We start from the raw sequence: 56,611 nt of genomic DNA, 5'->3' as shown, positions 1-56,611 counted from the left end.
TGCCGCAGGGCGCCGCGCCGCACCTGATCGCCGCCGCGATCGGCCAGAAGCTCGGCCGGCCCGTGCCGCTGCACGAGATCGGGCTCGCGGACGCCGACCCGGCGCCCGAGGTGGGGCTCGCCTTCCCGCGCGACGTGGGCGAGGCGGTCCGCTCGGCCACCGACCTGTACCGGCTGGATCTCGCCGGGCGGCGGGCCGGCGGTGGCGGCATCTGGCAGTCGCTGGCCGGCTCCTTCGCCGTGAGCGCGTACGCGACGCCCGCCTCCCGCTGGCTGATAACCCCCGCCGACCCGTCGGTGGAGCGCGAGGCGCCCCGTCCCGGCGGCGGCCCCGGCTCCGGGACCGGGTCCGGGACTGGCTCCGGGGCCGGGACTGGCTCCGGGTCCGGGTCCGGGTCCGGCGGGTTGGACCCGGGCTCCGCCGCCGCGGTCGCCGCGGAGCACGTGCGCGTGGGCCACAGCGACGTCGCCAAGCTCCGCGAGGCCGCCGAGGACGCGCGCCGCTGGGACTCCAAGTACGGCGGCGGGGACTGGCGCTCGTCGATGGTGCCCGAGTGCTTACGCGTGGACGCGGCGCCGCTGCTGCTCGGCTCGTACTCGGACGAGGTCGGCCGCGCCCTCTTCGGGGCGACCGCCGAGCTCACGCGCCTGGCCGGCTGGATGGCCTTCGACACCGGCCAGCAGGAGGCCGCCCAGCGCTACTACATCCAGGCCCTGCGGCTCGCCCGCGCCGCCGCCGACGTGCCCCTCGGCGGCTACGTCCTCGCCTCCATGTCCCTCCAGGCCACCTACCGGGGCTTCGCCGACGAGGGCGTCGACCTCGCCCAGGCCGCGCTCGAACGGAACCGGGGGCTCGCCACCGCCCGCACCATGTCCTTCTTCCGGCTCGTCGAGGCCCGCGCGCACGCCAAGGCCGGCGACGGGCCGGCCGCGGCGGCCGCGCTGAAGGCCGCCGAGGGGTGGCTGGAGCGGTCCCGGGCCGGCGACGCCGACCCGACATGGCTGGGCTTCTACTCGTACGACCGGTTCTGCGCCGACGCCGCCGAGTGCTACCGGGACCTGAAGGCGCCCCGCGAGGTGCGCCGCTTCACCGAGCAGGCGCTGTCCCGGCCGACCGAGGAGTTCGTCCGCTCGCACGGACTGCGGCTCGTCGTCTCCGCCGTCGCCGAGCTGGAGTCGGGCAATCTGGACGCGGCCTGCGCGGCGGGCACGCGCGCGGTGGAGGTGGCGGGGCGGATCTCCTCGGCGCGGACGAACGAGTACGTACGGGATCTGCTGCACCGGCTGGAGCCGTACGGGGACGAGCCGCGCGTCGTGGAGCTGAGGGAGCGGGCCCGGCCGCTGCTCGTCGCGCCGGTGTGAGGTCCGGTCGCCGGGGCCGTGTCCGGAGTCGGAGTCGGAGTCGGAGTCGGAGCCGTACGACGACGACTGCGACTGCGGCCCGGCGCCGCCCGGATCCGCCCGGATCCGCGTGACCTGCGTCTCGTGCGGTCCCGTGAGGTTTCGCGGGATTGTCAGTGGGCCAGTGCACTATCGGGGGTGGGAGGTGACAGGTGGCGCCGGTGTTTGACTGTGACGTGCTGGTGATCGGTGGCGGGATCGTCGGTCTGTCGACGGCGTACGCGCTGACGCGTGCCGCGCCCGGCACCCGGGTCACCGTCCTGGAGAAGGAGCATGCCCCCGCGCGGCACCAGACCGGGCGCAACAGCGGGGTGATCCACAGCGGGATCTACTACCGGCCCGGCTCGCTCAAGGCGCGGTTCGCGGTCGAGGGCGCGGCCGAAATGGTCAAGTTCTGCGCGGAGTGGGGCATTCCGTACGAGGTGACGGGGAAGCTCGTCGTCGCCACCTCGCGCGACGAGCTGCCCCGGCTGCACGCGCTCGTGCAGCGCGGCAGGGAGAACGGCATCCCGGTGCGGGAGCTCGGCCCGGCGCAGATCAGCGAGTACGAGCCGCGGGTGCGGGGGCTGGCCGCGATCCATGTCGGCACGACCGGCATCTGCGACTACACGGCGGTCGCCGGGCGGCTCGCGGAGCTCTCGGAGGCGCGGATCCTGTACGGGGCCGAGGTCACCGTGATCGACCGGCGCCCGTGGGGCGTCGCCGTGCGGACGGCGGACGGGCGGGTCGTGCGGGCGCGGGTCCTGGTGAACTGCGCGGGGCTGCACTGCGACCGGATCGCGCGGCTCGCGGGCGACGACCCGGGGATGCGGATCGTCCCCTTCCGGGGGGAGTACTACGAGCTGGCGGACCCCTCGCTCGTGCGGGGTCTGGTCTATCCGGTCCCCGACCCGGCGTTCCCGTTCCTCGGGGTGCATCTGACGCGGGGCATCGACGGCGGCGTCCACATCGGGCCCAACGCGGTGCCGGCGCTCGCCCGGGAGGGATACGGCTGGTCCGTCGTCCACCCGCGCGAACTGGCCGCCACGCTGGCCTGGCCCGGGTCGTGGGCGATAGCGCGCCAGCACTGGCGGTACGGGGCGGGTGAGCTGCGGCGCTCCGTGTCGAAGCGGGCCTTCACGGAGGCCGTACGGAGACTGCTGCCGGTGGTGGAGGAGTCCGACCTGCGGCGCGCGGCGCCGGGGGTGCGGGCGCAGGCGGTGCTGCGGGACGGGACGCTGGTCGACGACTTCCTGATCCGGGAGGCGGCCCGGACGGTCCACGTGCTGAACGCACCTTCGCCGGCGGCGACGGCTTCGCTGCCGATCGGGCGCGAGGTGGCGCGGCGGGCGCTGGCGCGGTTGTAGCTCCGCGGGTGGGGGGTGCCGAGCGGTTCGTCTCCCCCACCCCGCCCCTTCCCGAAACCCTGCCGGGGGCTGGTGGGGGGCAGGGGGGCTTCTTCTCCGGGGGCTGCGCCCCCGAACCCCCGCGGCGGCGGCTTCGCGCCGCCGGCACCGTCGGCGCCCGGACCCGGCCGCTCCGGTGACGGGCCCCGGGCGGGCGCCTGCCGCTCCGCCGTCGGCCCAGGACCGTGCGCTCTCCCCCCGGTCCCCCGGACCGTGCGCTCTCCCCCGGCGGACCCCGGTAGTCGTGGGGCGATCGTAGGATTGGGGCATTGTGTCTGAGCAGCCAGAGAACAGCCCGCGTTCCGTCGCCGACCCCGTCCAGCCCGTCGCGCGGCGGGGCAGTCGGATGTTCGCCCCCGGTGAGGGGCCCCTGCCCGATCCCGCCGGGGCTCATCACGAGCGGCGGATCCGGAGCTTCCAGCCGCGCCGCAGCCGTGTCACGTACGGGCAGGCCGAGGCCATGCTGAAGCGGTGGCCCGACTGGGGCCTCGACATCGACGGCAAGCGGGTCCTCGACCTGGGCGAGATGTTCGACGGGCTCCCGGTCGTCCTGGAGATCGGCTTCGGCATGGGCGAGGCGACCGCGCAGATGGCCGCCGCCGACCCCGGCACCGGCATCCTCGCCGTCGACGTCCACACCCCCGGCCAGGGCAACCTGCTGGGCCTCGCCGACCGCAACGGCCTGACCAACGTCCGGGTCGCCAACGGCGACGCGATCATCCTGCTCCGCGAGATGCTCGTCACCGACTCCCTCGACGGCTGCCGGGTCTACTTCCCCGACCCCTGGCCCAAGGCCCGCCACCACAAGCGGCGGCTCATCCAGCCCGAGTTCCTCAGCCTGCTCGCGACCCGGCTCAAGCCCGGCGGCGTCCTGCACTGCGCCACCGACTGGGAGTCGTACGCCGAGCAGATGCTGGAGGTCCTCTCCGCGCATCCGGACTTCGAGAACACCCGCGAGGACGGCGGCTTCGCTCCCCGCCCGGACTTCCGGCCCGTCACCCGCTTCGAGGGTCAGGGTCTGGACAAGGGACACGTCGTGCACGACCTTCTTTTCCGGAGGAAGTGACCCGGAGGAAGTGACAGGGAGTTCGTTACTCCTTCGCCCGGTGTCGGTGCGGGTCGTTAGGGTCGCTGACGTGTCGAACCCCGTCCTCGCCCCCGTCCCGCACCGGGACACCGAAGAGCCGGCCTTCCCTGTCGCCGCCGACCGGTCCCAGTGGCGCTACCGGCCGCGCCGCGCCTTCTGGCGCAGCCGGCTGGTCCGGGCCGTCGCCGTGATCACCCTGCTCGCGCTCTGCGCCCTGGTCATCCTGGCGCTGGTCCGCGAGCAGACCGGCACCCAGGGCTTCCTCGTCGGCCTGGGTCTCGCGGTGCTTCCCGTACCGCTGCTCATGGCCGCGTTCCGCTGGCTCGACCGGGTCGAGCCGGGCCCCTGGAAGAACCTGCTCTTCGCCTTCGCGTGGGGCGCCTTCGCCGCCGCGCTCGTCGCGATCCTGGCGAACTCCTTCGCGGTCCGCTGGATCGCGACGGCCACCGCCGACCCGGACTCGGCGGACACCCTCGGCGCCACGGTGATCGCGCCGGTCGTGGAGGAGAGCGCGAAGGCCGCCGCGATCCTGCTGCTCTTCCTCTTCCGCCGACGGCACTTCGGCGGGCTCGTCGACGGGGTCGTCGTCGCCGGTTTCACGGCGACCGGCTTCGCCTTCACCGAGAACATCCTCTACCTCGGCAACGCCTTCGGGGAGGACCAGCAGGTCGGCTCCACCGGCATCGGGATGGTGACCGCCGGAACGTTCTTCGTCCGGGTCGTGATGTCGCCGTTCGCGCATCCGCTCTTCACCGTGCTCACCGGCATCGGCTTCGGCTTCGCCGCGCTCGCGCCGCGCGGGAAGCGGCTCCGGCGGGTGCTGCTGCCGATCGTCGGACTGCTCCTCGCGATGGGCATGCACGCCGCCTGGAACGGCGCCGCCACCTTCGGCGGCCCCCTGGCCTTCTACGCCGTGTACGGCGGCTTCATGGTCCCCGCCTTCGGTCTGCTGACCTGGCTCGCGGTGTGGAGCCGGCAGCGCGAGCTGCGCACGATATCCGGGGAGCTCCCGGCGTACGCGGCGGCCGGCTGGCTCTCCCCCGCCGAGCCGCTCGCGCTCTCCTCGATGCGCGCCCGCCAGCTGGCCCGCGCCTTCGCCGCCCGGACGTACGGTCCTCCGGCGGCGCAGGCCGTCGGCGAGTACGAGTCCTTCGCGACGACCCTCGCGTTCCTCCGGGACCGGGCCCGGCGCGGTACGGCCGGGCCCGACTTCCCGGCCCGGGAGGAGGAGCTCCTGCACCACCTCTGGCAGCGCCGGGCGGTCGCCTCCCCCGCGCTCACGTACGCGGCGCGGGCGACGGGCCGGGTGTGGGCGCCGCCGCAGTACCTGGACTACGGCGGCTACAACCCGTACCGAAGCTAGGCGGTGGCCGAGGCCTCCGTGAGGAGCGCCAGGTCGGCCTCCGTCAGGGTGAGGTCCGCGGACGCGACCAGGGCCGGGAGCTGCTCGACCGTACGGGCCGAGGCGATCGGCGCGGCGACGGTCGGCCGGGAGGCGAGCCAGGCGAGGGCGACGGTGGCGAGCTCGGCCTCGTGCGCCTCGGCGACCGCGTCGAGCGCGGAGAGCACGGCCCGGCCGCGGTCGGTCTCCAGGTGGCCGCCGGCCCCGGAGGCGCGGACGCTGTCGACTTCGGTGCCGGGGCGGTACTTGCCCGTGAGGAAGCCGGCGGCGAGACCGTAGTACGGGACGGCGGCGAGTCCGGCGCTCTCGACGGTCTCCAGGAGCGGGCCCTCGTAGGTGTCGCGCGAGACCAGGTTGTAGTGCGGCTGGAGCGCGACGTACCGGGCGAGGCCCTCGGCCTCCGCGAAGTCGAGGGAGGCGCGCAGCCGCTCCGGGGAGATGTTGGAGGCGGCGACGGCGCGGACCTTGCCGTCCTTCACGAGCTGGTCGAGGGCGGTGACGATCTCCTCGACGGGGACGGTCTCGTCGTCGAAGTGCGTGTAGTACAGGTCGATGTGGTCGGTGCCGAGGCGGCGCAGCGACTCCTCGGCGCCCGCCTTGATGGTGGTGGCGGAGAGCCCCTTGAAGTGGGGGTGGGCGCCGACCTTGGTGGCGACGACGATGTCGTCGCGGTTGCCGCGGGAGGCGAGCCAGCGGCCGATGACGGTCTCGGACTCGCCGCCTTCGTTGCCCTCGGCCCAGGCGGAGTAGACGTCCGCGGAGTCGACGAAGTTTCCGCCGGCGGCGGCGTAGGCGTCGAGGACGGCGAAGGACTGTGCCTCGTCGGCGGTCCAGCCGAAGACGTTGCCGCCCAGGGCGAGCGGGAAGACGTGCAGGTCGGAAGAGCCCAGCGTGCGGAGAGAAGTCATGGGGTGATCAACCCTCCGCGCCACCGGGCGTATTCCGCTTGGGACGTCCCGAGGCCTTCAGGGCCTCAGACCGGCAGGCCCTTGGAGCGGAGCCAGGCCGCCGGGTCGATGCCGTCGCCGCCCGAGGTGTGGACCTCCATGTGGAGGTGGGCGCCGGTGACGTTGCCGGTGGCGCCGACGCGGCCGATCGTCTCGCCGGTGGTCACGGTCTGGCCCGCGGCGACCGTCATGGAGGAGAGGTGGGCGTACCAGATCTCGGTGCCGTCCTCCATCTCCAGGACGACGCGGTAGCCGTAGGAGCCGGACCAGCCCGCCGACTTGACGGTGCCGCTGTGGACGGCCTTCAGCGGGGTGCCCGTGGGGGCGGCGAAGTCGAGACCGGTGTGGTAGCCGGAGGACCACATCGAGCCGGACTGCATGTAGGTGGCGCTGAGGGAGTACGAGGAGAGGGGCATCGAGTAGCTGGCGGCGAGCTGGGCGAGGCGCTCGGCCTCGGCGGCCGCGGCCTTCCGCTCGGCCTCCGCCTTGGCTTCCGCCTCCGCCTTCGCCTTGGCCTCCGCTTCGGCCTTGGCCTTCGCCTCGGCGGCCGCCTTCTCCGCCGCTTCGGCCTTGGCCGCGGCCTCGGCCGCCGCCTTCTCGGCCGCCGCCTTCTCCGCTGCGGCCTTTTCGGCGGCGTCGGCGGAGGCCTGCTGCTGCTCGGCCTGCTGGAGGATGCGGGCGCGGAGGACCTCGCCGGCGTCGGCGACATCGGCGGCCGTGGCCGTCCCTGCCTGCGGGGTGTACGTGGCCTGGGCGGTCCGGGCGGTCGTCCCGGTCCCGGCCGTCGTGTCGGCTGCCGGGGTGACGTACGTGGCGGCGGTGAGCGGGTGCGCGTTCCCGCCGGTCGCCTCGATGGTGTCGCGGATCTGCTCGTCGGCGTCGTCGGCGAACAGCTCGCCGACGCCGGGGAGGTCCTCGGCGGCCGGGAGGTTCAGGTCGGCGAGGTCCGGGAGGTCGGGGAGCGATATCGCGACCGGCGGCTTCTCCTGCGCGGTGGCGAGACCGCCCGCGCCGACGGCCGCGATGACGCCGACGCCGAGGACGGTGGAGGAGCGGGCGAAGTTGGAGCGCTGCTTGACGACCCGGTGCCGGCCGCCGGAGCGGCTCTCGGCGCGGAGGGAGCCCTCGGTGGGATTCCACTCGGTGTCCGGAGCGGCAGGACCCGCACCACCACCGAAGGCATCGAAGGGGGCTTCGGGTGCGGGAGTGTTGGACGCCACGGAGGCGCGCTCCTTTCCTTCCTTCTCGCCTACCGGGTTAGCTGACGGGTTCGGAGCAGGAAGGTCTCCTACGGGCACGGTCGCACGGGTGCGAAGGGCCCGATTCACCCCAAGTAGTGGTTCCCCGGTTCCTTTTCAGGATTCGGCGCGTGCGCACGGTGCCGTCTCTTGCGACGGTTGTGACGACCGCGCTGCGTTATCGAACGTTAATAGACAGGGGGGTCCGATTCCAAGCTGTTCCCGGTGATCATTCATTGAATTGGTCGGGAATCGCCCGAGTTGACCCCCCTTCAGAAAGGCGCCGCCAAACCCCCACGATCTGACGTTATGTCAATTGTTATCGGAGTGACACTCCTCGACTACGCCTGGTGACCGGTCCGGTCCGGCGGCACCGGCGGCACCACCGGCATCGTCCTGCGCCTCTCCTGCTGCCCCGCCGCCGGCCGGCTCAGCGCGAGCAGCGCCATGTCGTCCGTCGACGCGCCGCCCGTGTGGAGCCGTACGTCGTCCACGAGCGCGTCGAGCAGCTCCTCGGGCCCCGGGAAGATCCGCCCGGCGAGGCGGGACGCCGGGTCGTAGAAGACGCCCGCCGTGTTCCGCGCCTCCGAGAGGCCGTCCGTGTAGAACAGCAGCGTCGCGCCGGGCGGGTACGGCCGCTCCTCGGCCCGGTCCGGCCACGCCGCCAGCTCGCCCATGCCGAGCGGCAGCGCCGGCTCCGCCGGATCCAGCACGTCCAGGCTGCCGTCCACGTACAGCAACAGCGGTGGCGGATGGCCCCGGTTGACGACCCGTACGGTCCCGGCGCCGCCCTCGCGGACGCGCGGGATCTCCGCCAGGACGGCCGTCGTGAACCCCTCGAAGGCGTCGAGCCCGTCCCTGCGGGTCCCCTCCCGGGTCAGCGCCCGCTCCAGCCGCTGCGCCACGCCCTCCAGGCTCCGCTCCTGCTCGGCCGCCTCCCGGAACGCCCCGATCACCACGGCGACGGCCTCGACCGCGTCCATCCCCTTGCCCCGGACGTCCCCGACGACGAGCCGCACCCCGTGCGGGGTCTCCTGCACGGCGAACAGGTCGCCGCCGATGAACGCGTCGGCCTGCGCCGCCTCGTAACGGGCCGCGCACTGCAGCCCGTCGATCCGCTCGGCGGGCGTCGGCAGCACCGCCTTCTGCGCGGTCTCCGCGATGACCCGCGCGGAGGCCAGCCGTTCGCCGCTGCGCCGCACGACCCGGTTGATGAGGAGCGCGAGCGCGGAGACGGTGACGACGGTGAGGGCCTCGGTGAGGGCCGGGATGCCCGCCGCGGTGTCGTTGTAGAGGTGGAGGCCGACGGAGGCGAGGACGGCGGCGAGCCCGGTGAGCAGGGTCGTGAGCATCGAGAAGAACGGCGCGGCGATCAGCGGGGCGGCGGAGAAGAGCGGCGCGGCGGTGTACGCGGGCGGCGTCAGCACGTCGAAGACGACACCGCCCACGATGATCAGCGGGGGCAGCGCGCGGAGGAAGCGCCGGGCCCCGCCGTACGGGCCGCGGCCCTCGCCGCCCCGCCGCCCGCGACCCGCTGCTCCTAGGGGGTGCCCCACCTGTGCTCTCCTGCCCGGTCCGTACCGGCCACGGTGATCCGTACCGCGCCCTCCCAGGGTGGCCGCCGCCGCACCCGGCGGCGACCTCCACGGGGCCGACTGGCGTACGCCCCCGGACACCCCCTAGGGGGTGTCCGGGGGCGCCGCGAGGCGGCCGCCGCGGGCGAGGAGGGCGACCGCCGCCGCGCACACTAGGCCCACCGCGCACAGCGTCAGCCACGGCACCGCCGACCAGCCGGTGACGTCGAGCAGCGCGCCCGTGCCCAGGTTCCCGAGGGTGATCCCGATCCCGCAGACCGTGTTGTAGAGCCCGTAGTGGGTGGCCACCCAGCGCCCCCGGGAGAGGGCGACGACGGTGTCCATCTCGTACGGGTAGAGCACGGCGTTCGCCACGGCCAGGACCGCCGCGCACAGCAGCAGCCCGGCCACGCCCCGGCCCAGGGCCACCGGGACCAGGAAGGCCCCGCCCATCAGCGCGAGCCCGAGGACCAGACACCGCTCGCGGTCGAGGCGGCGCCGGCACCAGGCCGTGATCCGCAGCTGCCCTGCGAGCGCGACCAGCGCCGACACGACGAACAGCGCCGTCGTGAGCCCCGTGCCCTCCGCCGCGAGCGGCAGCGCCAGATAGACCTGGAAGGACAGCACGTACGAGCCGGTCATGGCGAGCGAGAAGAGCCAGAAGGTCCGGTGGGAGAGGACCGTACGGAACTGCCCCCGCTCCCCCCGGCCCCCGGACACGCCCCGTACGGGCAGATGCCGGAGCTGCACGAGGGTCAGGCCGGCGAACAGGACCGCCGCCACCGTGCACGTCAGCCGGAACGACACCCCGGTGAGCGCCACCCCGACGAGCGGCCCGAGCAGGATGCCCGCCTGGTAGTACGCGTTGAACAGCGCGAAGGCCTGTACGCGCCGCTCCTCCCCGGCCTCGGCCGCGAGGCAGGCCCGGACCGCCGGGTTGAACAGCGCCCCCGCGAGCCCGGTCGCGAGCGAGGCGGCGATCAGCATCGGCAGCGACTGCGCGAAGGCGAGCGCCCCGAAGCCGACGGTCCGCAGCGCGCAGCCGGACACGATCAGCGGTTTGAAGCCGAGCCGGTCGGCGAGCGCCCCGCCGACCAGGAACATGCCCTGCTGGGAGAGGTTCCGGGCGCCGAGGACGAGCCCGACCGCCCAGGCCGCCATGCCGAGCCCGTCCGCGAGGTGCGCGGCCAGGAACGGCATGAGCATGTAGAAGCCGAGGTTGATGGTGAGCTGGTTGAGGAAGAGCAGCCGTACGGCCGGATCGAAGGTACGGCTCTGCTTCCAGAGGCCTCCCTGCGGAGGCGCGGTCGCGAGGCTCACCGGCCCAGCCCCGCCCGGTGCGCGGCCTCGGGGCCCATGACGTCACGGCCCGTGGCCGTACGGCCCGTGGCCTCGCGGTCCAGGACCTTGCGGGTCCAGCCGTCGACGGGCGTGTCCGGCGCGTACGCGACCGGGTCCTCCCGCACCGGCCCGTCGAGGAGCCCGTGCGCCGCGCAGAACTCGTCGTTGAAGACGGTGTCGAAGTACCGCTGCGGCCCGTCGGGGAAGACGGCCGCGATCCGCGTCCCGCGCGGCCGGGTGCGGGCCAGCCATCCGGCGACGAGCGCGACCGCGCCCACGCTCCAGCCGCCGGTGGCGAACTGACGGGAGGCCAGGCGGCGGGCCGCCCGTACCGCCTCGGCGGGCGCCACCCAGTGGACCTCGTCGAACGCCCCGTGGTCCACGTTGGCCGGGTGGATGGAGGAGCCGAGGCCGCGCATCAGCCGCTCCCCGGCCGGCAGGCCGAAGACGGTGGAGCCGACCGAGTCCACGCCGACCAGTTCGAGCGCGGGGCTGCCGGTGGCGCGCAGCGCGCGGGCGATCCCGGCCGAGTGCCCGCCGGTGCCGACCGCGCAGACGAGGACGTCGATCCGGTCGAGCTGCTCGGACAGCTCGGCGGCGAGCCCGGTGTAGGCGTCGCAGTTGTCGGGGTTCCCGTACTGGTTGGGCCACCAGGCCCCGTCGAGGCGCACGAGCAGCTCGGCGACCAGGTCCATCCGGGCCTGCTGCCAGCCGCCCAGCGGGCTGGGCTCGGCGGCGACGTGGACCTGTGCGCCGTGGGCGACGAGCATCCGCTCGACGATCGGTTCGAGGCCGGGGTCGGTGACGACGTGCACGGGGTGGCCGTGCAGCACGCCGGCGAGGGCGAGTCCGAGGCCGAGCGTCCCGGAGGTCGACTCGACGATCGGGGCGCCGGGCCGCAGCTCACCGCGGCGGCGGGCCTGCTCGACCATGTAGAGGGCGGCGCGGTCCTTGATGCCGCCGAAGTTGAAGCCTTCGAGCTTGGCCCAGTAGCCGTCGTCGGTCCAGAGCACCGGGGTGTTGCCGACGGTCGGGACGGCGACGGGCAGGGTCGTGCCGGAGAGCGGATTGCGCATGGGAGATACGTCCTTGAGGTGGTACGCCGGAAGGAACCTGGTCACGCGGGTGCGAGGGCACCCGTGGACCCGGCTCAGTTCCGGTCCACTCCGAGGGCGATCAGCAGACGGCCCGGCTCGGGGCCGGGTCCCGCTCTGCCCCGGACGCAGCGCGCGCGGGGGTCGGTGCGGAGGTCCGCCGCGTACGAGGACGGGGTGACGGCCCCGGCCGAGACGTACGGCGCGGCTAGCTGCGGGGCGACGGTCTGCGCGGGCAGGTGGGCGTCGAAGGACCAGGCCTCCCCGGGCTGGTCGCAGCCGTGCGGCAGGGCGGGAGCGGAGACGACCGCGGTGCCGGAGGCGGGCAGGACGTGCCCGTGCGCTCCGTGGCAGACGCTCATCAGGAGGGCGAGGAGCGCGAGCAGGACGAGGACGGCGGGCGCCCGCCGTCGTACGTCACGCACAGACTCGTCACTCATGGTGTGCGCGAGACTACGGTGGGGTGTCGCGCACCGGCAAAGCGACGGGCGCGGTTTTGGCCACCGTTTACTTCCGACTACTTCGGATTACTTCCGGCCGCTCCGAGCACTTCCGGCGCGGTGGCTACAGGTTCCGCTCCGCGTAGACCGCCATCGCGTCCCGCACGAGGAGCGCGGTGCCCTCGCCGTGCTTGTCGTAGTTCGCGGTGAAGCGCGGGTCGTCGACGTACATGCGGCCGAGCCCGATCACGTACTCCTTGGTCGGGGTCGAGGTGGCCGACAGCCAGGCGATCTGGCGCCGCGTGATCGCCTGCACCTCGTCACTGTCGGCGGCCAGGCCGTCCCGTGCCGCCTGCCCGAAGTCGCGGGCGATGCCGGCCTGCTCGTCGAGGAAGGCCTTCCTCCCCTCCGCGTCGAGCGAGCGCCACCAGCGGTCGCCCTTCTCGTACGCCGCGCGGCCCCAGCGTTCGGTGACCTCCTCCTCGTACCGCGTGTGGTCGAAGCCGTCGAAGACTTCCTCTGCCATGAGCTCTTCTCCCTTCTCGGTCTTGTGGAGAGTGGTGCGGACGGCCTCGATCTGCCGGCCGATGCGCTCCCGCTCCTGCTCCAGGAGGAGCAGATGGGTGCGGAGCGCGGCGGACGGGTCGCTCTGCCCCTTCAGGACCTCGGCGATCGCGGGCAGCGAGAGCCCCAGCTCGCGCAGCAGCAGGATGCGCTGCAGACGCACGAGCGCCGCCTGGTCGTAGTACCGGTAACCGTTCGCGCCGATCCGGCTCGGCTCCAGCAGTCCCCGCTCGCCGTAGTGGCGGAGGGTGCGGCTGGTGGTGCCGGCCTTCTTGGCGATCTCCTGGATCGACCACTCCATGCCGACCACGCTAAATCTTGACGTCGCGTCAAGGTCAAGCGGAGAAGTGCGGGGGCGCAGGCGCGCATGTCCGCGGGAACGACGAAGGCCCGGATCCACAAGGATCCGGGCCTTCGTTTGCTACTGAGTAGCGGGGACAGGATTTGAACCTGCGACCTCTGGGTTATGAGCCCAGCGAGCTACCGAGCTGCTCCACCCCGCGTCGGTAAACACGACTCTACGTCATGACCGGGGCAAACACGAAATCGGTTTCTCAGCAGCCGCAGTCGTCGGAGTCCACCGGCGCCGTGAGCGGGTCCGCGGTCTTCTCCGCGGGCCCTTCCCACGTCTCGTACGCAAAGCCCTCGCGCACCCAGTACTCGAAACCGCCGAGCATCTCCTTCACCTGGAAGCCCAGCTGGGCGAGGGCCAGCGCGGCGCGCGTGGCGCCGTTGCAGCCGGGGCCCCAGCAGTACGTGACGACCGGCACGGACTTGTCGAGCAGCTGCTCGGCCTGCTCGGGGATGAGCGCGGTCGGCAGGTGGAGCGCGCCGGGGACGTGCCCCTGGTCCCAGGAGGCGGTGGAGCGCGAGTCGATCACGACGAAGCCCGGGTCCGTGCCCTCGGCGGTCGCGGTGGCCAGCGCGGAGGCCACGTCGGAGACGTCGGCGTGGAAGGCGAGGCTGGCGGAGAAGTACGCGGCAGCGGCGGCGGGGGTGGCCGGCAGGGTGCGGAGTACGGGGTTGACCTGCGTCGTTGTCGTCGTCATGGTGATCAATCTACGGACGAGGATCATGGTCCTGAAGTGGTGATTCACGGTGGTCGGGGGGCTCGGCCGGGGAATCCCGGGCGTTCGCCACGGGGCGGCGGGGATCTCACGCAACGAGACCGTTCGGGCCGCCGGAGCGCCGCGGATCGTGTCACATCGGCAGGGTTCCATCCGTCATGACGACATGACGGGACGCGAAGGGGGAGATCGACGAGTGAACGCCGAACTGGACCACGGCAAGGAAGCACTGGCCCGGCGGTTCGAGGCCGACCGCGGCCACCTGCGGGCCGTGGCCTACCGGATGCTCGGCTCGCTGAGCGAGGCGGAGGACGCCGTCCAGGAGGCCTGGTTCAAGCTCAGCCGCACCGACGTCAGCGCGGTGGAGAACCTCAGCGGCTGGCTGACCACCGTCGTCGGCCGCGTCTGCCTCGACATGCTGCGCTCGCGCGGCTCGCGCCGCGAGGACCCGCTGGAGTACTACGTCCCCGACCCCGTCGTCCGTCCCCACGACGCCACCGACCCCGAGCACACGGCGGAGCTGACCGAGTCCGTCGGTCTCGCGCTCCTCGTCGTCCTGGAGACGCTGTCGCCGGCCGAGCGGCTCGCGTTCGTCCTCCACGACATGTTCGCCGTCTCCTTCGACGAGATCGCGCGGATCGTGGACCGCACCCCGGCCGCCACCCGCCAGCTCGCCAGCCGGGCCCGCCGCCGGGTGCAGGACGCCTCGCCCGCCGCGGGGCCGGACGCGCGCCGCCAGCGGGAGATCGCCGACGCCTTCCTCGCCGCCGCGAACGGCGGCGACTTCGAGGGCCTGCTCGCCGTCCTCGACCCCGACGTGGTGCTGCGGGCGGACGGCGGCCGGATCCTCGCGGCCGCGTCCAAGGTGGTGCGGGGCGCCGAGGCCGTCATCTCGCAGGCGCTCCTGTACGCGAAGTTCCGGCAGGCGTCGCTGCCGGTCGTGGCCAACGGCTCGCCCGCGTTCGTCGCGGTCGTCGACGGCCGCCCCACCGTCCTCATGGCGTTCACGATCGCCGAGGACCGGATCGTCGGTCTCCAGATCCTGGCGGACCCGGAGCGGCTCGCCGCGCTCGGCCTCTCGGAGGAGGACCTGGCCCGCGCGACGTTCTGAGCCGGGAGCCCCGCTCGGGGCACACGGCATGCGGGAGGGGATCTTTCGTGCGATTTTGTACGAGTTGATCCCCTCCCGTCCGCCGACCGCGAAGGTGGCCGCTGTGCAACCGACCCCCGAGGAGGCCCGCCGGACGGCGGCCGACGCCTGGATCTGGGGCTACCCGGTCCTCGAGAACTACCGCACGATGTACCCGCAGGCGATCGACGCCGACGACCCCCGGTACGTGGGCGGCTTCGGGCGCTTCCGGCACTACTCGGAGCCGTTCACCGCGGCCAACACCGACGTCGTGACCCCGAACAACGACACCCCGTACTCCTGGGCCTGGCTCGATCTGCGCGCCGAGCCCGTCGTGATCTCCGTCCCGGCCGTCGACCGCTACTACGTCCTGCCGTTCCACGACCTCGACACCGCGTACGTCGGCTACGTCGGCGCCCGGACGACCGGCCAGGAGGCGGGCGACCACCTCCTCGCCGGACCCGGCTGGAACGGCACGGTCCCCGAGGGCATCACGAGCGTGCTGCGCGCCGACACCTTCCTCGTCGGCGTCGTCGGCCGCACCTACCTGTCCGGCCCCGAGGACGTCCCCGCCCTGCGCGCGATCCAGGAGCAGTACCTGCTGCGCCCCCTCTCCACGTACACGGACACGGCCGCGCCGCACCCCGCCGACGAGCCGGTCTGGCCGGTCTGGCGCGAGGAGGACCTGGAGAACATCGAGTTCTTCACGCTCCTCGACTTCCTGCTCCAGTTCTTCCCCGCCCTGGACGCGGACCGCGAGCTGCGCACCCGGCTCGCGGCGCTCGGGGTCTCCGGCACGGGCGAGTTCGAGCCGTCCGCGCTGAGCCCCGAGCTGCGCACGGCCGTCGAGCAGGGCATCGCCGACGCCCGGGCCCGTCTGGAGGAGGCCGAGAGCACCACGACGGACTCCACCAGCCTCTTCGGCACGCGGGCGGAGCTCGGCGACGACCACCTCGGGCGGGCGGTCGCCGCGGCCATGGGGCTGTACGGGCTCCCCGCGGCCGAGGCCTGGTACGGCGGCTGGGTGGCGGACGACCGCCACAACCGGCCGCCGAACGCCGCCGAGCACGACCACGTCATCCACTTCCCGGCGGGCCACCTGCCCCCGGCCCGCTTCTTCTGGTCGGCCACGATGTACCGGCTGCCCGACCGGCTCCTCGTCGACAACGAGATCGACCGGTACTCGATCGGCGACCGCACCCCCGGGCTCGTGTACGACGACGACGGCGGCCTCACCCTGTACGTACGGAAGGACCGCCCGGCCGAACCCGAGCAGGCCGCGAACTGGCTGCCCGCGCCCGACGGGCCCTTCACCGTCGTCGTCCGGATGTACGGCCCCGATCCGTCGGTCCTGGACGGCGGCTGGCATCTCCCGCCCCTCACCGTCGCGGACTGACGCCGGGCCGCCTCACCCGGGGGCCGCCTCGCCCGGGGCCCTCACCCCGGGGTCGCCTCGCCCGGGGTCACTTCTCCTTGGCGGTCAGCCAGTTCGTGACCGTCAGGGAGACGGCCGCGCTGGCGACGCCGAGGACGGCGCCCGCGACGACGTCACCCGGGTAGTGCACCCCGGTGTGCACCCGGGAGTAGCCCACGGCCGCCGCCAACGCCCCGAGCGGCACGGCGACGCCGGGCAGCACCACCCCCACGGCGGCGGCGAACGCGACCGCCGACGCGGTGTGCCCGGACGGGAACGAGGCCGAGTCGGGCATGCGGACGTGCCGGCTCACCACCACCCGGGCCGCCTCCCGGTCCGGCCTCGGCCGGTGGACGAGCCGCTTGCCCAGGAGGTTGGCCGAGGCCGAGGCCACGGCGATCGCCCCGGCGCCCGCGATCGCCGCCCGGCGCGGCCGGCCGGGGACGAGGGCGAGCGCGGCGGCGACGGTGAGCGAGATCTTGGAGTGGTTCGCCGCGGTGGAGAGCCGGCGCAGGCTCGTGTCGAGCGTGGGCGTGGGCGTGGCGGCCACTGCGGCGTACACGGCGCCGTCGACGGCCCGGAGGTCGCGCAGGACCGCCCGGAGGGTCTCGGGCTCCGCCGTCTCCGCTGTCATGTCCGTCATGCGCCGCTCCTTGGGGAGGTTCAGGGGGTACCAGGGGTGGGGAAGGCGAGCGTGGTGATCCGCCGCCAGTCGAGGGGCGGCAGGGGAGGCACGGTCCCCGGCCGGTCGCGGGGGACGAGGACCCGCAGGGCGCCGGGGCGGAGCGTGCAGACGACGGGGGTGGGCAGGGTCAGCGCCTCGCCGTCGACGGCGACGGCGATGGTGCCGGCACTGCCGCCATGGCCGCTGCCGCTTCCGTTGGAGCTTCCGTTGGGGCTTCCGGGGTTTCCCACGACCTCGACCCTACGGGCCGTCAGCACGTTCAGGCCGGCCGCCTGGGTCCCCCGTACCGCCAGCTCGGCGGCCTGCGCCGCGCCGTCCACGCGGACGCCGATCACCCCGAGCTCGCCCCGGTCGAGGCGCGGCCGGTGGGCGGAGGCGACACCGAAGGGATCGGGCGCCGCGTAGGCGTTGTTGCTGACGAGGAGCGCCTGCTGCGCCGCGAGCCGGACGGTGTCGACGGTCGCGTCGAGGCGCGCGCCCTCGCCGCCCTGGAGCAGATCGGGCAGGACGTCGACCGCGGTGCCGGCCTTCGCGTCGCGGTACTCGGGGCGCTGGACGACGTCCGCGTACACCCCGAAGGAGACGGTGTTGACGAAGGGCCGCCCGGCGACCGAGCCCAGGTCGACCCGGAGCTCCTCGCCGTCGGTCAGCGCCTTCAGGCAGGTCGCCGGGTCGGTGCGGTCGAGGCCCAGGTCCATGGCGAAGTGGTTGCGGGTGCCCGCCGAGATGACGAGGAACGGCAGGTCGTGCTCGGCCGCCACGGCGGCGACCAGCGCCTGGGTGCCGTCGCCGCCGGCCACCCCGAGGAGGTCGGCGCCGTCGGCCACGGCCTTGCGGGCGAGCGCGGTGACGTCGGTCTCCGCGGACAGGTCGAGCAGGACGACCCGGGCGCCCAGCGCCTCCGCGCGCGCGACGAGCCCGAAGCGGCCGACCTTCCCGCCGCCGGACTTCGGGTTCATGATCAGGACGGGCCGCCGGGGACGGGGCACGCGTACGCCGCGCATCAGCGCGTTCCGCTCGTGGTCGGGGCGGCGCAGGGCGGTCCGCGCGCAGCCGAGCGCCACGCCCCAGAACGCGAGGGCCACGAGCGCGTTGCCCCAGACGCCGCCGACCACGTACAGGACGAGGACGGCGATCGGCGCGCCCACGGCGAGCAGCGCGCCGAGCACGCGCACCGGCCCGCGGTGGGCGAGGAACCACCAGACGCCCATGGCCGCGGCGGCGAGCCCCACGAGCCCGGTCAGGAGGATCAGGATGCCGCCCGTCAGCGCGGTCAGGAGCGCCACGACCGCCGCGGCGGCCGCCGCCAGCGCGCACCGGGCCAGCCGCCGGGCCGTCTCCGCCGGATCACCGGAACCGCTCGCCGCCACCGACTCCACCTCCACGCTCCGGATCCACATTCCCTCACGCTCCCCCATCTCGCGCCCCGGAAGGACCCGTTCGAAGGAAAAAGATCACGGCGGACGATCAAGGATCGAGACCAAGGATCGGATCGAGGATCGGGATCGAGGATCGGGACCAAGGATGAAGACCTTCGAACGGGCGCCGCGGTTGCTCCCTCACTGCCCCGGACGCAGGCCGAGACCGGTGAGTTCCGCCCGGCCGGCGGCGGCGTGCTCGCCACCGGCGAGCAGCAGCGTGCGCGCCGACTGGTAGCGGCTGCCGGCCGCGCCGAACGCCCGTGCCGCGGCGAGGAGTCGTGGCAGGTCGCCGTCGAGCAGGGCCTCGGCCCGGTCCACCTGGGCGGTGGCGACCGGGTTGCCCGCGACCAGGGTCCGGGCGGCGGCCGTCCGGGCCCGGGCGTCCGGGTGCCCGGCGAGCACGGACGCCTCCGCCCTGAGGGCCACGTACCAGTGCAGCCAGATCCAGGTGACCCACTTCCACACCCGCTCCGGCTCCGGCGCGACCCGGTCGAGGGCCTCGGCGGCGTCCCCGTCGTGGAGCAGGACCATGGCGTCGAGGATCGCGCCGTAGCCGTGGCGGTACTCCTCCGCCGTGCCCGCCCGGTCGACGATCGCGAGCCACTCCGCCCGGGCCGCGCGGTCGCCGCGCAGACCGTGGACCATGGCGACCGAGGCGGCTGCGGGGCCGAGGGAGAAGGACTGCTGACGGCCGCTCCGCTCCCACGCGTCGAGGAACCGCGCGCTGCCGGTGAGCACCTCGTCGACCCGGCCGGCGAACGCGTCCGCGACCAGGAGCCAGGACGTGGCGTAGTGGCCCACCTCGGCGAGCAGCGGATGCCCGGCGAGCTGCCCGCCCCAGCGGCGGGCCTCCGACAGCCTGCCCGCGCCGAGGGCGGTCCCGGAGGCCATGGCGAGGGCGTCGAGGAGTTCGTGCGTCCGCGCGGGGGTCGACGGCAGGGGGGTCAGGAGATCGATCCGGCGGCGCGCGGCGGCCGCGGCGGCGAACGTGTCACCGGCCCAGCTGCGGGCGCCGGAAAGCGCGTCGAGGGCGGCGGACTCCGCCACCGGGTCCCCCGCACGCAGGGCGAGCGCGACGGCCCGCTCGGCGAGGGCGACGGTCTCCTCCACGGTGTTGTCGGTGGCCCCCTGAACGGCCCCGAAGGCATCCGCAAGCACGGCGGCCTCGGCAAGCGCGACGGCGGCGGAGGCGGCGGGGTCGGGGGCGGCAACAGCAGCGGCGGGGCCGGAGGCGGAAGCGGCGGGGCCGGAGACGGCAGGGTCGGCGGCGGAGGGGTCGGCGGCGGAGGGGTCGGCGGCGGAGGCGGCAGCGCCCGGGGTGGAGGCGACGGAGTCGGCGGCGGAGGCGGCAGCGCCGGGGGCCGCCGGGGTGGTGTCCGACAGTCGGCGGGCCTCCGTGAGCAGCGTCGCCGTCTCCTCCACCGCCGGGATCCGCGTGAACTCGCTGGAGAAGCGGTACGCGACGGTGGCGGCGGCCGCCAGGTCGCGGCCCGCACCGGCGCGGTCCCCGGACCGCCGGGCGGTCTCGGCGGCGGCCCTGTGCAGGCGGAACATGTCGTCGCCGAGCCGCCGGCACCCGGCCACCGCGGCGGCGAGCCGCAGGGACTCCCCCGCCTCGGCGTCGGCACCGGCGAGCGCGGCGGCCTGTTCGTACCGCTGCTGTGCCTCGCCGAGCAGGTTGCGGGTGAAGGCCGACTCCGCCAGGGACAGGGCGAGCCGGTGGGCGTCCGCGCGCAGCTCCGGCCGCTCGGCGGCCCAGGCGAGGGCGGCCCTGAGGTCCTCCGCCACGGCGTCGAAGCGGGCGCGCCAGTCCGCGCCGCCGGCGTCGAGGAGGTCGGCCGCCCGGTCCCGGCACCACGTCACGTGACGCGAGCGGACGACCGCCGACTCGCCGGCGTGGGCGAGGCGCTCGGCGCCGTACTGCCGGATGGTCTCCAGGGCCCGGTAGCGGGTGCCGGCGGCGGACGGCGTCACGGTGAGCAGGCTCTGCTCGGCCAGTCTGCCGAGCCCGTCGGCGACCGTGCCGGGATCGAGCGGGGCGAAGCCGGCGAGTTCCCCGGCCGCCTCGGCGGTGAACGGCTCCACGAAGACCGACACCCGGCGCAGCAGCGCCCGGTCCGCCGGCTCAAGCAGGTCGTGGCTCCAGTCGAGGACCGCCCGTACCGACCGGTGCCGGTCGGCGGCGCGGGGCCCGCCGGCGAGGATCCGCAACTGGTCGGAGAGCCCGGCGACCAGCCCGTCGAGCCCGAGCGTGGGGCAGCGCGCCGCCGCCAGCTCGATGGCCAGGGCCATGCCGTCGAGCCGCTCGCAGAGGGCCACGACCGTGTCCCGTGCCGACGGGTCCGGCGACAGGCCGACCGCCGCCGCCCGCTCCAGGAAGAGCTCCACGGCCTCCGAGTCCGCGCCCCCGGCCCGCGACAGCGGCGGGACGGGGAAGACCCGCTCGAACGGGACCATCAGCCGCGCCCGGCTCGTCACGAGCACCCGCACGCGCGGGCAGGCCGCGAGCAGCCGCTCCAGGAAGGGCGCGACCCCGTCGCGTATCTGCTCGCAGTTGTCCCACACGAGGAGGACCTGACGGTCGGCCAGTGCCGCGAACACCGACTCGTCGACGCCGCGCCCGGGCTGCTCGCCCACACCGACGGCGGCCGCGACGGCCGCTCCGACCCGGCCCGGATCGGTGACCGGGGCCAGGTCGACGAACCACACCCCGTCGGCGAACTCCCCGGCCAGCTCCGCGGCGACGGCCAGCGCGAGCCGCGTCTTCCCCACGCCCCCGGGACCGACGGCGGTGACCTGCCGGTACTTCTTCAGCGCCTCCGTGAGCTCCCCGCGCTCCCGGACCCGTCCGACGAACGCCGTCAGCGGCGCGGGCAACACGGGCACAGGCAGCCCGGCAGCCCCGGCGCCCCCGGCGGGAGCGAACTCGGCCGCCCGCCGCGAGAGCGCCCGCCGGTCCGGCACCGCGAGCTTCCGCAGCAGCGAGGAGACGTGCGACTCGACGGTCCGCACGGAGAGGAACAGCCGCGCGGCGATCTCCGCGTTGCTGAGGTGCTCCCCGAGGAGGGCGAGCACGTCGGCTTCCCGGGACGAGATCACTGAAGTGGACACGCCGTCATTATCGGCGCGTACGGAGCCCGTTCCGTGGTCGTTCCGTAGTCCGTTCCGTGGTCACCACGGAGGCGCCGGACGCCCGGCTGCCCGAGAGTGGAACCACGGCGAACGAACGCCACGGAAAACACCAGCCCCACACACCACAGGAGTGACCATGACCGGCACGACCACCACCCAGGGAATCAAGACCGTGCTGCACCCCGTGTCCGACCTGGCGAAGGCCAAGGCCGTGTACGCCGCCCTGCTCGGCGTCGAGCCGCAGATCGACCAGCCGTACTACGTCGCCTTCGAGGCCGCGGGCCAGCACATCGGCCTGCTGCCGGGCGGCGGCCCGCAGGGCCTGACCTCGTCCCTCGCGTACTGGCACGTGCCGGACATCGAGGCGAAGGTCGCCGAGCTCACCGCCGCGGGTGCCACCGTGAAGGATGCGGCGCAGGACGTCGGCGGCGGCCGCCTGGTGGCCACCGTCGTCGACCCCGACGGCAACCTCCTCGGCCTCCTCCAGGACAGCTGAGCGACCGACGATGGCCGCCGCACCCCGCACCCGCGCCCAGCGCCGCCACGACACCGAGGAACGGCTCGCCCACGACGTCGACGTCTGGGTGGCCACCGCCTCACCGGACGGCGCGCCGTATCTCGTACCGCTGTCCTTCGACTGGGACGGCGAGGCCCTGCTCGTGTCCACGCCGGCGGCCAGCCCGACCGGCCGGAACCTGGCCGCCACCCGGCGCGCCCGTCTGGCCCTCGGTCCCACCCGGGACGTGTCGATGATCGACGGCACCGTCGAGGTCCTGGAGATCGAGGCGCTGCCACGGGACCGCGGCGACCGCTTCGCCGCGCGCACCGGCTTCGACCCGCGCACGGAGGAGACCCCGTACCGCTGGTTCCGCATCACCCCGCACCGCATCCAGGCCTGGCGCGAGGCCGACGAACTCCCGCACCGCGAACTGATGCGTGCCGGCCGCCCGGTGGCCTGACACCCGGCCCGGGACAGGAAAGCGCCCCGACCGGTCGAAACCGATCGGGGCGCTCCCAGCAGGTCAGTAGGCCGTGTGGGACTCGAACCCACAACCAATGGATTAAAAGTCCACTGCTCTGCCAATTGAGCTAACGGCCCGTGGACAAGCACACCCGAGCAGCATAGCCCGAGAGCTCCCCGGAACCGATCGGGTATCCGACACGAGGCGCGGTTCGTCAGATCGTCAGTGGAGGCTCCTGAAGGCGTTCCAGCCGCCGCCGATCAGCACGCGGGAGCCGTACGGGCCGCGGCACGTGCCGTCGTAGTCGTAGAGCCGGCCCGCCGTGTCGCGGGCGACCAGGTCCGCGCAGCCGTCGCCGGAGATGTCGCCGACCCCCACCAGGGAGGTGTAGACGCCCCAGCCGCTGCCGACCCTCACCCGCGCGGTCACCCCGCCGGTGGCCGTGCCGTAGTACCGCCACAGCACGCCCGCCGCGTCCACGCCGAGCAGGTCGCCCCGCCCGTCGCCGTTGAGGTCGCCGGCGCCGACGACCTTCTTGTACAGCTTCCAGTCGGTGCCGATCCGGACCCGGGTCTTCACGCGGTGATCGGCCGTGCCGGCGTAGAAGTACATGTCGCCCGTCGACGTCTGGCGTGCGATCAGATCGGTGAACCCGTCACCGTTCGCGTCGCCGGGGGACGTCAGGACGTCGTACTGCCCCCAGCCCGAGCCGATCGGCGTGTACGGCGACGAGGCCGAGACGACCTTGCCGCAGCCCGGCCGGTAGGCCCGCAGCTGATCCCCGACGCGCACCAGCACGTCCGCGCACCCGTCGCCGTTCACGTCACCGAACGGCACCAGGACGGACGTCGTCGGGAACTTCGCACCGGTGCCCGCGATCCGCGCCGACAGACCGCTGTACCCGTTGCCCCGGTACATCGACACCAGGCCCGCCGTGTCCATCACCAGGAGATCGCCCTGCGTGTCGTTCCCCGCCATGTCGCGCCAGGCCGGCCGGCCGCCGGAGACCGTGACCGTGCCGGTCAGGGACAGGTCCCTGCCCTGACCGTCCGCCGTGTTCGCCTGGAGGTGCCAGGTGTACCGGCCGTTCGCGACGGGCTTCCCCGCCGTCGTCCTGCCGTCCCAGGAGACGTCGATACGGCCCAGGGTCTCGCCGCCCCCATAGGCGCGGACCGGATCCCCGGAGTACGGGTCACGCAGCGTCAGCTGCCAGTACGACGAGGGCTTGGACAGCGCCCAGGACGCCTTCCAGCCGTCCTGGAGCCGCATGCCCGCCGGCACCTTCGCCGAGGCGGCGGTGAGGTCGGAGGTGGGCACGCCGGGCCACACGACGTGGACGCGGCTCTCGCGGTCCTTGTAGGCGACGGCCCCGCCGAAGCGGTCGACGGTCCAGTACTCGCGGCGGGTGCCGCGCACGGGTGCGGAGTCGACGAGCCTGCGCACCGCGGGCTTGCCGGAGGTGACCTTGGTGAGGTCGGTGAGCCGGAGGTACGCGTCGGAGTCCCGGTCGACGACGTAGCCGTCGCCCAGCAGGGCGTTGCTGTCCACGCCCATGGACAACGGCAGCCTCGTGTTCGTCCTGAGGTCGACCACACCCCGCTTCTGGGTCGGCCCGCACGCCCAGTACAGCCAGCGGCCGGCGGAGACCTGGAGCTCCGTCGGGGCGCACGCCGTCCCGGTCGTGACCTTGCCGAGGTCCTTGCCGGTGGCCAGGTCGGTCCGCGCCACCTCGCCCACCGTGGCCGTGCCCGCGTACAGGGTGTCGCCCCAGAGGGCCGCCGGAGCGGTGGATGCCTTGTTGCTGACGACGGTCTGCGCGTCGAGGTCCACGACGAGCGTCCTGCCGCGGCCCTGGAAGACCGCCCACCGGTGGAAGACGTCGGCGATCCGTCCGTCCGTCTCGCCGGTGGAAACCCGGCTCACCTGACCTCCGGAGGTACGGGCGGTGACCTCCACCGGCTTGAAGTCGTCATGGGCCAGATAGACCGTACGGCCGTCACCGCTGTCGAACAGCGGTGTGTCGCTCTCCAGCCGCTTCGACTCGGCTCCCGCCCACACCGGCTGCGGATGGCCGGTGTGCACCGGACCGACCGGCAGCGGCGTCCATCCGTAGAAGTCGCTGCCCGACGACGTGCCCGGCTCCAGGGTGGAGAGCCGGCCCGCGCCGAGGGCGAGCGACCGCACCTCGGCCGTCATCGGCTCCACCCGGTCCAGCTTCTCCAGGACCGGCGCGCCGCCGGCCTTCCCCGGGACGGCCTTGAGGACGGACCAGTCGGAGGAGGACGTACCGCCGACGACGGCCACGCCCCCGCCCGCGATCTGGGCGACGTCCGCCTCGGCCTTCGCCAGGAGGGTCTGCGAGCGCCCGTCGGGGTGGAGCGCGACGAGCCTCCGCTCCAGGGAGGCGTCGGCGCCGGAGGCCTCGCCCAGGGCGAGGACCCAGTCGCCGACGAGGCCGATACGGGCGGTGCTCAGGCCCTCGGGGAGGACGAGCGTCTGCTCGGGGCCGGTCAGGTCCGACCGCTGCCGCACGCGCACCGTGCGGTCCGTGCCGATCCAGGCGATGCGGTCGGGGCTCACGGCCACCGGCGCGCCGCGCCCGCTCCCTTGCGGGGTGGGGGCCGGGATCACGGTCATCTGCCCGGTGCGCAGGTCGACGACACCGAGGTCGGACCAGCCGTACGCGGCCGGGTCGCCGGACCGGCCGAAGCGGATCACGGCGGCGGAGTCGTCCCCGGCCACGAGCGGCGCCGTGTTCAGAGAGGCGCCCTCGGGCCAGCCGGTGACGGGCGTGCGGGTCCCGTTCGGGTCGTCGGCGCGCACCAGGTAGTAGCCGGTGGTCGTGGAGTGGTCCTCGGCGGAGACGTACTGCTGGAAGAGCAGGGTGGAGCCGAGCAGCCCCCGGTAGCTCGCGTCGGCCGGCACGTCGAGCGACTGCTCGGTGCCGGTCTCCAGGTCGCGGACGGCGTGGCCGCCGCTGCCGCGCTGGACGTACAGATAGCGCCCGCCGGTGCCGGATTCGGCGAAGGGCAGGGCCGCCGTCGTCCCGTACCCCAGCGGAACGCTCTTCGTGGGGTCGGTGACGTCCGTCCACTCCAGCTGCCCGCCGGAGGACCGGTCGGGGTCCTCCGTCTCGTGCACGTAACCCGTGGGTCCGGCCGCGGTGACGGTCACCTGCCGGGGTACGGCCCGCCAGTTCGGCGCGACGTCGAGCTGGTCGACCCCGACGATCGGCGACGCCTCGGCGACCACGGCGGGCGAGAGGCCGACGGCCGAGGCGAGGAGCGCGGTGGCGAGGACGGCGGTACGCGTGCGGGGCCGCCGCGCGCGTGCGATACGAGACAAAGAGTGGTCCCTCCCCAGGGCAACCTGATGACCGGCTGAGCGTATCCGCCCGAACAGCCACGCGAGTCCCGGATACGGGTCAGGGCCCGTACCAGCACCGAAGTGCTCGTACGGGCCCTGCTCAGGGTGTTACGCGGACTCAGCCGTTGCGCTTCCAGCGCGGCTTGTCGTCACGGCGGCCGAAGGTGCCGCCCGTCGAACCGGTCGAACCGGCCGAACCGGTCGAACCGGTGCCACGGTGCTCGTCACGACGGCCGTACGGGCGGTCGCCGCCACCGGCGCGGAAGCCGCCGGCGGGGCGGTCGTCGCGACGGTCACGGTTGAACGGACGGTCGCTGCCGCGGTGGCCGCCGGCCGGACGGTCGTTGTCGCGGCGCTCGAAGGGGCGGCCGCCACGGTCGTCACGGTTGAAGCCGCCCGACGGACGGTCATCGCGGCGGAAACCACCGGAGGACGGACGGTCGTTGTCGCGACGGAAGCCACCACGGTCGCCGCCACGGTCGTCACGGTTGAAACCGCCCGACGGACGGTCGTCACGGCGGAAACCACCGGAGGACGGACGGTCGTTGTCACGGCGGAAGCCACCGGACGGACGGTCGTTGTCGCGACGGAAGCCACCACGGTCGCCACCGCGGTCGCCGCCACGGTCACGGCGCTCGTAGTTGCCGCGGTCGTCGCGGAACGCCGGGCGCTCCTCACGACGCTGCTCCTCGGCGCGAGCGACACGCTCGGCCTCGGCGGCAGCGGCCGCGACCTCGGCCTCGGCGGCCTCGGCCACCTCGGCGACAGCGGCCTCCGGGTCCTCGCCGCGCTCACGGGCGGCGCGGGCCACCAGGCGGTCGGCCTCCTCGCGGAGCTCGACGGCACGGCGCTGGAGGCGCTCCAGCTGCTTGGTCAGCTCGACGACCTCGCGCTCGGCCTGCTTGGCCGAGTTGTTCGCGGAGTCGGCCTGGACCTCGGTCAGGGACCGGGCACCGGTGATCTCGGCGACCTCCGGCTCGAAGGCGCCGGCGCTCTGGATGATGTGGCGCGAGGCGTCGACGCCCGCGTCCTCCATCAGCCGGAAGATCTGGCGGCGCTGGTGCGGCAGCGACAGCGAGACGACGACACCGGACTTGCCGGCGCGGGCCGTACGACCCGAGCGGTGCAGGTAGTCCTTGTGGTCACCGGCCGGGTCCACGTTCAGGACCAGGTCGATGCCGTCGACGTGGATGCCGCGGGCGGCGACGTCGGTGGCGACCAGCGCGTTGACGTAGCCGTCCTTGAAGTCGGCGAGGACGCGGGTACGGGCGCCCTGCGTCATGCCGCCGTGCAGCGCGTCGGCCTTCACGCCGGACTCGACGAGCTGCTCGGCGATGCGGTCGGCGCCCAGCTGGGTGCGGACGAAGATGATCGTGCGGCCCTTGCGGGCGGCGATCGCGGCCGTGACCGGCGCCTTGTCCTTCGGCTTCACGACGAGGACGTGGTGCGACATGGTCGAGACGTTGCCCTGGGCGCTGTCGACCTCGTGGCTGATCGGGTTGTTCAGGTAGCGCTTGACCAGCGTGCCGATCTCGTTCTCCATGGTGGCGGAGAAGAGCATGCGCTGACCGCCGGCCGGGACCTGGTCGAGCAGCTCGGTGACCTCGGGCAGGAAGCCCAGGTCGGACATCTGGTCGGCCTCGTCGAGGACCGCGACCTGGACGTTCTCCAGGGAGCAGGCGCCACGGTTGATGATGTCGCGCAGTCGGCCCGGGGTGGCGACGAGGATGTCGACGCCGCGCTCCAGGGCGTAGATCTGGTTGCCCATGGACGTACCGCCGCAGACGACCTTGATCTTCAGGCCGAGCACGTCGCCGTACGGCTGGAGGGCGTCCGCGACCTGCATCGCGAGCTCACGGGTCGGGGTGAGGATGACCGCGCGGGGCTTCTTCTTCTCGGTGTGACCGCCGGCCAGCTGGGCCAGGGTGGGGAGACCGAAGGAGAGGGTCTTGCCGGAGCCGGTACGGCCACGGCCGAGGATGTCCTTGCCGGCCAGGGCGTCCGGGATGGTCGCCGCCTGGATCGGGAAGGGGCTCGTCACGCCGTTCTGCGCGAGCTTGCGCACGATGCCCTCGGGCAGACCGAGGTCCGCGAAGGTGATGGTGGGCTCCTCGTCGGCCTCGTCGGCCTCAGCGGAGTCCTCGACGTCCTGGACGTCGTCGAAGTCGGTGGTGTCGTCGGTGTCGACGACGGCCGCAGCCTCGGTGGCGACGGTCTCGGTGGCCTCTACGGCCTCGACGATCTCGTCGTTCTCGGGCATGACGGTGTGGTCAGAACTGAAAATGGACATGCGAAATGCGAAACCTTCCGGAGTCTCGGCACGCGCCCGTCAACTCCGTGAATTCGCAAATCGACCGCCTCAATGCGGTCAGCCACGGCTAGGGAGAGTACGCGCCACACGGCGCTCTTCTGTGTCGGCGCCGGGCAATGGGATCAAACGATCTACCACCATACGCACCCTCCCCCACCTATGGCAAACCGGACTCCGTCACACCGGCCCGACCTGCGGAGATGCCGCCGGCTCCGAAGGCGCTCCCGGCCCGTCCGCCGCCGCCATCGCACCCAGCTGGGTCTCGGGTCCGGAGGTCGGCGGATCGGTCGGATTGGAGGTCGGCTCGGGCGTCGGTTCCGGGGTGGGCTCCGGGGTCGGCTCCGGGGTCGGCGGCTCGGTCGGGTTCGGGGTCGGCTCCGGCGTCGGCGTCACGCCGCCACCCGGGCCACCGGCCCCGCCGCCGCTGTCACCGCTCCCCGCGCCGCCGTCACCGCTGCCGCCGCCGCTCCCGCCACTGCCCCCGCTCGCGCCACTCCCGCCACTGCCGCCGTCCACAGGGCTCCCGCCCGTGCCCTGCTGACCGCCGGCGGCACCGGCGCCTCCGCCACTCGTCTGCCCGGGCTTCGGGGAGCCGCCGGTCCCGTCGGGGCCCTCCGAGGGCATCACCGCGCCGGGCGAGGGCTGCCCGGAGGCCGACGGCGAACCGCTCGGCACCGGGGACTTCGCGCCCCCGCCGGCCACGTCGGGCCCGCCGCCCTCCGGGCGCCCGTTCCAGGAACCGGCGCCGCCGTCCGGGAGTCCGGCGCCGCCGCCGGTCTCGGCCGCCACACCGCGCTTCCCCCCGGACGCGCCGGGCGCCGGCTTCGCCCCCTCGTCACTCACACTCATACAGCCGCTCAGACCGGCGCAGGCCGCGACGGCCAGTGCGGCGGCGGCCCACCTCACACGGGTGGGCAAGCGGGTGGGCAAATGGCGCACGGGGGCACCTCCAGGGACACAACAGGCAGGAACGGAACGCGTTGCCCTGCCCAACTCCCCCGGCGCCACAAGGGACACGCCCCGGCCGCAGCCGCGCCTCAGCCGTAGCCCAGCGCGTGCAGCCGCTCGTCGTCGATGCCGAAGTGATGGGCGATCTCGTGCACCACCGTGATCTCGGTCTCCGCGACCACGTCCTCGTGCGACTCGCACATCCGGAGCGTCGGCCCCCGGTAGATCGTGATCCGGTCCGGCAGCACCCCGGCGTACCACTCGCCGCGCTCGGTCAGCGGCGTCCCCTCGTAGAGCCCGAGCAGCTCGGGATCGTCCGGGGCGGGTTCGTCCTCGACGAACACCGCGACGTTGTCCATCAGCCGGGCGAGTTCCGGTGGGATCCGGTCCAGGGCCTCGGCGACAAGTTCCTCGAACTCCTCGCGCGTCATCTCCAGCACGCGCCCATTGTCCCCCCGTCAGAGGGACTCGCCGGGGGTGGGCGGAAACCGTTTTGGCGATAGCGGCCGACATCCCATATGCTTCTCACGTCCCCGACGCGCTGAGAAGCGCCCCGGTGGGCCCTTAGCCCTCATCGTCTAGTGGCCCAGGACGCCGCCCTTTCAAGGCGGTAGCACGGGTTCGAATCCCGTTGGGGGTACGCATTAACGTGTGCGAGACTTGTCTCGCACATTGCAAGGCTCTGTGGAGCAGTTGGTTAGCTCGCCACCCTGTCAAGGTGGAGGTCGCGGGTTCAAGTCCCGTCAGAGTCGCTGAAGCTGGAAACAGCTTCGTGGCTGGGTAGCTCAGTTGGTACGAGCGATCGCCTGAAAAGCGATAGGTCGCCGGTTCGACCCCGGCCCCAGCCACAAACAGAAGGCCCCGTTCGAAAGAACGGGGCCTTCGTCGTTTTCTCTCCCGCGTCCCAGGACTCCCGTACGGGGAAGGGGCCCGCGCCCCTTCCCCGTGGACGGTCACGCCTCCTCGCGCTCCCGCGTTCGGCTCCCCCGCCGGCCCCGCACCACGAGCACCACCGCCACCACGGCCACCACGGCGACGAGCAGCGCCCAGTCCGGCACCGCGCGCCCCAGCTCGGCCACCCGCTCCTCCACCGCGAACGACTCGTCCACCGAGAGCAGCCCCGGCAGCGCGGTCGTCCCGTCGAAGACCAGGAAGAGCGTGCCGAGGGCGATGAAGAACAGGCCCGAGAGCACCGAGGTCGAGTGGAGCGTGAGCGGCCCGACCCGGAGCGGCCGGCCGCGCAGCCAGCGCCGCCGGCCCAGGTCGTACCGCTCCCAGAGCAGCGCCAGGACGAAGAGCGGGACCGCCATGCCCAGCGCGTACACCGCGAGGAGCAGCCCGCCGTACGCCGGACTGCCGCTCAGCGCCGCCACCGTCAGGACGCTGCCGAGGATCGGGCCCGCGCAGAAGCCCGCGAGGCCGTAGACCAGGCCGAGGGCGTAGACGGAGAGCGCCGACGTGGGCCGGATGCGGCCGCTCGCCTCGGCGATGCGGCGGGACGCGAAGCCGAGGCCGAGGATCTGGAGGACGCCGAGCCCGACGATCAGCCAGCCGCCGACGGTCACCAGGAGGTCCCGGTTGCCGTAGAAGAACCGGCCCGCGAAGGACCCGGCCGCGCCCAGCGGGACGAGGGTGGTCGCCAGGCCCGCGTAGAGGATCCCGGTCCTGGCCACCAGTTTCGCGCGCGTGTCGATCGAGTACGCGAAGAAGGCGGGCAGGAGCAGGGCGCTGCACGGGCTGAGGAGGGCGAGCAGACCGCCGAGGAACGCGGCGAAGTACCCGATGCCGGAGGTCACTGCGCGGAGCCCGGCTTCTTCGCGTCCTTCGTGGCCTTCGCCGTCTTCGCCGCCGCCTCGATGGCGTCGGTGAAGGTCTCCAGGGGCTGCGCGCCCGCGATCGGGCGGCCGTTGACGAGGAAGGACGGGGTGGAGGTCGCGCCGAGCGCGTACCCCTGCTCCTGGTCCTTGCGGACGGCCTCGCGGGCCGCCGTCCCCTCGGTGTCCTTCGCGAACCGGGCCGCGTCGGGGACGCCGGCCTCCTTCGCGAGGGCCGCGAGCCGGTCCTTCCCGAAGCCCTTCTCCTTGGCCCCCTCGGCGTACGCGGCCTTGTGGAACTCCCAGAACCGGCCCTGCTGCCCGGCCGCCCAGGAGGCGCGGGCGACGGCCTCCGACTCCTCGCCGAAGATCGGGAAGTTCCGCCACTCGATGCGCAGGGTGCCCGCGTCCACGTACTTCTTCACGAGGACCGGCTCGGTGTCCCGGGCGAACTTCCCGCAGTAGCCGCACTTGAAGTCGGCGTACTCGATGAGGACGACGGGCGCGTCGGCCCGGCCCAGGGCGAGCTTGTCGGCGGCGTCGCGGCGGGCGTACGCCTCCAGCTCGGGGTAGACGCCGGCGGACGGGTCGGCGGAGACCTCGGCGACGGCGGACGAGCCGCCCGCGCCGCCGGCGGCCGGCTTGGTGGCGGTGTACGAGACGACGCCGAGCAGCACGGCGGCGGCCGCCACCCCGGAGACGATCACGATCGGCTTGGACTTGGGCTTGGACTTGGGCCTGGACGTGGGCATGCGGAAGCGCTCCTGAGGAGGAAGGGGAGAAGGAGAGGGACGGCGCGGAGGGCGACCGTCCGTCTACACCCTCATCAGGGTCGACAGCTCCACGGGTGAGGCCGCGACGCGCTCGGGCGGCTCCCGGCCCGGCGCCGTCCCCCGTCCGTCCGGCTGCCCGTGCCGGACCGCGCACGGCGTCCGGTCGGCGGCCAGGGCGGGCAGCAGCTCCGCGAAGCCGCCGGCCCGGGGCGGTACGACGGGACCGGAGGCGCCCGCCTCGACGGCGTGTCCCGGGTCACAGCCCGGCACGACGGCACCCACGACGGCGACGGCCTGGGTCCGGGGAGAGTCGGCAGAGGCGGCGGCAGCGGCGGCCGACGTCGTCGTCCCGCACACCAGCAGCCCCAGCACCAGGCCCGCCAGCGCGGCGAAGGCCGCCAGGGCGCGGGTGGTGCGGAACATGCGATACCTCTCGGGTCCGGTCGACGTGCCCGAAATAGTACGCACCCCTCCCCCGGAAATCGGTTCGCCGCTTCTCGGCCGCAAGTGCGATCCTGGGGTCCGTATGTCTACTTCCTTCGCCGCCCTCCAGTCCGTCCTGGCCGAGGTCTCGCTGCGGGACTCCCACCGGCTCGGCCGCCGTCTCGAAGGCGCCCGCCGCATCCGTAAGCCCGAGGCCCGTGAGGCCGTCCTGGACGAGATCGCCGCCGAGGCGGCCAAGGCCAAGGAGCGCGTCGACGGGCGCGCCTCTCGCGTGCCCGCGATCACGTACCCCGAGCAGCTGCCCGTCTCGCAGAAGAAGGACGAGATCCTGGAGGCGATACGCGACCACCAGGTCGTGATCGTCGCCGGTGAGACGGGTTCGGGAAAGACCACCCAGATCCCGAAGATCTGTCTGGAGCTCGGCCGGGGCGTCCGGGGCATGATCGGGCACACGCAGCCCCGCCGGATCGCCGCCCGCACGGTCGCCGAGCGCGTCGCCGAGGAGCTGCGCACCCCGCTCGGCGAGGCCGTCGGCTGGAAGGTCCGCTTCACCGACCAGGTGAACCCGGACGCGACCTTCGTGAAGCTGATGACGGACGGCATCCTGCTCGCCGAGATCCAGACGGACCGCGAGCTGCGCGCCTACGACACGATCATCATCGACGAGGCCCACGAGCGGTCCCTCAACATCGACTTCCTGCTCGGCTATCTGGCCCAGCTGCTGCCGAAGCGCCCCGACCTCAAGGTCGTCATCACCTCGGCGACCATCGACCCGGAGCGTTTCTCCCGTCACTTCGGCGAGGCCCCGATCGTCGAGGTCAGCGGCCGTACGTACCCGGTGGAGGTCCGTTACCGGCCCCTCCTCGAAGAGGACTCCGAGGAGTCGGACCGGGACCAGATCACCGCGATCTGCGAGGCCGTCGAGGAGCTCCAGTCCGAGGGCCCCGGCGACGTCCTGGTCTTCCTCTCCGGTGAGCGCGAGATCCGCGACACCGCGGACGCGCTCCTCAAGCGGCAGCTGCGGAACACCGAGGTCCTCCCGCTCTACGCGCGCCTGTCGCACGCCGAGCAGCACCGCGTCTTCCAGGCCCACTCCGGCCGCCGGATCGTCCTCGCGACGAACGTCGCCGAGACCTCCCTGACCGTCCCCGGCATCAAGTACGTGATCGATCCGGGCACCGCCCGCATCTCGCGCTACTCGCACCGGACCAAGGTCCAGCGGCTGCCGATCGAGGCGGTCAGCCAGGCCAGCGCCAACCAGCGCAAGGGCCGCTGCGGCCGTACGTCCGACGGCATCTGCATCCGCCTGTACTCCGAGGACGACTTCCTGTCGCGGCCGGAGTTCACGGACGCCGAGATCCTCCGGACGAACCTGGCCTCCGTCATCCTCCAGATGACCGCGGCCGGCCTCGGCGACATCGAGAAGTTCCCCTTCATCGACCCGCCGGACCACCGGAACATCCGGGACGGCGTGCAGCTCCTCCAGGAGCTCGGCGCGATCGACCCGGCGGAGAAGGATCCGAAGAAGCGGCTCACCCCGCAGGGCCGGAAGCTCGCCCAGCTGCCCGTGGACCCGCGGCTCGCCCGCATGGTCCTGGAGGCGGACAAGAACGGCTGTGTCCGCGAGGTCATGGTGATCGCGGCCGCGCTCTCCATCCAGGACCCGCGCGAGCGGCCCGCGGAGAAGCAGACGCAGGCCGACCAGCAGCACGCCCGCTTCAAGGACGAGGCGAGCGACTTCTCCGCCTACCTGAACCTGTGGCGGTACGTCCGCGAGCAGCAGAAGGAGCGGGGATCCAGCTCCTTCCGCCGGATGTGCAAGCAGGAGTACCTGAACTTCCTGCGCATCCGGGAGTGGCAGGACATCTACGCCCAGCTCCGTACGGTCGCCAAGCAGATGGGGATCCATCTCAACGAGGACGACGCCCCGGAGCAGTCCGTCCACGTGTCCCTCCTCGCCGGTCTGCTCAGCCACATCGGTCTGAAGGACGTGAAGGACGGGGCCAAGAACGACTACCTGGGTGCCCGCAGCGCCAAGTTCGCGATCTTCCCCGGCTCCGCGCTCTTCAAGAAGCCCCCGCGTTTCGTCATGTCGGCGGAGCTCGTGGAGACCTCGCGGCTCTGGGCCCGGGTCAACGCCCGGATCGAGCCCGAGTGGATCGAGCCGCTCGCCGAGCACCTGACGAAGAAGACGTACAGCGAGCCGCACTGGGAGAAGGACCAGGCGGCCGTGATGGCCTTCGAGAAGGTGACGCTGTACGGCGTGCCGATCGTCGCCGACCGCAAGGTGAACTACGGCCGGATCGACCCGGAGGTCTCCCGCGACCTGTTCATCCGGAACGCCCTGGTCGAGGGCGACTGGCGCACCCACCACAAGTTCTTCGCCGACAACCGCAAGCTCCTCACCGAGGTCGAGGAGCTGGAGCACCGCGCCCGGCGCCGGGACATCCTCGTCGACGACGAGACGCTCTTCGACTTCTACGACAAGCGCGTCCCCGAGCACGTCGTGTCCGGCGCCCACTTCGACTCCTGGTGGAAGCACAAGCGCCATGACGAGCCGGAGTTCCTGGACTTCGAGCGCGAGATGCTCATCAACGAGAAGGCCGCGGGCGTCACCAAGGACGACTATCCGGACTCCTGGCGGCAGGGGCCGCTGAAGTTCCGGGTGACGTACCAGTTCGAGCCGGGCGCGGACGCGGACGGCGTGACCGTCCACATCCCGCTCCAGGTGCTCAACCAGGTGACGGACGAGGGCTTCGAGTGGCAGATCCCGGGTCTGCGCGGCGAGGTCGTCACGGAGCTGATCCGCTCTCTGCCGAAGCCGATCCGCCGCCACTACGTCCCCGCGCCGAACTTCGCGTCCCGGTTCCTGGACGCGGTCGTGCCCGTGCAGGAGCCGCTGGCGGGCGCGCTCGCCCGCGAGCTCCAGCGGATGGTCGGCATCCCGGTCACCGCCGAGGACTTCGACTGGGCGAAGGTGCCGGAGCACCTCAAGGTCACGTTCCGGATCGTCGACGAGCGGCGCCGCAAGCTGGCCGAGGACAAGGACCTGGAGACGCTGCGGCTCCAACTGCGCCCCAAGGCCCGTAAGGCCCTCTCCCAGGCCGCCGCGGCGGCCACGGGTGGCCCGGACGGCTCCGGGCCCTCCCTGGAGCGCACAGGGCTCACGGAGTGGACGATCGGCACCCTCACGAAGGTCTTCGAGACCAAGCGGGGCGGCCAGCCGGTCAAGGCGTACCCGGCGCTCGTGGACGAGGGCGCGACCGTCGCCGTACGGCTCTTCGACACGGAGGCCGAGCAGGAGCGGGCGATGTGGCGGGGCACCCGGAAGCTGATCATGCTGAACATCCCGGTGAACCCGGCGAAGTTCGCCTCGGACAAGCTGACCAACCAGCAGAAGCTGGCCCTGTCCTCGAACCCGCACGGCTCGATCCAGGCCCTCTTCGACGACTGCGCGACCGCCGCGGCCGACAAGCTGATCGCCGACCACGGCGGTCCGGCCTGGGACGAGGAGTCCTTCCGGAAGCTGTACGACAAGGTCCGCGCGGACCTGGTGGACACGACGGTCCGGACGGTGGGCCAGGTCCAGCAGATCCTGGCGGCCTGGCAGGCCTGCCAGCGGCGGCTCAAGTCCACGAACAGCCTGGCGCTGATCAACAACCTGACGGACGTGCGCGAGCAGCTGGCCTGGCTGGTGCCGGCGGGCTTCGTCACCCGTACGGGGCTCAAGCGGCTCCCGGACCTGATGCGCTATCTGGTGGCGGTGGACCGGCGGCTCCAGCAGATGGCGACGGGCGTCCAGCGGGACACGACCCGCATGGAGAAGGTCCACGAGATGCTGGACGAGTACGCGTGGCTGCTCGAACAGCTCCCGAAGGGCCGCCCGGTGCCGACCGAGGTGACCGACATCCGCTGGATGATCGAGGAGCTGCGGGTGAGCTACTTCGCGCACGCGCTGGGCACGGCGCACCCGGTATCGGACAAGCGGATCGTGAAGGCGATCGACGCGGCGGCGCCCTGAGCGCCGCCTCGGCACCCTGACCGGCCGCGGGTCCGGTGGTGCCGTCCGGCGGTGAGTTCGACCGGACCGCTGACCTGCTGTACAGTCTTCCTCGCAGCCACTTACGAGGGGCTGCGAGCAAGGACCTGTGGAGCAGTTGGTTAGCTCGCCACCCTGTCAAGGTGGAGGTCGCGGGTTCAAGTCCCGTCAGGTTCGCAGTACCGAAGGCCCGCATCGTGAGATGCGGGCCTTCGTTGTGTTCCCGTGTATTGACGGCGCGGGGCGCCCGCCGGTACCCCGGACTCAGGGAATCGGGGGACCGTACCGGAGGTGGTCGCGCATGGCCGCGGCGTCGGCGGCACGACACGACACACGAGCGCTGCTGCGTGCCCATCTGGCGGCCGCTTCCCGCTACGGACACCTCACGCGTCACTGCGTGGTCTGCCATCGCCTCCAGCGGCTCGTCATGGAGCTTCCCGAGTGCGAGGATCCCGAGCCGGCGGCGGAGGAGGACGAAAGTCCCACCGACCCATGACCAACGGCGGGTTGTGAGCGATCCAGGGGGTGGCACGCTGGAGATTGGCAAGGCTTCGCGAGTGTGACGGGTGTCACTGAAGGAGTTTCAGGAACCCCTGCACTTACACCTCTCCTACACCCGCCCGATTTAATATGTGCAATTGCACGGCCTGCCGCAGAGTGGCCCAGGGCACAAAAAAGATCGCGCCAGACCCGGCGGAGTCCAGCGCGATCGTTGACGAAGGCCTGTTGGGGCAGGATTCCGTCGGCAGTACTAGGGGTGGGCGACCGGATTGGGGGATCCGGACGGGCCCGGTGTTACAGGGTGCTGCGGGGTGTTGAGCGAGCCTCAGGCCTCGCTGCGCTGCTGCGGAATACCCGCGAGCAGTGCGCGAACCTCGGCCTCGCGGTACCGGCGGTGCCCACCCAGGGTGCGGATGGACGTGAGCTTGCCCGCCTTCGCCCAACGGGTCACCGTCTTCGGGTCCACACGGAACATCGTGGCAACCTCGGCAGGGGTCAGCAGCGGCTCGGCATCAGGGGTGCGAGCGGTCATGAGCGGCCTCCTCGGGAGAACCGAACCAATCTCGGTTCTTTCCTCTAAATTCTGCACCTTGACCCGCGTTGCCCGAAATGGCAGAAGCGGGCCGAGTCGGTTATAGGACGAACGGCTTGTCCTCGGCACTACAACTACACCATCCGTCCAGCCACGTCGGCCAAACCGATGGAATTGCCCTCGCAGGTGTTCATCAGCGGCGGAAGTCGATGGACCATGCCATAACGGACAGTCACGCGGCTGTGACGATCAGTCACAGAGCGATCAGGAGTCCTCAGACCCCCCATAGAGTGCAATGCTGAGCGTTCCGCCCAAACTTGGGCGGAAGGAACCCTCCCCGGACTCCTTGTCCTATTTTGGCACGAGGGTGGGTGATGGGCGCAAGGGTGCGTTAAGTGCTGTCCGTCACGCTTGAGCCAAAGGCCCGGATCAGGACCAACGTCCCCGTCGCCCGTGTGCCGAAAGACCCCGCCGCGAAGAGCGCGGCGAGAGACCCCGGAGCCGTCGGGTCCGGATGTCTGAAGATCATTTACCTCAGTCGGACATGTCTTGTCGATGGGGACCTGACGAAGATGCCCGACTGATGTCAGTTCGCGCCCCGCAGGTCCCTGACGACCCGCCAGCGCTCCGCGAGCCGGCCGTACACCTCACTGGCCCGCTCGCCGTCCCCCGCGCGCAGCGCGGCGATCCCCTCCGCCATCTCCGCCGCCGACCGCTCGGCCGCCAGCCACTCCTCCGCGACCGCGTGCACCAGGCCCCCGAAGTCCAGCTCCACGAGCGCCCGCGGATGGAACTCCTCCAGCCAGCGGCCCACGTCGACCAGGCCCTCCGTCATCGGCCCCTCGTCGATCGACTCCCGCAGGGCCCTCAGCGCCCGTGCGAGCCGCCGCCGCGCCTGCGCCATCGTCGTCCGGTAGCGCAGCACCGGAGCCGTCTCCGGGCCGCCCGGCTCGTACTGCCGGTCCTCGTCCCCGAAGAGCGCGAACCAGCGCAGCGGCACCTGCCAGACCGCCGTACGGATCCACGGACGGGCGTCCGGGTTCCTGCTCAGCCACCGTTCGTAGTCGCCGGCCACCTGGACGCGCACCACGGGCGGCAGCATCGCGTCGAGCACCGGCCCCGGGTACCCGTCGGCCATCAGCTCCTCGACGGCCAGCCAGCTCCGCAGCCGGGTCCGCCACGGACAGATCACCACCACCCCGTCCAGGTGTGCGACGAACGCCTCCCCGCTCTCCTGGACCGGCACCGGCACCGGGGGCGTCGGCAGCAGGTCGGCGAGCGAGCGCCGCAGCTCCTCCTGCGCCCCCGGCGTACGCGGGAGGCGGGCGTACCGGGCCCAGTGGCTCCGCTCCGGTTCGGGGAACGCGGCCAGCGGCTCGTACACCCGCAGGTAGGACGCGTAGGGGACGAGGACCGAGGAGGCGACCGACATGCCGCGAATCCTTCCACGGAGGTACTCCGGGAGGGGGTGATCCCGAACGAGAGGGGGTGATCCTGAGCACTGCTGCTGATCTACGCCCAGGTAGGACTTACTCTCTTGCCGAACTGGTCCTCCCCCACCCGCAGGGAGGGCCGTATCCGCCGCTTCGTACTTGGGAGTCACCACCGTGACCGATGTGACCGGCGTTCCTGTCGTTCCCGCAGACGTGCTGCACACCTTGTTCCACTCGGAGCAGGGTGGCCACGAGCAAGTCGTGCTCTGCCAGGACCGCGCCACCGGCCTCAAGGCCGTCATCGCCATCCACTCCACCGCCCTGGGCCCGGCCCTCGGCGGAACCCGCTTCTACCCGTACGCGACCGAGGCCGAGGCGATCGCCGACGCGCTCAACCTGTCGCGCGGGATGTCGTACAAGAACGCCATGGCCGGCCTCGACCACGGCGGCGGCAAGGCCGTCATCATCGGGGACCCGGAGACGATCAAGACGGACGAGCTGCTGCTCGCCTACGGGCGCATGGTGGCCTCCCTCGGCGGCCGCTACGTGACGGCCTGCGACGTCGGCACCTACGTCGCCGACATGGACGTCGTCGCCCGCGAGAACCAGTGGACCACCGGCCGCTCCCCCGAGAACGGCGGCGCCGGCGACTCCTCGGTCCTCACCGCCTTCGGCGTCTTCCAGGGCATGCGCGCCTCCGCGCAGACCCTGTGGGGCGACCCGACGCTGCGCGGCCGCAAGGTCGGCATCGCGGGCGTCGGCAAGGTCGGCCACTACCTCGTCGAGCACCTCCTGGAGGACGGCGCCGAGGTCGTCATCACCGACGTGCGCGAGGAGTCGGTCCGCCGGATCACCGACAAGCACCCGCAGGTCACCGTCGTCGCCGACACCGCCGCGCTGATCCGCGTCGAGGGCCTGGACGTCTACGCGCCCTGTGCGCTCGGCGGCGCCCTGAACGACGAGACCGTGCCCGTCCTCACCGCGAAGATCGTCTGCGGCGCGGCCAACAACCAGCTCGCGCACCCCGGTGTCGAGAAGGACCTGTCGGACCGCGGGATCCTCTACGCGCCCGACTACGTGGTCAACGCCGGTGGCGTGATCCAGGTCGCCGACGAGCTCCACGGCTTCGACTTCGACCGGTGCAAGGCGAAGGCCACCAAGATCTTCGACACCACGCTGGCCATATTCGCACGTGCGAAGGCGGATGGAATTCCGCCGGCCGCCGCCGCCGACCGGATCGCCGAGCAGCGGATGGCGGAGGCCCGGCGGGGCTGAGCCGGCACCGCCGCACCGAGGATCGGCCCGCCGCCGGGGGACACCGGGAGAGACATCGCTCACCCCTGTCGGCGGGTCGACCCTCAAGAAGAGGTTAAAATCGCGATTGACCAGCGAGGAAAGGGCGCCTCGAAGGTTCTGTACCGAGGTATGTGATGCGCACGGCGTACCGTAGAGCCGAGGAAACAGGTACCGTTGAAGCCCTACGGGCCGGTCTCTCTTTCGAGAGTCCGTTCCGAATCATGAACGCGTGTCAAGACTCTGGGGTCATCGAGCCCCGTCACCGAGGGGGTCGAGCCATGGGGCGCGGCCGGGCAAAGGCCAAGCAGACCAAGGTCGCCCGCCAGCTGAAGTACAGCAGCGGCGGGACTGACCTGTCGCGTCTGGCCAATGAGCTGGGCGCTTCGACTTCGAACCAGCCGCCGAATGGCGAGCCGTTCGAGGACGACGACGAGGAAGACGACCCGTACGCGCAGTACGCGTCTCTCTACGACGACGAGGACGAGGACGAGGACGACGAGTCCGGTCCGTCGTCCCCACGTCGCGCTTGATCTTCTGAATCACCGAAACCCGGTCCGGTACACCCGGCCGGGTTTCCGTGCTGCCTTCGTACGCCTCCGTGCTGACGGAGACGGGGACGGGGACAGGACGGGGACGGCAGCGGCCCGGCAGCACCCCTGTGGGGCGCTGCCGGGCCGCTGCCGTCTGTCTTTACTTCGCGTAGTCCCCGACCAGCTCCGCGCCGGTCGTGTGCGCGCCGCGCTCGGTGATCTCGCCCGCGACCCAGGCGTCGACCCCGCGGTCCGCGAGGGTCGCCAGGGCCACGTCCACGGAGTCGGCCGGCACGACGGCCATCATGCCGACGCCCATGTTCAGGGTCTTCTCCAGCTCCAGGCGCTCCACCTGACCGGCCTTGCCGACCAGGTCGAAGATCGCGTCCGGGGCCCAGGTGGAACGGTCGACCGTGGCGTGCAGGCCGTCCGGGATCACCCGGGCCAGGTTGGCGGCCAGGCCGCCGCCCGTGATGTGGCTGTACGCGTGGACGTCCGTGGTCCTGGTGAGGGCCAGGCAGTCCAGCGAGTAGATCTTGGTGGGCTCCAGGAGCTCCTCGCCGAGGGTCCGGCCCAGCTCCTCGACCTGCTGGTCCAGGGTCATTCCGGCGCGGTCGAAGAGGACGTGCCGGACGAGCGAGTACCCGTTGGAGTGAAGACCCGAGGAGGCCATGGCGATGACCGCGTCCCCCGTACGGATGCGATCGGCGCCGAGCAGCCGGTCGTACTCCACGACACCCGTGCCGGCGCCGGCGACGTCGAAGTCGTCCGGGCCGAGGAGGCCCGGGTGCTCCGCGGTCTCGCCGCCGACGAGGGCGCAGCCGGCGAGGACGCAGCCCTCGGCGATGCCCTTGACGATGGCGGCGACCCGCTCCGGGTGGACCTTGCCGACGCAGATGTAGTCGGTCATGAAGAGCGGCTCGGCGCCGCAGACGACGATGTCGTCCATGACCATCGCGACCAGGTCGTGGCCGATCGTGTCGTACACGCCCATCTGGCGGGCGATGTCGACCTTCGTCCCGACGCCGTCGGTGGCGGAGGCGAGCAGCGGACGCTCGTAGCGCTTGAGGGCGGAGGCGTCGAAGAGGCCGGCGAAGCCGCCGAGGCCGCCGAGGACCTCGGGGCGCTGCGTCTTCTTCACCCACTCCTTCATGAGCTCGACGGCGCGGTCGCCCGCTTCGATGTCGACGCCCGCGGACGCGTAGCTGGCACCAGTGGTCTCAGACATGCTGAAGAACTTTCGTGTCGTACTGCGGTTGCAGCGGGGTCTTACGGGCGACGCAGGGCGTCGGAGGCCGCCGTGGCCGCGGGACCCGCGGCCAGCTCGGTCTCCAGGAGCTGCTTGCCGAGGAGCTCGGGGTCCGGAAGCTCCATCGGGTACTCGCCGTCGAAGCAGGCACGGCAGAGGTTCGGCTTCTGGATCGTGGTCGCCTCGATCATCCCCTCCAGGGAGATGTACGAGAGCGAGTCCGCACCGAGCGACTTGCCGATCTCGTCGATCGACATGCCGTTGGCGATCAGCTCCGCGCGGGTGGCGAAGTCGATGCCGAAGAAGCAGGGCCACTTCACCGGCGGGGAGGAGATCCGGATGTGGATCTCGGCCGCGCCGGCCTCGCGGAGCATCCGGACGAGCGCGCGCTGGGTGTTGCCGCGGACGATCGAGTCGTCGACGACCACCAGGCGCTTGCCCTTGATGACTTCCTTGAGCGGGTTCAGCTTCAGCCGGATGCCCAGCTGGCGGATGGTCTGGGAGGGCTGGATGAAGGTGCGCCCGACGTAGGCGTTCTTCACCAGGCCCGCGCCGAACGGGATGCCCGAGGCCTCGGCGTAGCCGATGGCGGCCGGGGTACCGGACTCCGGAGTCGCTATCACCAGGTCGGCCTCGACCGGCGCCTCCTTCGCGAGGCGGCGGCCCATCTCCACGCGGGAGAGGTAGACGTTCCGCCCGGCGATGTCGGTGTCGGGGCGAGCCAGGTACACGTACTCGAAGACACAGCCCTTGGGCTTCGCTTCCGCGAATCGCGAGGTACGCATGCCGTTCTCGTCGATCGCGATCATCTCGCCCGGCTCGACCTCGCGGACGTAGCTGGCGCCGCAGATGTCGAGGGCGGCGGACTCGGAGGCGACCACCCAGCCGCGCTCCAGGCGACCGAGGACCAGCGGGCGGATGCCCTGCGGGTCACGGGCCGCGTAGAGCGTGTGCTCGTCCATGAAGACGAGGGAGAAGGCGCCCCGGACCTCGGGGAGGATCTTCGCGGCGGCCTGCTCGATGGTGAGCGGCGTGCCGTCCTCGTCGACCTGGGCGGCGAGCAGCGCCGTGAGGAGGTCGGTGTCGTTGGTGGCGGCCACTCGGGTCGAGCGGCCTTCCTTCTTGGGAAGGTCGGCGACCATCTCGGCGAGACGGGCCGTGTTCACCAGGTTGCCGTTGTGGCCGAGCGCGATCGAGCCGTGGGCGGTTGCCCTGAACGTCGGCTGCGCGTTCTCCCACACGGACGCCCCGGTGGTCGAGTAGCGGGCGTGACCGACCGCGATATGACCTTGGAGGGAGCCGAGAGAGGTCTCGTCGAAGACCTGGGACACGAGGCCCATGTCCTTGAAGACGAGGATCTGGGAGCCATTGCTGACCGCGATACCCGCGGATTCCTGGCCCCGATGCTGGAGGGCGTAGAGCCCGAAGTACGTGAGCTTTGCGACCTCTTCACCCGGAGCCCAGACACCGAAGACGCCACAAGCGTCCTGGGGGCCTTTCTCTCCGGGGAGCAAGTCGTGATTGAGTCGACCGTCACCACGTGGCACGTTTCCGAGTGTAGACCGGGCTCGACCACTGGTCCGAATTGAAGAAAAGGGCCCCCTCCCCCCTCGTGCGATCGCACAAAATGATCATCTCTGGCTTGGAGAGGCCTACGAAGCAAGCGCGGGAAGGGATTCCGCCTCCGGGGCCTCGATGAGCAGACGCTCGTACCAGGCAGGACGAGCCCTCGCGATGTGACGGAGTGCACCTCTTTTTTGGGGCTCGGTTCACCTCCGGGGCGCTTGAGCCGGGCTCACAGGGTCACCGTGCTCGCCTCCCTCGTACCTCGGGAGGCTCCGCGCGGTCGACCCTGTTCCCCCGGCGCGCCCCTTCGGCTCACTCGCCGGTCCCGTGGGTGACGGGCCGCTCCTCTACGGGGTGGCCTTGGCCGCGAGGCCCTCGCCCGAGGGGGCCGTGAGGGTCAGGGTGCGGTGGTCGAGGCGGTAGGTGAGCGGGCCGTCGAGGAGCTCGTACAGCTTCGTCTCCAGCTGCATCTCGGCGCTCGCGCACATCATGCGCGTGGTCGCCGCCGGGCCCTCGACGGTGACGGTGGTGCCGTCGACCCGGGCGGTGGCGGAGAAGTTGTTGCAGCCCAGGTTGCCGGTGACCCGGCCGTCCTCGCCGATCACGAAGCGCGCCTTGCTCCCGCTGCCGGCGGGCAGCGAGGCGGCCGTCGTGCCGGAGAGCAGGGAGTCGACCTTCCAGGTGGTGCCGCGCAGCGGGGCGCCCGGCTCCGACGTCAGTTCGAGGCCGTTCCGGCCGTCGGCCGAGGCGAGCGTGAACCGCTCCCCCTTGAGGATGCCCGTGAGCGGGCCGGAGAAGGCCGTGATCAGCTCCTTCTCGAAGCGCTGCCGGTCGCCGGGGCAGCCGATCTCGGTGATCTCGTCCTGGCTGACGGTGAGGGTGTCGCCCTTCACCACGACGCCGGCTCCGAAGTGGTTGCAGCCGGTGTTCCCCCGGGCTCGGCCGTCCTCCGTGAACTCGACGCGCGCGTCGGCGGGCGCGGTGGACCTGCGGCCGTCGACCGTCACGGCCTTGATCGACCAGTGCGTACCGCTGACGGGGAGGCCGGGATCGACGGTCCCGGCCTGGGCGGCTCCGGGACCCTGCTCCGACCCGCAGGCGGTGGCGGTGGCCGTGAGCAGCAGGAGCGGGACCAGGACGGCGAGGGCGCGTGGCTTCGGCATGGAGGTGGGACGGGCCGGCCCCGGCGTCGGTTCCCTGGGGCCCGGGCCGGCGGATCGGGGCCGGACAGGACCTGGGAGAGGACCTGGGGGAGGACCTGGGAGAGAGGGCCTAGGAGAGGACCGGGAGGACGCCGCTCAGGTCCGCGCGCTCGCCGCTCGCGCCGACCTGGGCCGCGTCCAGCTCCGCCGCCCACTCCGCGCGCCCGGTCGCGAGCCTGATCCAGGTCAGCGGGTCCGTCTCGACGACGTTGGGCGGGGTGCCGCGGGTGTGCCGGGGGCCCTCCACGCACTGCACGACCGCGTACGGCGGGATCCGCACCTCGACGGCGCCGCCGGGGGCCTTCGCCGCGAGGGCGTCGGCGAGCAGCCGGACGCAGGCCGCGAGGGCCTGCCGGTCGTACGGGACGGCGGCGCCGGTCGCCGCGTTCAGGTCGTCGGTGTGGACGACCAGTTCGACGGTCCGGGTCACCAGGAAGTCGGCGAGGGTCATGGCGCCGAAGCGCGTCGGGACGAGCCGCTCGTCGGAGGCGCCCGCGATCCGCTCCTCGTACAGCGCGGCCGTCCGCCCGTACAGGCCCGGCAGGTCGCCCGTGTCGATCGCCCGGGTGTCCTCGTCGATGCGCGCCGAGGCCGTCGCGGTGGCCAGGGCCCAGTCGAGGACGGTGAGGTCCCGCTTCGCCGGCTCGGGCTCGCCGAGGTACCGCGCGACCGCCCCCACGGCCATCGTCACGTGCGCCGCGAGCTCCCGTACGGTCCACTCCCCCAGCCGCGTCGGCCCGTCGAGCTGCTCCGGCGTGAGCGCCGCCACCCCGTCCCGTACGTGCGCGAACTGGGCGAGCACGGCGGCCCGGGTCTTGGCGGAGTCGTACCTGCGGGCGCGCTTCTTGGCCGGTGGCATGGGGGCGAGGGTAGCCGGAGACTGGGAGGGGAGGGCTTCCCGCACACACCTCAACGCGTTCGAGAGGGGTCGAGCAGCCATGACCGAGCACCCTGACATCGCCCTGGTCCGCCGGGGCTTCGAGGCATGGACCCGAGGGGACATGGAGACCGTCGGCACCCTGATGACGGCGGACTGTACGCACCACTCGCCCGGCAGCAGCCAGATATCCGGGCACTACAAGGGGCGCGACAACGTCCTCGCCATGTACGGAAAGATGTTCGAGCTCACCGGCGGCAAGATGCAGGTGGAGATGGACAGCATCTCGATGGACGGCCGCGGGCACGTGGTGGCGTCGAACAAGTTCTTCGCCGAGCGCGGTGACCGGGGCATCGAGATGAAGGGCGCGCTGATCTTCACGATCATGGGCGGCAAGATCACCGACATCGACGAGTGCGTCGAGGACATCGAGCAGTCCGACGCCTTCTGGGGTCAGGCTCAGGCCGCCGCGTAGGAGTCCGGCGCCGTGAACGTCTCGCCGTTCGCCGGTACGCCGATGCCGCGCCAGGTGAACGGGACACCCCGGGCGGTGTCGAGGTCCGGACCGTCCATCAGCTGGAAGTGGACGTGGGGCTCCGTGGAGTTGCCGGAGTTGCCGCACCTGGCGAGTTCCTGACCGGCGACGACCCGGTCGCCCGGGCGGACGGCGAGCGAGCCGCGCCGCAGGTGCGCGTACATCGCGTACGTACCGTCGCCGAGGTCGAGGACGAGGTGGTTGCCGGTCACGCGGCGGGCGCCGGCGAGCGCCCGGACGGAGGACTCGACCAGGATCAGGTAGACCAGCGCGGGCAGCGAGTTGCGGCTGAGGTGGTCGCGCTGGCCGTCCTCGGCGTGGACGACGGTCGCGTCGGCGACGGCGAGCAGGGGCGCGTCGAAGGCCGGGAAGTGCCGGTTGTCCCGGACGAGGGGCCACAGCCGGGCGAAGGAGGGGCGCGGACGCCTCTCGTCCTCCTCCACGACGTCGATGGCGTACGTCTGGCCGTACTGGTGCGTGCCGTGGCTCGGCGTCCGGTCGGCGGGGCTGTTGAGCGCGGACCAGCGGCCGGCGACCGGCGGGGCCACCTCGACCGTCTCGCGCGGCTCCGCCGCGATCCGGCGGCGGGCGGTCACGGCGAGCGCGAGGCCGAGACCGCCGGCGGCGATCGCCGGCAGCCAGCCCGCCCAGTACGGATACGGCGGCTCGACGGCCACCGAGGCGAGGGCCTGCACGATGAACAGCAGCCAGAGCGCGCGGTGGAGCAGTAAAGCGGACTTGCGCGACAGCGACGGCATGAACGTTCCCCCTGTGTCGGTCTGCGGGTTCTGCGGGTTCTACGGGCGGGCGGCGGTGAGCATCACCAGGAGCGGGACCACCCGGGCCCCGGGCACCTCGTAGCGGCCGCGGCCGGTGGTGTGGAGCCAGCCGGCGCCGGTCAACTGCCGGAGGTGGTGGTAGATCTGGCCGGTCGTGCCGATCTCCGCGAGCTCCGCCAGTTCGGCGGCGGTACGGCGGCCGCCGAGGATCTCCCGCAGCAGCCGGAGCCGTACGGGATGGCCGAGCGCGGCGAAGGAGTCGGCGGTCTCGGCCCACTCCTCGTCGAGCAGCCGCTCGGTGAGCGCGCCGAACTGCCACTCGTACCGCTCCCCGGTGGGCAGTCCGACCGAGCCCGTGAACAGCACCCCGCCGTCCTCGCCCCGCGCCCCCGCCTCCGCGAGGTCCGTCCTGAGCCCTTCCAGGGCCCAGAAGGTGGCGTCGGCCTCCTCGGGTACGGGGCGCTCGGCGCCCTCCAGGGCGGCCATGCGCCGTTCGAGGTCGGCGACCCGCTCTTCCAGCTCCATGCATCGGAGATTACGTAATTACGTAATCCCGTGCAAGCAGAGAACGAAAGAACCCCCGCCCGGAAGGGGCGGGGGCTCTCTCGGAAAGCGTCGGATCGCGTCGGATCAGGCCAGCAGGGCCGGGATCGTCGCCTCGTGGGCCGTACGCAGCTCCTCCAGGGAGAGCGCGAACTCGCCCTGGACGTCCACGGCGTCACCGTCGACGACACCGATCCGGGTCGCCGGCAGACCCCGCGCACCGCACATGTCGGTGAAGCGGAGCTCCTCGCTGCGCGGGACGGCGACGACCGCACGGCCCGCCGACTCGCTGAGGAGGAAGGTGAAGGCGTCCAGGCCCTCCGGGACGACCAGGCGCGCGCCGTTCCCGCCGCGCAGGCAGGACTCGACGACCGCCTGCACGAGACCGCCGTCGGACAGGTCGTGCGCCGCGTCGATCATGCCGTCGCGGGAGGCCGAGATCAGGATCTCGCCGAGCAGCTTCTCCCGGTCGAGGTCCACGGCCGGCGGCAGACCGCCGAGGTGCTGGTGGACGACCTCGGACCAGGCCGAGCCGCCGAACTCCTCACGCGTGTCGCCGAGCAGGTAGAGGAGCTGGCCCTCTTCCGCGAAGGCGATCGGCGTACGGCGGTTGACGTCGTCGATCACACCGAGCACGGCCACGACCGGCGTCGGGTGGATCGCCGTCTCGCCCGTCTGGTTGTAGAGCGAGACGTTGCCGCCGGTGACCGGGGTGCCGAGCTGGAGGCAGCCGTCCGCGAGACCACGGGTGGCCTCCGCGAACTGCCACATCACGGCCGGGTCCTCGGGCGAGCCGAAGTTCAGGCAGTCCGAGATGGCGAGCGGCTTGGCACCGGAGGCGGCGACGTTGCGGTACGCCTCCGCGAGCGCGAGCTGCGCACCCGTGTACGGGTCGAGCTTCGCGTACCGGCCGTTGCCGTCGGTCGCCATGGCCACGCCGAGGTTGGTCTCCTCGTCGATCCGGACCATGCCCGCGTCCTCGGGCTGCGCCAGGACCGTGTTGCCCTGCACGAACCGGTCGTACTGGTCCGTGATCCAGGACTTCGAGGCCTGGTTCGGGGAGGAGACGAGCTTCAGGACCTGGTCCTTCAGCTCCTCGCCGGTCTGCGGCCGGGGCAGCTTGTTCGCGTCGTCGGCCTGGAGCGCGTCCTGCCACTCCGGGCGGGCGTACGGCCGGTGGTACGTCGGACCCTCGTGGGCCACGGACCGCGGCGGAACGTCGACGATCTGCTCGCCGTGCCAGAAGATCTCCAGGCGCTCGCCCTCGGTCACCTCACCGATGACGGTGGCGATGACGTCCCACTTCTCGCAGATCTCCAGGAAGCGCTCGACGTGCTGCGGCTCGACGATCGCGCACATGCGCTCCTGCGACTCGCTCATGAGGATTTCCTCGGGCGAGAGCGTCGCGTCGCGCAGGTGGACCTTCTCCAGGTCGACGTGCATGCCGCCGGAACCGGCGGAGGCCAGCTCGGACGTGGCGCAGGAGAGCCCGGCGCCGCCGAGGTCCTGGATGCCCGCGACCAGCTTCTCCTTGAAGATCTCCAGGGTGCACTCGATGAGGAGCTTCTCCTGGAAGGGGTCGCCGACCTGGACGGCGGGGCGCTTGGTGGGCTTGGTGTCGTCGAAGGTCTCGGACGCGAGGACCGAGACGCCGCCGATGCCGTCGCCACCCGTGCGGGCGCCGTAGAGGATGACCTTGTTGCCCGGGCCGGAGGCCTTGGCAAGGTGGATGTCCTCGTGCTTCATCACGCCGATGCAGCCGGCGTTGACCAGCGGGTTGCCCTGGTAGCAGGAGTCGAAGACGACCTCGCCGCCGATGTTCGGCAGGCCCAGGCAGTTGCCGTAGCCGCCGATGCCGGCGACGACACCGGGCAGCACGCGCTTGGTGTCGGGGTGGTCGGCGGCGCCGAAGCGCAGCGGGTCGACGACCGCGACCGGGCGGGCACCCATGGCGAGGATGTCGCGGACGATGCCGCCGACGCCGGTGGCCGCGCCCTGGTAGGGCTCGATGTACGAGGGGTGGTTGTGCGACTCCACCTTGAAGGTGACCGCGTACCCCTGGCCCACGTCGACGACGCCGGCGTTCTCGCCGATGCCGACGAGCATGGCGTCGTTCTCCGGGACCTTCTCGCCGAACTGCTTCAGGTGGACCTTGCTGCTCTTGTAGGAGCAGTGCTCGGACCACATGACGGAGTACATGGCGAGCTCGGCGCCGGTGGGACGGCGGCCCAGGATCTCGCGGATGCGCGCGTACTCGTCCTCCTTGAGGCCGAGCTCCTTCCAGGGCTGCTCGCTGTCCGGCGTCTCGCTCGCGTGCTTGACGGTGTCGAGGCTCATCAGGCGTTGACCAGCTTCTTGAGGATCGAGGTGAAGAAACCGAGGCCGTCCGTCTTGCCGGTACCGATCAGCGGCTCGACGGCGTGCTCCGGGTGCGGCATGAGGCCGACCACGTTGCCCGCGGCGTTGGTGATGCCCGCGATGTCGCGCAGCGAGCCGTTGGGGTTGACGTCCAGGTAGCGGAAGGCCACCCGCCCCTCGGCCTCGAGCTCGTCGAGCACGCGCTCGTCGGCGACGTACCGGCCGTCCATGTTCTTGAGCGGGACCTCGATCTCCTGGCCCCGCTCGTAGTCGGACGTCCAGGCGGTCTCCGCGTTCTCCACCCGCAGCTTCTGGTCGCGGCAGATGAAGTGGAGGTGGTTGTTGCGCAGCATCGCGCCCGGCAGCAGATGGGCCTCGGTGAGGATCTGGAAGCCGTTGCAGATGCCGAGGACCGGCATGCCGGCCTTCGCCTGCTCGATGATGCTCTCCATCACCGGCGAGAAGCGGGAGATGGCTCCGGCCCGCAGGTAGTCGCCGTAGGAGAAGCCGCCGGCGAGGACCACGGCGTCGACCTGCTTGAGGTCCTTGTCGCGGTGCCAGAGCGAGACGGGCTCGGCGCCCGCGAGGCGGGCGGCGCGCAGCGCGTCCTGGTCGTCGAGCGTTCCGGGGAACGTGACGACGCCGATGCGTGCGGTCACGACTCGACCTTCACGACGAAGTCTTCGATCACGGTGTTGGCAAGGAAGGTTTCGGCCATCTCATGGATGCGGGCGAGGGCGGCGTCGTCGACCGGCCCCTCCACCTCCAGTTCGAAGCGCTTCCCCTGACGGACGTCGGCGATTCCGGCGAATCCCAGGCGGGGCAGTGCACGCTGCACCGCCTGCCCCTGAGGGTCCAGAATCTCCGGCTTGAGCATGACGTCGACTACGACGCGTGCCACTGGCACTCCCGGTGGTGTGTTGCGTGGGCGGTTCCCTCAGCGTACCTGCCTCCAAATTCTACGCGGGTAGAGATCTGAAGGATCCTCCAAAGAGATCCCCAAAGACCCGTGAACGGACCACGAACGGAGCGCGAACCCCGAGCGCCCCCCACAGGCACACTCGCACGCAAAATTCCAGCGAAATATTGCGGACCTCAATCCGCCGGGACACGCTGAAACAATTGCCGGGGCTTCACAATGCGACACCTGCCGCTGTACAAAGGAATGCAGAGGAAAACAACATTGTCCCGGCACAGCCGAACGGTCGGCATCGTCGCACGTCAGAGACGTCACAAGCGTCCTTCCGACCCCGACGGCCGCAGGAAAGGACCGATATCCGTGGCTCAGCGTGTGGTGGTCACTCTCTCCGATGACATCGACGGCGGAGATGCTGCGGAGACGGTCGCGTTCGGCCTCGACGGGAAGATGTACGAGATCGACCTGAATGCTGCCAATGCAAAGAAACTCCGCAAGACCCTCGCCCCCTACCTCGCCGCCGGCCGCAAGCAGCAGGCCGGAGCGAAGGGCGGCGCGAAGGAGCGGGCGGGCATCGAGACCTACACCCACACCTCGCTCGCACCCGACCCGGCGGCGGTCCGCGCCTGGGCCCAGTCCAACAAGATGGACGTGCCCGCGAGGGGCCGCATCCCGAAGAAGGTCTACGAGGCCTTCCACGCCGCGAGCTGACACGCGCCGACGACACGCGCCGACGACACTCATCGACGACGCGCGCCGAGCGGATTTGCGTTCCACCCCCCATGATCCGCTAGAGTCTGGAACACGCCGAGGGGCGAGGCCGCAGGGCCGAACCTCACGCAGCGTGCGGGTGTAGTTCAGTAGTAGAACGTCCCCCTTCCAGGGGGAAGGCGCAGTGTGCAATTCCTGTCACCCGCTCTGCATCGCATTACCGAGCACTCCGGTGCATCAGGTAGAGTGGTGCTCGCGCCGCCCGATGAAAGTCGGTCGGAGGCATGCGGACGTGGCTCAGTTGGTAGAGCATCACCTTGCCAAGGTGAGGGTCGCGAGTTCGAATCTCGTCGTCCGCTCAGGAAGTCGAAGGCCCCGGTTCTCTGAACCGGGGCCTTCGTCGTGTCCGCGTGAGACCTCATCACATGTGCGTGAGACCTCATGACATTTGTCAGACGCCGTGATGACACCGCGCACTGCCGGACGGCCCCGGCCGCCGGAAGCCTGGTCACATGACCAACGCGATCGAAGCGGAAGACCTGCGCCGCAGCTACTCCGGCGGCTTCGAGGCCGTGCGCGGCATCTCCTTCACCGTCCCCCGCGGCGAGATCTTCGCCCTCCTCGGCACCAACGGCGCCGGCAAGACCTCCACCGTCGAACTCCTGGAGGGCCTCGCCGCCCCCGGCGCCGGAACCGCCCGCGTCCTCGGCCACGACCCGTACCGCGAACGGGCCGCCGTCCGCCCCCGCATCGGCGTGATGCTCCAGGAGGGCGGCTTCCCCAGCGATCTCACCGTGGCCGAAACCGTACGGATGTGGGTGGGCTGCACCAGCAACGCCCGGCCCGCCGCCGAGGCCCTCGCCGCCACCGGGCTCGCCGGCCGCGAGCGGGTACGGGTCAAGCAGCTGTCCGGCGGCGAACGGCGCCGGCTCGACCTCGCGCTCGCCCTCCTCGGCCGCCCCGAGGTCCTCTTCCTCGACGAACCCACCACCGGACTCGACGCCGAGGGCCGCCGCGACACCTGGGACCTCGTCCGGGCCCTCCGCGACGGCGGCACCACCGTGCTGCTCACCACCCACTACCTGGAGGAGGCCGAGGCACTGGCCGACCGGCTCGCGATCATGCACGCGGGCCGGATCGTCCTCTCCGGCACCCCCTCCCAGGTCACCGCCGCCCGGCCCGCCCGCATCCGGTTCACCCTCCCCGACGGCGTCCCCGCCGGACGCCTCCCGCTCCACCTGCGGGCCGCCGAGGAGGGCGGGCGGGTGGAGATCCGTACCGACGTCCTCCAGGACGACCTCGCCGCGCTCCTCGACTGGGCCCGGGAGAACGACGTACGGCTCGACGCGCTCGACGCGCGGTCCGCCTCCCTCGAAGAGGCCTTCCTCGACATCGCGTCCCGGACCTCGACGCAGGATCAGACGCAGTCGCGGGCGAAGTCGCAGTCGCAGTCGCGGTCGCAGTCGCGGTCGAAGTCGAAGTCGCAGGCGAAGTCGCAGAACCCTTCCACGGAACCGGAGGCCGTCCGATGAGCTCGCTCACCGCCACCCGACTCGCCGCGCTCGGGCGGGCCGAGCTGACCCTGCTCGTCCGCAACCGCACGGCACTCTTCGTCGCCGTCTTCGTCCCCCTGCTGATGGTGGGCGCGATCCGCAGCTCCCTCGACCGCGTAGACGTCGGCAAGGCGGGCACGACCATCGCCGAGGTCGCCGTGACCGGCGGCATCGGGATGGCCCTGCTGATGGTCGTGCACGGCAACCTCGTCTCCGCGTTCGTCGCCCGCCGCGAGGCGCTCGTCCTCAAGCGGCTGCGGACCGGAGAGCCGACCGACACCGAGATCCTCACCGGGGTCGCGCTGCCGGCCGCCGCGCTCGCCCTCGCCCAGTGCGCCCTCATGACCGCCGGCGGCATGACCGTCCTCGGCCTGCCCGCACCCGCCCGGCCCGAACTGCTCCTCGCCGGCGTCCTCCTCGGCACCGTCCTGCTCACCGCCGTCGCCGCCGCCACCTCGACCGTCACCCGCACCGTCGACAGCGCCCAGCTCACGACCCTGCCGCTGCTCCTGATCTCCTCCCTCGGATCCGGGCTCTTCGTCCCCCTCTCCGTCCTCCCCGAGCGGATCGCCTCGCTCTGCGAGCTGCTGCCGCTGACCGGCGTCATGACCCTCGTACGGGCCGGCTGGACGGGCGGCGTCGACCCGATGGACCTGGTGGGCGCCGCCCTGGCCGCGCTGGCCTGGACCGTGCTCGCGGTGTTTGCTGTCCAGCGGTGGTTCCGCTGGGAACCCCGGCGCTGAGAGACCCGAGGGGACGTCTTCCTGTGAAGAGCTGGAGCGGCCGGAGCGGCCTGGCCAAGGTGGACGCCTACACGCGCGTCACCGCGTACATGCTCCTGTGGTCCGCCGTGTTCGTCCTCGGGCTCCTCCTGCTGACCTGGCCGGTCCGGCACGAGGCCCCGCTCCTCCTCGTCGTCGTCGCCCCGCTGCTCAACCTCGCCAACGGGATCGTCGGCCACCGCTTCCTGCGGCGCGCGATGGACGTGTACCTGCTGCCGGGGACCGCGCTCGGCCCGCGCGCGACGCTGCCCGCCGCCGCTGCCGGGGCCGCCGTCGCGGGGGCCGTCCTCGCGGAGGCGGCCACCGCCGACCTGGGCGGGCTGCTGCCGGGGATGCTCGGGGCGGCCCTCATCCCCTTCTTCGCCGGGCACTGCCTGCTCTTTCCCGTACGCACCGTCGTCCTGCACCAGGCGCTCCTGGGCGCCGTCCTCCTCGCCGCCGTCCCGCTCACCGGCCGGGACATGGGGCAGACCATCGGGACCGCGGCGACCGTCCTCTTCATCACCGGCTGGCTCGCCGTCACCGTCCGGCTCTCGCTCTGGGTGCTCGGCGTCCTCTTCGAACTGCGCGAGGCGCGGGACGTGCAGGCCCGGCTCGCCGTCGCCGAGGAGCGCCTCCGCTTCGGGCGGGACCTGCACGACATCCTCGGCCGGAACCTGTCCGTGATCGCCCTCAAGAGCGAGCTCGCCGTCCAGCTCGCCCGACGCGAACGTCCGGAGGCCGTCGACCAGATGATCGAGGTGCAGCGGATCGCCCAGGAGTCCCAGCGGGAGGTGCGGGACGTCGTCCGCGGCTACCGCGAGGCGGACCTGCGGGTGGAGCTGGAGGGCGCGCGGGGCGTCCTCGACGCGGCCGGGATCGACTGCGCCGTCACCTCGCCCGTGCTCGCCCTGCCCGACGAGGTGCAGTCGGCGCTCGGGTGGGTGGTCCGGGAGACCACGACCAACGTACTGAGGCACGGGGACGCGCGGCGCTGCGCGATCGCCGTCCGCGAGGAGGAGGGTGCCGTGCTGCTGACGGTGGAGAACGACGGGGCGGGAAGCCCTTCAGGGATCGGGCCCGGGTCCGGGAGCGGGATCGGGAGCGGGGGCGGCCGTGGGATCGGCCGTGGGATCGGTGGCGGGTCCGGGTCCGGGTCGGGGCTCGCCGGGCTTCGGGAGCGGCTCGCGGCCGTCGGCGGGAGTCTGGAGGCCGGGCCGGGCGACGACGGTACGTTCCTGGTGACGGCCCGGGTCCCCATGCCCCGTACACCCGGTATGTCCCGTACGGAGGTGGCCCGGTGACCGCGCCCGTACGTCTCCTGCTCGCCGACGACGAGCATCTGATCCGTGGTGCGCTCGCCGCGCTGCTCGGCCTGGAGGACGACCTCGTCGTCGTCGCCGAGGCCGCGACCGGGCCCGAGGCGCTCGCCATGGCCCGCGCCCACCGCCCCGACGTCGCCGTGCTCGACCTGCAGATGCCGGGCGCGGACGGTGTGACGGTCGCCACGGCCCTGCGGGACGAACTGCCCGGCTGTCGCACCATGATCGTGACCGGTCACGGCCGTCCGGGACACCTCAAGCGGGCCCTCTCCGCGGGCGTCCGGGGCTTCGTCCCGAAGACCGTCAGCGCCCAGCGGCTCGCCGAGATCATCCGTACCGTGCACGCCGGAAACCGTTACGTGGACCCGGAGTTGGCGTCCGACGCCATCGCCGCCGGGGACTCCCCGCTGACCGCCCGGGAGGCCGAGGTCCTCGAACTCTCCGCCGACGGGGCACCGGTCGCGGAGATCGCCCGGCGCGCCTCGCTCTCCCCCGGAACCGTCCGGAACTACCTCTCCTCGGCCGCCGCGAAGCTCGGTGCCGAGAACCGTCACACGGCCGTGCGTCTCGCGCAGGCGAAAGGGTGGGTATAGTTAGCCCCGCGCTACGGCGCATGCGGACGTGGCTCAGTTGGTAGAGCATCACCTTGCCAAGGTGAGGGTCGCGAGTTCGAATCTCGTCGTCCGCTCCATGAAGAAGCCCCCCGGTCGATCCGACCGGGGGGCTTTCTCGTGTCCGTGGACCGGAGTTCTAGAAGCTGTCGGACCAGGGCTTGCCGGTCAGCAGCTCGTACGCCTCCAGGTACTTGGCGCGCGTCGCGTCGACGATCTCCTGCGGGAGCGGCGGCGGCGGGGTCTCGCTCTTGCGGTCCCAGCCCGAGGCCGGGGACGTCAGCCAGTTCCGCACGAACTGCTTGTCGTACGAGGGCTGGGCGCGGCCCGGCTGCCACTGGTCGGCCGGCCAGAAGCGCGAGGAGTCCGGGGTGAGGACCTCGTCGGCGATGACGAGGCGGTCGCCGTCCGGGGTGCTCTCGAAGCCGAACTCGAACTTGGTGTCGGCCAGGATGATCCCGCGCTCGCGGGCGATGTCCCGGGCCCGGGAGTAGACGGCGAGGGTCGTCCGGCGCAGCAGCGCGGCCGTCTCGGGGCCGACCTGGCGGGCGACTTCCTCGTACGAGACGTTCTCGTCGTGGTCGCCGACCGCGGCCTTGGTGGCCGGGGTGAAGATCGGGGCGGGCAGCTCGGAGCCGTCGGTGAGGCCCTCGGGGAGCGCGAGGCCGCAGACCGTGCGGGACTCGTCGTACTCCAGGAGGCCGGAGCCCGTGAGGTAGCCGCGGGCGACGCACTCGACCGGGACCATGTTCAGCGACTTGCAGACGAGGGTGCGGCCGGCCCAGTCGGCGGGGGCGCCGGCCGGGAGCTCGGTGGAGAGGACGTGGTGCGGGACCAGGTCGGCGAGCCGGTCGAACCACCACAGGGAGAGCTGGGTGAGGACCCGGCCCTTGTCGGGGATCGCGGTGGGCAGGACCCAGTCGAACGCGGACATGCGGTCGCTCGCCACCATGACGAGGTCCCCTGCCTCGTTCCGGTACAGGTCGCGGACCTTGCCCGTGTGGAGATGGGTGAGGCCCGGGACCTGGACAGGCTCGGGCTTTTCTACGAATCCGGACACGGTTCCTCCGCGTAGGTTGATCCAGGAGCGTGTCCGATTCTCTCGCACATCCGGGCGGCCCCGGCCGCCCGGCCCTGTGACTCCCCGCTCAGTCCCTCTTGCAGATCCGGTCGAGGAGGTTGGCGGTGGCGCGCTGGACCCGGGCGTCGACATGGCCGGGGCGGTCCAGCGCCGGCGACCAGGCGAAGGTGCCGGAGGCGAAGACCCAGGCGCCGGACGGCGCCTTGTAGAGCGAGGTCTCCTGGTGGCGCAGGGCTCCGTCGCCGTCCCGGTAGGGCGAGTGGGCCAGCAGGATGCGG

General features: G+C 72.3%; 49 protein-coding genes, 9 tRNA genes and 1 riboswitch (2 of these 59 running past the window's edge). Of the genes, 25 read left to right on the top strand and 33 right to left on the bottom strand.

Translation table 11 applies throughout. The features are described from left to right. The 4 genes from ACFC0G_RS07080 to ACFC0G_RS07065 form a co-directional block, all read left to right on the top strand. Positions 1-1,361, top strand: the 3' portion of a protein-coding gene (locus ACFC0G_RS07080; protein ID WP_376398382.1) for an MFS transporter. 169 nt of this gene lie to the left of the window's left edge; the window shows 1,361 of its 1,530 coding nt (coding positions 170-1,530); the start codon falls outside the window, past its left edge; the stop codon is at positions 1,359-1,361. 200 nt (positions 1,362-1,561) lie between these two features. Next, positions 1,562-2,746 carry an L-2-hydroxyglutarate oxidase gene (gene lhgO, locus ACFC0G_RS07075; protein WP_376398380.1) on the top strand — a complete coding sequence of 395 codons (1,185 nt, stop codon included), beginning with the start codon at positions 1,562-1,564 and terminating at the stop codon, positions 2,744-2,746. Between the two features lie 385 nt (positions 2,747-3,131). Further along, the gene (gene trmB / locus ACFC0G_RS07070; RefSeq protein WP_362252644.1) at positions 3,132-3,851 is read left to right on the top strand and encodes a tRNA (guanosine(46)-N7)-methyltransferase TrmB; all 720 of its coding nucleotides are present in this window, start codon (positions 3,132-3,134) and stop codon (positions 3,849-3,851) included. Between the two features lie 70 nt (positions 3,852-3,921). Then, entirely contained in the window at positions 3,922-5,235 is a 1,314-nt protein-coding gene (locus ACFC0G_RS07065; protein WP_376398377.1) for a PrsW family intramembrane metalloprotease, read from the top strand. Here ACFC0G_RS07065 and ACFC0G_RS07060 read toward each other — a convergent pair. The 9 genes from ACFC0G_RS07060 to ACFC0G_RS07020 form a co-directional block, all read right to left on the bottom strand. Continuing rightward, on the bottom strand, positions 5,232-6,182 hold the full coding sequence (locus tag ACFC0G_RS07060; RefSeq protein ID WP_376398374.1) for an aldo/keto reductase: 951 nt from the start codon (positions 6,180-6,182) through the stop codon (positions 5,232-5,234). The genes ACFC0G_RS07065 and ACFC0G_RS07060 overlap by 4 nt on opposite strands. A gap of 65 nt (positions 6,183-6,247) precedes the next feature. Further along, positions 6,248-7,441, bottom strand: a complete 1,194-nt coding sequence (locus ACFC0G_RS07055; protein WP_376398371.1) for a M23 family metallopeptidase — start codon at positions 7,439-7,441, stop codon at positions 6,248-6,250. Positions 7,442-7,452: 11 nt separating this feature from the next. Next, positions 7,453-7,599, bottom strand: a riboswitch (cyclic di-AMP (ydaO/yuaA leader). Between the two features lie 201 nt (positions 7,600-7,800). After that, on the bottom strand, positions 7,801-9,015 hold the full coding sequence (locus tag ACFC0G_RS07050; RefSeq protein WP_376398368.1) for a PP2C family protein-serine/threonine phosphatase: 1,215 nt from the start codon (positions 9,013-9,015) through the stop codon (positions 7,801-7,803). A gap of 123 nt (positions 9,016-9,138) precedes the next feature. Beyond that, positions 9,139-10,353 carry an MFS transporter gene (locus ACFC0G_RS07045; RefSeq protein WP_376398365.1) on the bottom strand — a complete coding sequence of 405 codons (1,215 nt, stop codon included), beginning with the start codon at positions 10,351-10,353 and terminating at the stop codon, positions 9,139-9,141. Beyond that, positions 10,350-11,450 (bottom strand): PLP-dependent cysteine synthase family protein, encoded by a 1,101-nt coding sequence (locus tag ACFC0G_RS07040; RefSeq protein WP_376398362.1) that lies wholly within the window; start codon positions 11,448-11,450, stop codon positions 10,350-10,352. The genes ACFC0G_RS07045 and ACFC0G_RS07040 overlap by 4 nt, the downstream gene beginning before the upstream one ends. A gap of 74 nt (positions 11,451-11,524) precedes the next feature. After that, positions 11,525-11,908, bottom strand: a complete 384-nt coding sequence (locus ACFC0G_RS07035) for a hypothetical protein (protein ID WP_376398359.1) — start codon at positions 11,906-11,908, stop codon at positions 11,525-11,527. Between the two features lie 124 nt (positions 11,909-12,032). After that, entirely contained in the window at positions 12,033-12,773 is a 741-nt protein-coding gene (locus ACFC0G_RS07030; protein ID WP_376398356.1) for a MerR family transcriptional regulator, read from the bottom strand. 128 nt (positions 12,774-12,901) lie between these two features. Next, positions 12,902-12,975, bottom strand: a tRNA-Met gene (locus tag ACFC0G_RS07025). Positions 12,976-13,026: 51 nt separating this feature from the next. Further along, on the bottom strand, positions 13,027-13,521 hold the full coding sequence (locus tag ACFC0G_RS07020; protein WP_376398353.1) for a rhodanese-like domain-containing protein: 495 nt from the start codon (positions 13,519-13,521) through the stop codon (positions 13,027-13,029). Between the two features lie 184 nt (positions 13,522-13,705). Between ACFC0G_RS07020 and sigJ the strand changes: the two genes are divergently transcribed. Together sigJ and ACFC0G_RS07010 are read left to right on the top strand one after the other, a co-directional pair. After that, a complete protein-coding gene (gene sigJ / locus ACFC0G_RS07015; RefSeq protein ID WP_376398351.1) occupies positions 13,706-14,650 on the top strand; it encodes an RNA polymerase sigma factor SigJ in 945 nt (314 codons plus the stop codon). Between the two features lie 103 nt (positions 14,651-14,753). Beyond that, on the top strand, positions 14,754-16,064 hold the full coding sequence (locus ACFC0G_RS07010; protein WP_376398348.1) for a DUF1254 domain-containing protein: 1,311 nt from the start codon (positions 14,754-14,756) through the stop codon (positions 16,062-16,064). Between the two features lie 67 nt (positions 16,065-16,131). Here the strand turns inward: ACFC0G_RS07010 and ACFC0G_RS07005 are convergent, their stop codons facing one another. The 3 genes from ACFC0G_RS07005 to ACFC0G_RS06995 all read right to left on the bottom strand — a co-directional run bounded on the left by ACFC0G_RS07005 (position 16,132) and on the right by ACFC0G_RS06995 (position 21,299). Beyond that, a complete protein-coding gene (locus ACFC0G_RS07005; RefSeq protein ID WP_376398345.1) occupies positions 16,132-16,725 on the bottom strand; it encodes a phosphatase PAP2 family protein in 594 nt (197 codons plus the stop codon). Between the two features lie 20 nt (positions 16,726-16,745). After that, positions 16,746-18,167 carry a diacylglycerol/lipid kinase family protein gene (locus ACFC0G_RS07000; RefSeq protein WP_376398342.1) on the bottom strand — a complete coding sequence of 474 codons (1,422 nt, stop codon included), beginning with the start codon at positions 18,165-18,167 and terminating at the stop codon, positions 16,746-16,748. Positions 18,168-18,326: 159 nt separating this feature from the next. Beyond that, entirely contained in the window at positions 18,327-21,299 is a 2,973-nt protein-coding gene (locus ACFC0G_RS06995) for a LuxR C-terminal-related transcriptional regulator (RefSeq protein WP_376398339.1), read from the bottom strand. Positions 21,300-21,456: 157 nt separating this feature from the next. Between ACFC0G_RS06995 and ACFC0G_RS06990 the strand changes: the two genes are divergently transcribed. Then, a complete protein-coding gene (locus ACFC0G_RS06990; protein WP_376398336.1) occupies positions 21,457-21,816 on the top strand; it encodes a VOC family protein in 360 nt (119 codons plus the stop codon). Between the two features lie 10 nt (positions 21,817-21,826). After that, positions 21,827-22,279: a pyridoxamine 5'-phosphate oxidase family protein gene (locus ACFC0G_RS06985; RefSeq protein WP_376398333.1), complete on the top strand. Its 453-nt coding sequence runs from the start codon at positions 21,827-21,829 to the stop codon at positions 22,277-22,279. A gap of 67 nt (positions 22,280-22,346) precedes the next feature. Here ACFC0G_RS06985 and ACFC0G_RS06980 read toward each other — a convergent pair. The 5 genes from ACFC0G_RS06980 to ACFC0G_RS06960 all read right to left on the bottom strand — a co-directional run bounded on the left by ACFC0G_RS06980 (position 22,347) and on the right by ACFC0G_RS06960 (position 29,347). Beyond that, positions 22,347-22,419: transfer RNA gene (locus ACFC0G_RS06980), tRNA-Lys, on the bottom strand. An 85-nt stretch (positions 22,420-22,504) separates the two neighbouring features. Further along, positions 22,505-25,627 carry an FG-GAP-like repeat-containing protein gene (locus ACFC0G_RS06975; RefSeq protein ID WP_376398330.1) on the bottom strand — a complete coding sequence of 1,041 codons (3,123 nt, stop codon included), beginning with the start codon at positions 25,625-25,627 and terminating at the stop codon, positions 22,505-22,507. Between the two features lie 139 nt (positions 25,628-25,766). After that, entirely contained in the window at positions 25,767-27,938 is a 2,172-nt protein-coding gene (locus ACFC0G_RS06970; protein WP_376398327.1) for a DEAD/DEAH box helicase, read from the bottom strand. A 198-nt stretch (positions 27,939-28,136) separates the two neighbouring features. Next, on the bottom strand, positions 28,137-28,748 hold the full coding sequence (locus ACFC0G_RS06965) for a hypothetical protein (protein ID WP_376398324.1): 612 nt from the start codon (positions 28,746-28,748) through the stop codon (positions 28,137-28,139). A 248-nt stretch (positions 28,749-28,996) separates the two neighbouring features. Continuing rightward, positions 28,997-29,347 carry a metallopeptidase family protein gene (locus ACFC0G_RS06960; protein ID WP_376398321.1) on the bottom strand — a complete coding sequence of 117 codons (351 nt, stop codon included), beginning with the start codon at positions 29,345-29,347 and terminating at the stop codon, positions 28,997-28,999. A 127-nt stretch (positions 29,348-29,474) separates the two neighbouring features. Here ACFC0G_RS06960 and ACFC0G_RS06955 point away from each other — a divergent pair. The 3 genes from ACFC0G_RS06955 (at position 29,475) to ACFC0G_RS06945 (ending at position 29,755) form a co-directional block, all read left to right on the top strand. Then, positions 29,475-29,547, top strand: a tRNA-Glu gene (locus ACFC0G_RS06955). A gap of 38 nt (positions 29,548-29,585) precedes the next feature. Further along, positions 29,586-29,659, top strand: a tRNA-Asp gene (locus ACFC0G_RS06950). Between the two features lie 22 nt (positions 29,660-29,681). Beyond that, a tRNA-Phe gene (locus tag ACFC0G_RS06945) sits at positions 29,682-29,755 on the top strand. 105 nt (positions 29,756-29,860) lie between these two features. Here the strand turns inward: ACFC0G_RS06945 and ACFC0G_RS06940 are convergent. The 3 genes from ACFC0G_RS06940 to ACFC0G_RS06930 form a co-directional block, all read right to left on the bottom strand. Then, positions 29,861-30,703, bottom strand: coding sequence for a cytochrome c biogenesis CcdA family protein (locus ACFC0G_RS06940; RefSeq protein WP_376398319.1), 843 nt, complete (start codon positions 30,701-30,703; stop codon positions 29,861-29,863). Continuing rightward, positions 30,700-31,473: a DsbA family protein gene (locus tag ACFC0G_RS06935; protein WP_376398316.1), complete on the bottom strand. Its 774-nt coding sequence runs from the start codon at positions 31,471-31,473 to the stop codon at positions 30,700-30,702. Before ACFC0G_RS06935 ends, ACFC0G_RS06940 begins: the two co-directional genes overlap by 4 nt. A 63-nt stretch (positions 31,474-31,536) precedes the next feature. Then, positions 31,537-31,917: a hypothetical protein gene (locus ACFC0G_RS06930; protein WP_376398313.1), complete on the bottom strand. Its 381-nt coding sequence runs from the start codon at positions 31,915-31,917 to the stop codon at positions 31,537-31,539. 103 nt (positions 31,918-32,020) lie between these two features. On the opposite strand from ACFC0G_RS06930, the gene hrpA reads away from it, so the two are divergent. The 3 genes from hrpA (at position 32,021) to ACFC0G_RS06915 (ending at position 36,473) form a co-directional block, all read left to right on the top strand. Then, positions 32,021-35,959: an ATP-dependent RNA helicase HrpA gene (gene hrpA, locus ACFC0G_RS06925; protein ID WP_376398310.1), complete on the top strand. Its 3,939-nt coding sequence runs from the start codon at positions 32,021-32,023 to the stop codon at positions 35,957-35,959. 121 nt (positions 35,960-36,080) lie between these two features. Further along, a tRNA-Asp gene (locus ACFC0G_RS06920) sits at positions 36,081-36,154 on the top strand. A 25-nt stretch (positions 36,155-36,179) separates the two neighbouring features. Continuing rightward, complete coding sequence (locus ACFC0G_RS06915; protein WP_376398307.1) at positions 36,180-36,473, top strand: DUF6274 family protein; 294 nt, start codon at positions 36,180-36,182, stop codon at positions 36,471-36,473. A gap of 330 nt (positions 36,474-36,803) precedes the next feature. Here the strand turns inward: ACFC0G_RS06915 and bldC are convergent, their stop codons facing one another. Further along, positions 36,804-37,010, bottom strand: a complete 207-nt coding sequence (gene bldC, locus ACFC0G_RS06910; protein WP_003949541.1) for a developmental transcriptional regulator BldC — start codon at positions 37,008-37,010, stop codon at positions 36,804-36,806. A 586-nt stretch (positions 37,011-37,596) separates the two neighbouring features. Further along, complete coding sequence (locus tag ACFC0G_RS06905; protein ID WP_376398304.1) at positions 37,597-38,442, bottom strand: hypothetical protein; 846 nt, start codon at positions 38,440-38,442, stop codon at positions 37,597-37,599. A 175-nt stretch (positions 38,443-38,617) separates the two neighbouring features. Here ACFC0G_RS06905 and ACFC0G_RS06900 point away from each other — a divergent pair, with 175 nt between their 5' ends. Continuing rightward, positions 38,618-39,718 carry a Leu/Phe/Val dehydrogenase gene (locus ACFC0G_RS06900; RefSeq protein WP_376398301.1) on the top strand — a complete coding sequence of 367 codons (1,101 nt, stop codon included), beginning with the start codon at positions 38,618-38,620 and terminating at the stop codon, positions 39,716-39,718. Positions 39,719-40,017: 299 nt separating this feature from the next. Then, a complete protein-coding gene (locus tag ACFC0G_RS06895; protein WP_024756846.1) occupies positions 40,018-40,269 on the top strand; it encodes a DUF3073 domain-containing protein in 252 nt (83 codons plus the stop codon). Positions 40,270-40,429: 160 nt separating this feature from the next. On the opposite strand, the gene purM is transcribed toward ACFC0G_RS06895, so the two are convergent. The 4 genes from purM to ACFC0G_RS06875 all read right to left on the bottom strand — a co-directional run bounded on the left by purM (position 40,430) and on the right by ACFC0G_RS06875 (position 45,145). Continuing rightward, entirely contained in the window at positions 40,430-41,497 is a 1,068-nt protein-coding gene (purM, locus tag ACFC0G_RS06890) for a phosphoribosylformylglycinamidine cyclo-ligase (RefSeq protein WP_376398298.1), read from the bottom strand. A gap of 41 nt (positions 41,498-41,538) precedes the next feature. Next, entirely contained in the window at positions 41,539-43,065 is a 1,527-nt protein-coding gene (gene purF / locus ACFC0G_RS06885; protein WP_376398295.1) for an amidophosphoribosyltransferase, read from the bottom strand. 366 nt (positions 43,066-43,431) lie between these two features. Continuing rightward, positions 43,432-44,247 carry an META domain-containing protein gene (locus ACFC0G_RS06880; protein WP_376398292.1) on the bottom strand — a complete coding sequence of 272 codons (816 nt, stop codon included), beginning with the start codon at positions 44,245-44,247 and terminating at the stop codon, positions 43,432-43,434. 109 nt (positions 44,248-44,356) lie between these two features. Beyond that, the gene (locus tag ACFC0G_RS06875) at positions 44,357-45,145 is read right to left on the bottom strand and encodes a sterol carrier family protein (RefSeq protein WP_376398289.1); all 789 of its coding nucleotides are present in this window, start codon (positions 45,143-45,145) and stop codon (positions 44,357-44,359) included. A gap of 79 nt (positions 45,146-45,224) precedes the next feature. On the opposite strand from ACFC0G_RS06875, the gene ACFC0G_RS06870 reads away from it, so the two are divergent. Beyond that, positions 45,225-45,638, top strand: coding sequence for a nuclear transport factor 2 family protein (locus ACFC0G_RS06870; protein ID WP_376398287.1), 414 nt, complete (start codon positions 45,225-45,227; stop codon positions 45,636-45,638). Here ACFC0G_RS06870 and ACFC0G_RS06865 read toward each other — a convergent pair. The 5 genes from ACFC0G_RS06865 to purS all read right to left on the bottom strand — a co-directional run bounded on the left by ACFC0G_RS06865 (position 45,623) and on the right by purS (position 50,279). After that, positions 45,623-46,456: a M23 family metallopeptidase gene (locus tag ACFC0G_RS06865; RefSeq protein ID WP_376398284.1), complete on the bottom strand. Its 834-nt coding sequence runs from the start codon at positions 46,454-46,456 to the stop codon at positions 45,623-45,625. The genes ACFC0G_RS06870 and ACFC0G_RS06865 overlap by 16 nt on opposite strands. Before the next feature lie 39 nt (positions 46,457-46,495). After that, positions 46,496-47,002: an ArsR/SmtB family transcription factor gene (locus ACFC0G_RS06860; protein WP_376398281.1), complete on the bottom strand. Its 507-nt coding sequence runs from the start codon at positions 47,000-47,002 to the stop codon at positions 46,496-46,498. A gap of 105 nt (positions 47,003-47,107) precedes the next feature. After that, positions 47,108-49,357: a phosphoribosylformylglycinamidine synthase subunit PurL gene (gene purL, locus ACFC0G_RS06855; protein WP_376398279.1), complete on the bottom strand. Its 2,250-nt coding sequence runs from the start codon at positions 49,355-49,357 to the stop codon at positions 47,108-47,110. Beyond that, complete coding sequence (gene purQ / locus ACFC0G_RS06850; RefSeq protein ID WP_267044846.1) at positions 49,357-50,037, bottom strand: phosphoribosylformylglycinamidine synthase subunit PurQ; 681 nt, start codon at positions 50,035-50,037, stop codon at positions 49,357-49,359. Before purQ ends, purL begins: the two co-directional genes overlap by 1 nt. Continuing rightward, positions 50,034-50,279 carry a phosphoribosylformylglycinamidine synthase subunit PurS gene (gene purS / locus ACFC0G_RS06845; RefSeq protein WP_015035032.1) on the bottom strand — a complete coding sequence of 82 codons (246 nt, stop codon included), beginning with the start codon at positions 50,277-50,279 and terminating at the stop codon, positions 50,034-50,036. The genes purQ and purS overlap by 4 nt, the downstream gene beginning before the upstream one ends. 378 nt (positions 50,280-50,657) lie before the next feature. Between purS and ACFC0G_RS06840 the strand changes: the two genes are divergently transcribed. The 8 genes from ACFC0G_RS06840 (at position 50,658) to ACFC0G_RS06805 (ending at position 55,332) form a co-directional block, all read left to right on the top strand. After that, positions 50,658-51,005, top strand: coding sequence for an Lsr2 family protein (locus ACFC0G_RS06840; RefSeq protein WP_376398274.1), 348 nt, complete (start codon positions 50,658-50,660; stop codon positions 51,003-51,005). 135 nt (positions 51,006-51,140) lie between these two features. Continuing rightward, positions 51,141-51,212, top strand: a tRNA-Gly gene (locus ACFC0G_RS06835). A 79-nt stretch (positions 51,213-51,291) separates the two neighbouring features. Next, positions 51,292-51,364 (top strand) — tRNA-Gly (locus tag ACFC0G_RS06830). A gap of 153 nt (positions 51,365-51,517) precedes the next feature. Further along, the gene (locus ACFC0G_RS06825; RefSeq protein ID WP_376398271.1) at positions 51,518-52,537 is read left to right on the top strand and encodes an ABC transporter ATP-binding protein; all 1,020 of its coding nucleotides are present in this window, start codon (positions 51,518-51,520) and stop codon (positions 52,535-52,537) included. Beyond that, positions 52,534-53,301: an ABC transporter permease gene (locus tag ACFC0G_RS06820; RefSeq protein ID WP_376398268.1), complete on the top strand. Its 768-nt coding sequence runs from the start codon at positions 52,534-52,536 to the stop codon at positions 53,299-53,301. Before ACFC0G_RS06825 ends, ACFC0G_RS06820 begins: the two co-directional genes overlap by 4 nt. A gap of 23 nt (positions 53,302-53,324) precedes the next feature. After that, a complete protein-coding gene (locus tag ACFC0G_RS06815) occupies positions 53,325-54,623 on the top strand; it encodes a sensor histidine kinase (RefSeq protein WP_376398265.1) in 1,299 nt (432 codons plus the stop codon). Then, positions 54,620-55,234: a response regulator gene (locus ACFC0G_RS06810; protein WP_376398262.1), complete on the top strand. Its 615-nt coding sequence runs from the start codon at positions 54,620-54,622 to the stop codon at positions 55,232-55,234. Before ACFC0G_RS06815 ends, ACFC0G_RS06810 begins: the two co-directional genes overlap by 4 nt. A gap of 22 nt (positions 55,235-55,256) precedes the next feature. Beyond that, positions 55,257-55,332: transfer RNA gene (locus tag ACFC0G_RS06805), tRNA-Gly, on the top strand. 59 nt (positions 55,333-55,391) lie between these two features. On the opposite strand, the gene ACFC0G_RS06800 is transcribed toward ACFC0G_RS06805, so the two are convergent. Together ACFC0G_RS06800 and ACFC0G_RS06795 are read right to left on the bottom strand one after the other, a co-directional pair. After that, the gene (locus ACFC0G_RS06800) at positions 55,392-56,312 is read right to left on the bottom strand and encodes a phosphoribosylaminoimidazolesuccinocarboxamide synthase (RefSeq protein ID WP_376398259.1); all 921 of its coding nucleotides are present in this window, start codon (positions 56,310-56,312) and stop codon (positions 55,392-55,394) included. 88 nt (positions 56,313-56,400) lie between these two features. After that, on the bottom strand, positions 56,401-56,611 hold the 3' portion of the coding sequence (locus ACFC0G_RS06795; RefSeq protein ID WP_376398257.1) for a N,N-dimethylformamidase beta subunit family domain-containing protein. 1,250 nt of this gene lie beyond the right edge of the window; only the last 211 of its 1,461 coding nucleotides appear in the window; its start codon lies off the right edge, out of view; its stop codon occupies positions 56,401-56,403.

It is taken from the genome of Streptomyces sp. NPDC056169 (genome assembly GCF_042268445.1).
In the GTDB taxonomy this organism is placed as follows: Bacteria; Actinomycetota; Actinomycetes; order Streptomycetales; family Streptomycetaceae; genus Streptomyces.
This window is presented reverse-complemented; position numbering and strand designations above follow the sequence as displayed.

Coding starts and splice junctions, on each gene's coding strand:
- ACFC0G_RS06820 (WP_376398268.1), top strand. CDS start 52,534: ATGAGCTCGCTCACCGCCACCCGACTCGCCGCGCTCGGGCGGGCCGAG.
- ACFC0G_RS06895 (WP_024756846.1), top strand. CDS start 40,018: ATGGGGCGCGGCCGGGCAAAGGCCAAGCAGACCAAGGTCGCCCGCCAG.
- ACFC0G_RS06875 (WP_376398289.1), bottom strand. CDS start 45,145: ATGCCACCGGCCAAGAAGCGCGCCCGCAGGTACGACTCCGCCAAGACC.
- ACFC0G_RS06915 (WP_376398307.1), top strand. CDS start 36,180: ATGCGGGCCTTCGTTGTGTTCCCGTGTATTGACGGCGCGGGGCGCCCG.
- ACFC0G_RS07000 (WP_376398342.1), bottom strand. CDS start 18,167: ATGTGGATCCGGAGCGTGGAGGTGGAGTCGGTGGCGGCGAGCGGTTCC.
- ACFC0G_RS06880 (WP_376398292.1), bottom strand. CDS start 44,247: ATGCCGAAGCCACGCGCCCTCGCCGTCCTGGTCCCGCTCCTGCTGCTC.
- ACFC0G_RS07030 (WP_376398356.1), bottom strand. CDS start 12,773: ATGGAGTGGTCGATCCAGGAGATCGCCAAGAAGGCCGGCACCACCAGC.
- purM (WP_376398298.1), bottom strand. CDS start 41,497: ATGTCTGAGACCACTGGTGCCAGCTACGCGTCCGCGGGCGTCGACATC.
- purL (WP_376398279.1), bottom strand. CDS start 49,357: ATGAGCCTCGACACCGTCAAGCACGCGAGCGAGACGCCGGACAGCGAG.
- sigJ (WP_376398351.1), top strand. CDS start 13,706: ATGACGGGACGCGAAGGGGGAGATCGACGAGTGAACGCCGAACTGGAC.
- bldC (WP_003949541.1), bottom strand. CDS start 37,010: ATGACCGCTCGCACCCCTGATGCCGAGCCGCTGCTGACCCCTGCCGAG.
- ACFC0G_RS06985 (WP_376398333.1), top strand. CDS start 21,827: ATGGCCGCCGCACCCCGCACCCGCGCCCAGCGCCGCCACGACACCGAG.
- trmB (WP_362252644.1), top strand. CDS start 3,132: ATGTTCGCCCCCGGTGAGGGGCCCCTGCCCGATCCCGCCGGGGCTCAT.
- ACFC0G_RS06970 (WP_376398327.1), bottom strand. CDS start 27,938: ATGTCCATTTTCAGTTCTGACCACACCGTCATGCCCGAGAACGACGAG.
- ACFC0G_RS06870 (WP_376398287.1), top strand. CDS start 45,225: ATGACCGAGCACCCTGACATCGCCCTGGTCCGCCGGGGCTTCGAGGCA.
- ACFC0G_RS06905 (WP_376398304.1), bottom strand. CDS start 38,442: ATGTCGGTCGCCTCCTCGGTCCTCGTCCCCTACGCGTCCTACCTGCGG.
- ACFC0G_RS06930 (WP_376398313.1), bottom strand. CDS start 31,917: ATGTTCCGCACCACCCGCGCCCTGGCGGCCTTCGCCGCGCTGGCGGGC.
- ACFC0G_RS07020 (WP_376398353.1), bottom strand. CDS start 13,521: ATGACGACGACAACGACGCAGGTCAACCCCGTACTCCGCACCCTGCCG.
- ACFC0G_RS07060 (WP_376398374.1), bottom strand. CDS start 6,182: ATGACTTCTCTCCGCACGCTGGGCTCTTCCGACCTGCACGTCTTCCCG.
- ACFC0G_RS06860 (WP_376398281.1), bottom strand. CDS start 47,002: ATGGAGCTGGAAGAGCGGGTCGCCGACCTCGAACGGCGCATGGCCGCC.
- hrpA (WP_376398310.1), top strand. CDS start 32,021: ATGTCTACTTCCTTCGCCGCCCTCCAGTCCGTCCTGGCCGAGGTCTCG.
- ACFC0G_RS06990 (WP_376398336.1), top strand. CDS start 21,457: ATGACCGGCACGACCACCACCCAGGGAATCAAGACCGTGCTGCACCCC.
- ACFC0G_RS06865 (WP_376398284.1), bottom strand. CDS start 46,456: ATGCCGTCGCTGTCGCGCAAGTCCGCTTTACTGCTCCACCGCGCGCTC.
- ACFC0G_RS07040 (WP_376398362.1), bottom strand. CDS start 11,450: ATGCGCAATCCGCTCTCCGGCACGACCCTGCCCGTCGCCGTCCCGACC.
- ACFC0G_RS06935 (WP_376398316.1), bottom strand. CDS start 31,473: ATGCCCACGTCCAGGCCCAAGTCCAAGCCCAAGTCCAAGCCGATCGTG.
- ACFC0G_RS06825 (WP_376398271.1), top strand. CDS start 51,518: ATGACCAACGCGATCGAAGCGGAAGACCTGCGCCGCAGCTACTCCGGC.
- ACFC0G_RS07005 (WP_376398345.1), bottom strand. CDS start 16,725: ATGACGGACATGACAGCGGAGACGGCGGAGCCCGAGACCCTCCGGGCG.
- ACFC0G_RS07035 (WP_376398359.1), bottom strand. CDS start 11,908: ATGAGTGACGAGTCTGTGCGTGACGTACGACGGCGGGCGCCCGCCGTC.